General features: G+C 70.8%; 46 protein-coding genes and 1 pseudogene (1 of these 47 only partly in view). 28 read left to right on the top strand and 19 right to left on the bottom strand.

What is annotated here, in order from left to right:
* From ABD691_RS00600 to ABD691_RS00580, 5 genes are all read right to left on the bottom strand, one after another.
* Nucleotides 1–1,350 (bottom strand): DHA2 family efflux MFS transporter permease subunit (locus ABD691_RS00600; RefSeq protein WP_344677308.1); only part of this gene is annotated, 1,350 nt, incomplete at its 3' end.
* Nucleotides 1,340–1,540 carry a hypothetical protein gene (locus tag ABD691_RS00595; RefSeq protein ID WP_344677307.1) on the bottom strand — a complete coding sequence of 67 codons (201 nt, stop codon included), beginning with the start codon at nt 1,538–1,540 and terminating at the stop codon, nt 1,340–1,342. The genes ABD691_RS00595 and ABD691_RS00600, both read right to left, overlap by 11 nt.
* Nucleotides 1,540–2,946 carry an amidase gene (locus tag ABD691_RS00590; RefSeq protein WP_344677306.1) on the bottom strand — a complete coding sequence of 469 codons (1,407 nt, stop codon included), beginning with the start codon at nt 2,944–2,946 and terminating at the stop codon, nt 1,540–1,542. Before ABD691_RS00590 ends, ABD691_RS00595 begins: the two co-directional genes overlap by 1 nt.
* Nucleotides 2,947–3,215: 269 nt before the next feature.
* Entirely contained in the window at nt 3,216–3,776 is a 561-nt protein-coding gene (locus ABD691_RS00585) for an LmbU family transcriptional regulator (protein WP_344677305.1), read from the bottom strand.
* Nucleotides 3,777–4,032: 256 nt separating this feature from the next.
* Nucleotides 4,033–4,827, bottom strand: a complete 795-nt coding sequence (locus ABD691_RS00580; RefSeq protein ID WP_344677304.1) for an HAD hydrolase family protein — start codon at nt 4,825–4,827, stop codon at nt 4,033–4,035.
* A gap of 201 nt (nt 4,828–5,028) precedes the next feature.
* Between ABD691_RS00580 and ABD691_RS00575 the strand changes: the two genes are divergently transcribed.
* Together ABD691_RS00575 and ABD691_RS00570 are read left to right on the top strand one after the other, a co-directional pair.
* Nucleotides 5,029–6,024, top strand: coding sequence for an LLM class flavin-dependent oxidoreductase (locus ABD691_RS00575; RefSeq protein WP_344677515.1), 996 nt, complete (start codon nt 5,029–5,031; stop codon nt 6,022–6,024).
* 165 nt (nt 6,025–6,189) lie between these two features.
* Entirely contained in the window at nt 6,190–6,504 is a 315-nt protein-coding gene (locus ABD691_RS00570) for a hypothetical protein (protein ID WP_344677303.1), read from the top strand.
* Nucleotides 6,505–6,507: 3 nt separating this feature from the next.
* On the opposite strand, the gene ABD691_RS00565 is transcribed toward ABD691_RS00570, so the two are convergent.
* Nucleotides 6,508–7,422, bottom strand: a complete 915-nt coding sequence (locus tag ABD691_RS00565; RefSeq protein WP_344677302.1) for an acyl-CoA desaturase — start codon at nt 7,420–7,422, stop codon at nt 6,508–6,510.
* A gap of 89 nt (nt 7,423–7,511) precedes the next feature.
* Here ABD691_RS00565 and ABD691_RS00560 point away from each other — a divergent pair, with 89 nt between their 5' ends.
* A complete protein-coding gene (locus ABD691_RS00560) occupies nt 7,512–8,276 on the top strand; it encodes an HAD-IIA family hydrolase (protein ID WP_344677301.1) in 765 nt (254 codons plus the stop codon).
* A gap of 6 nt (nt 8,277–8,282) precedes the next feature.
* Here the strand turns inward: ABD691_RS00560 and ABD691_RS00555 are convergent, their stop codons facing one another.
* Nucleotides 8,283–8,738, bottom strand: a complete 456-nt coding sequence (locus ABD691_RS00555; protein WP_344677300.1) for a nuclear transport factor 2 family protein — start codon at nt 8,736–8,738, stop codon at nt 8,283–8,285.
* A 93-nt stretch (nt 8,739–8,831) separates the two neighbouring features.
* On the opposite strand from ABD691_RS00555, the gene ABD691_RS00550 reads away from it, so the two are divergent.
* A complete protein-coding gene (locus ABD691_RS00550) occupies nt 8,832–9,383 on the top strand; it encodes a TetR/AcrR family transcriptional regulator (RefSeq protein WP_344677299.1) in 552 nt (183 codons plus the stop codon).
* A gap of 74 nt (nt 9,384–9,457) precedes the next feature.
* The gene (locus tag ABD691_RS00545; RefSeq protein ID WP_344677298.1) at nt 9,458–10,957 is read left to right on the top strand and encodes an amino acid permease; all 1,500 of its coding nucleotides are present in this window, start codon (nt 9,458–9,460) and stop codon (nt 10,955–10,957) included.
* Nucleotides 10,958–11,190: 233 nt separating this feature from the next.
* Here the strand turns inward: ABD691_RS00545 and ABD691_RS00540 are convergent, their stop codons facing one another.
* Nucleotides 11,191–11,454, bottom strand: coding sequence for a UBP-type zinc finger domain-containing protein (locus ABD691_RS00540; protein WP_344677297.1), 264 nt, complete (start codon nt 11,452–11,454; stop codon nt 11,191–11,193).
* A gap of 86 nt (nt 11,455–11,540) precedes the next feature.
* On the opposite strand from ABD691_RS00540, the gene ABD691_RS00535 reads away from it, so the two are divergent.
* On the top strand, nt 11,541–13,112 hold the full coding sequence (locus ABD691_RS00535; RefSeq protein WP_344677296.1) for a Na+/H+ antiporter: 1,572 nt from the start codon (nt 11,541–11,543) through the stop codon (nt 13,110–13,112).
* Between the two features lie 3 nt (nt 13,113–13,115).
* Here the strand turns inward: ABD691_RS00535 and ABD691_RS00530 are convergent, their stop codons facing one another.
* Nucleotides 13,116–13,907 (bottom strand): IclR family transcriptional regulator, encoded by a 792-nt coding sequence (locus tag ABD691_RS00530; RefSeq protein WP_344677295.1) that lies wholly within the window; start codon nt 13,905–13,907, stop codon nt 13,116–13,118.
* Between the two features lie 197 nt (nt 13,908–14,104).
* Here ABD691_RS00530 and ABD691_RS00525 point away from each other — a divergent pair, with 197 nt between their 5' ends.
* A complete protein-coding gene (locus tag ABD691_RS00525) occupies nt 14,105–14,917 on the top strand; it encodes a MerR family transcriptional regulator (RefSeq protein WP_344677294.1) in 813 nt (270 codons plus the stop codon).
* Nucleotides 14,918–14,952: 35 nt separating this feature from the next.
* Here the strand turns inward: ABD691_RS00525 and ABD691_RS00520 are convergent, their stop codons facing one another.
* The gene (locus tag ABD691_RS00520) at nt 14,953–16,467 is read right to left on the bottom strand and encodes a 2Fe-2S iron-sulfur cluster-binding protein (protein ID WP_344677293.1); all 1,515 of its coding nucleotides are present in this window, start codon (nt 16,465–16,467) and stop codon (nt 14,953–14,955) included.
* 91 nt (nt 16,468–16,558) lie between these two features.
* On the opposite strand from ABD691_RS00520, the gene ABD691_RS00515 reads away from it, so the two are divergent.
* The 7 genes from ABD691_RS00515 to ABD691_RS00485 all read left to right on the top strand — a co-directional run bounded on the left by ABD691_RS00515 (nt 16,559) and on the right by ABD691_RS00485 (nt 23,344).
* Nucleotides 16,559–17,212, top strand: coding sequence for a GntR family transcriptional regulator (locus ABD691_RS00515; protein WP_344677292.1), 654 nt, complete (start codon nt 16,559–16,561; stop codon nt 17,210–17,212).
* A gap of 46 nt (nt 17,213–17,258) precedes the next feature.
* Nucleotides 17,259–18,257, top strand: a complete 999-nt coding sequence (locus ABD691_RS00510; RefSeq protein ID WP_344677291.1) for a hypothetical protein — start codon at nt 17,259–17,261, stop codon at nt 18,255–18,257.
* 136 nt (nt 18,258–18,393) lie between these two features.
* Nucleotides 18,394–18,657 carry a hypothetical protein gene (locus tag ABD691_RS00505; protein ID WP_344677290.1) on the top strand — a complete coding sequence of 88 codons (264 nt, stop codon included), beginning with the start codon at nt 18,394–18,396 and terminating at the stop codon, nt 18,655–18,657.
* Nucleotides 18,658–18,743: 86 nt separating this feature from the next.
* On the top strand, nt 18,744–19,940 hold the full coding sequence (locus ABD691_RS00500; RefSeq protein WP_344677289.1) for a glycine cleavage T C-terminal barrel domain-containing protein: 1,197 nt from the start codon (nt 18,744–18,746) through the stop codon (nt 19,938–19,940).
* Between the two features lie 19 nt (nt 19,941–19,959).
* Nucleotides 19,960–20,802, top strand: a complete 843-nt coding sequence (locus tag ABD691_RS00495; RefSeq protein ID WP_344677288.1) for a methylenetetrahydrofolate reductase — start codon at nt 19,960–19,962, stop codon at nt 20,800–20,802.
* Nucleotides 20,799–22,496, top strand: coding sequence for a formate--tetrahydrofolate ligase (locus ABD691_RS00490; protein ID WP_344677287.1), 1,698 nt, complete (start codon nt 20,799–20,801; stop codon nt 22,494–22,496). Before ABD691_RS00495 ends, ABD691_RS00490 begins: the two co-directional genes overlap by 4 nt.
* 371 nt (nt 22,497–22,867) lie before the next feature.
* Nucleotides 22,868–23,344 carry a hypothetical protein gene (locus ABD691_RS00485; RefSeq protein ID WP_344677286.1) on the top strand — a complete coding sequence of 159 codons (477 nt, stop codon included), beginning with the start codon at nt 22,868–22,870 and terminating at the stop codon, nt 23,342–23,344.
* A 124-nt stretch (nt 23,345–23,468) separates the two neighbouring features.
* Here the strand turns inward: ABD691_RS00485 and ABD691_RS00480 are convergent, their stop codons facing one another.
* Entirely contained in the window at nt 23,469–23,813 is a 345-nt protein-coding gene (locus tag ABD691_RS00480) for an ArsR/SmtB family transcription factor (RefSeq protein ID WP_344677285.1), read from the bottom strand.
* A gap of 95 nt (nt 23,814–23,908) precedes the next feature.
* Here ABD691_RS00480 and ABD691_RS00475 point away from each other — a divergent pair, with 95 nt between their 5' ends.
* Nucleotides 23,909–25,786 carry a heavy metal translocating P-type ATPase gene (locus ABD691_RS00475; protein WP_344677284.1) on the top strand — a complete coding sequence of 626 codons (1,878 nt, stop codon included), beginning with the start codon at nt 23,909–23,911 and terminating at the stop codon, nt 25,784–25,786.
* Between the two features lie 17 nt (nt 25,787–25,803).
* Complete coding sequence (locus tag ABD691_RS00470; RefSeq protein WP_344677283.1) at nt 25,804–26,181, top strand: MmcQ/YjbR family DNA-binding protein; 378 nt, start codon at nt 25,804–25,806, stop codon at nt 26,179–26,181.
* Nucleotides 26,182–26,184: 3 nt separating this feature from the next.
* On the opposite strand, the gene ABD691_RS00465 is transcribed toward ABD691_RS00470, so the two are convergent.
* The 4 genes from ABD691_RS00465 to ABD691_RS00450 all read right to left on the bottom strand — a co-directional run bounded on the left by ABD691_RS00465 (nt 26,185) and on the right by ABD691_RS00450 (nt 30,397).
* Nucleotides 26,185–26,772, bottom strand: coding sequence for a DUF1349 domain-containing protein (locus tag ABD691_RS00465; RefSeq protein ID WP_344677282.1), 588 nt, complete (start codon nt 26,770–26,772; stop codon nt 26,185–26,187).
* 69 nt (nt 26,773–26,841) lie between these two features.
* Nucleotides 26,842–27,264 (bottom strand): universal stress protein, encoded by a 423-nt coding sequence (locus tag ABD691_RS00460; protein ID WP_344677281.1) that lies wholly within the window; start codon nt 27,262–27,264, stop codon nt 26,842–26,844.
* A 143-nt stretch (nt 27,265–27,407) separates the two neighbouring features.
* The gene (locus ABD691_RS00455; protein ID WP_344677280.1) at nt 27,408–29,918 is read right to left on the bottom strand and encodes a DEAD/DEAH box helicase; all 2,511 of its coding nucleotides are present in this window, start codon (nt 29,916–29,918) and stop codon (nt 27,408–27,410) included.
* A 68-nt stretch (nt 29,919–29,986) separates the two neighbouring features.
* Nucleotides 29,987–30,397, bottom strand: coding sequence for a hypothetical protein (locus ABD691_RS00450; RefSeq protein WP_344677279.1), 411 nt, complete (start codon nt 30,395–30,397; stop codon nt 29,987–29,989).
* A 192-nt stretch (nt 30,398–30,589) separates the two neighbouring features.
* On the opposite strand from ABD691_RS00450, the gene ABD691_RS00445 reads away from it, so the two are divergent.
* The 6 genes from ABD691_RS00445 to ABD691_RS00420 all read left to right on the top strand — a co-directional run bounded on the left by ABD691_RS00445 (nt 30,590) and on the right by ABD691_RS00420 (nt 37,435).
* Nucleotides 30,590–30,787, top strand: coding sequence for a hypothetical protein (locus ABD691_RS00445; RefSeq protein ID WP_344677278.1), 198 nt, complete (start codon nt 30,590–30,592; stop codon nt 30,785–30,787).
* A gap of 172 nt (nt 30,788–30,959) precedes the next feature.
* On the top strand, nt 30,960–31,901 hold the full coding sequence (locus ABD691_RS00440) for a hypothetical protein (protein ID WP_344677277.1): 942 nt from the start codon (nt 30,960–30,962) through the stop codon (nt 31,899–31,901).
* 149 nt (nt 31,902–32,050) lie between these two features.
* Nucleotides 32,051–33,892, top strand: coding sequence for a methylmalonyl-CoA mutase family protein (locus tag ABD691_RS00435; protein ID WP_344677276.1), 1,842 nt, complete (start codon nt 32,051–32,053; stop codon nt 33,890–33,892).
* The gene (gene scpA, locus ABD691_RS00430; RefSeq protein ID WP_344677275.1) at nt 33,889–36,087 is read left to right on the top strand and encodes a methylmalonyl-CoA mutase; all 2,199 of its coding nucleotides are present in this window, start codon (nt 33,889–33,891) and stop codon (nt 36,085–36,087) included. The genes ABD691_RS00435 and scpA overlap by 4 nt, the downstream gene beginning before the upstream one ends.
* A 2-nt stretch (nt 36,088–36,089) precedes the next feature.
* Nucleotides 36,090–37,076, top strand: coding sequence for a methylmalonyl Co-A mutase-associated GTPase MeaB (gene meaB / locus ABD691_RS00425; protein ID WP_344677274.1), 987 nt, complete (start codon nt 36,090–36,092; stop codon nt 37,074–37,076).
* The gene (locus ABD691_RS00420) at nt 37,076–37,435 is read left to right on the top strand and encodes a GntR family transcriptional regulator (RefSeq protein ID WP_344677273.1); all 360 of its coding nucleotides are present in this window, start codon (nt 37,076–37,078) and stop codon (nt 37,433–37,435) included. Before meaB ends, ABD691_RS00420 begins: the two co-directional genes overlap by 1 nt.
* A gap of 547 nt (nt 37,436–37,982) precedes the next feature.
* On the opposite strand, the gene ABD691_RS00415 is transcribed toward ABD691_RS00420, so the two are convergent.
* Nucleotides 37,983–38,609, bottom strand: a complete 627-nt coding sequence (locus tag ABD691_RS00415; RefSeq protein ID WP_344677272.1) for a DUF305 domain-containing protein — start codon at nt 38,607–38,609, stop codon at nt 37,983–37,985.
* A 242-nt stretch (nt 38,610–38,851) separates the two neighbouring features.
* Between ABD691_RS00415 and ABD691_RS00410 the strand changes: the two are divergent.
* Nucleotides 38,852–39,712, top strand: a pseudogene (locus ABD691_RS00410) (LVIVD repeat-containing protein); the annotation flags it as partial.
* Between the two features lie 41 nt (nt 39,713–39,753).
* Here ABD691_RS00410 and ABD691_RS00405 read toward each other — a convergent pair.
* The 3 genes from ABD691_RS00405 to ABD691_RS00395 all read right to left on the bottom strand — a co-directional run bounded on the left by ABD691_RS00405 (nt 39,754) and on the right by ABD691_RS00395 (nt 42,071).
* Nucleotides 39,754–41,283 (bottom strand): recombinase family protein, encoded by a 1,530-nt coding sequence (locus ABD691_RS00405; RefSeq protein ID WP_344677271.1) that lies wholly within the window; start codon nt 41,281–41,283, stop codon nt 39,754–39,756.
* Between the two features lie 38 nt (nt 41,284–41,321).
* Nucleotides 41,322–41,543 carry a hypothetical protein gene (locus tag ABD691_RS00400; protein WP_344677270.1) on the bottom strand — a complete coding sequence of 74 codons (222 nt, stop codon included), beginning with the start codon at nt 41,541–41,543 and terminating at the stop codon, nt 41,322–41,324.
* A 192-nt stretch (nt 41,544–41,735) separates the two neighbouring features.
* Nucleotides 41,736–42,071, bottom strand: coding sequence for a helix-turn-helix domain-containing protein (locus tag ABD691_RS00395; RefSeq protein WP_344677269.1), 336 nt, complete (start codon nt 42,069–42,071; stop codon nt 41,736–41,738).
* A 193-nt stretch (nt 42,072–42,264) separates the two neighbouring features.
* Here ABD691_RS00395 and ABD691_RS00390 point away from each other — a divergent pair, with 193 nt between their 5' ends.
* The 5 genes from ABD691_RS00390 to ABD691_RS00370 all read left to right on the top strand — a co-directional run.
* Nucleotides 42,265–42,507 (top strand): helix-turn-helix domain-containing protein, encoded by a 243-nt coding sequence (locus tag ABD691_RS00390; RefSeq protein WP_344677268.1) that lies wholly within the window; start codon nt 42,265–42,267, stop codon nt 42,505–42,507.
* Nucleotides 42,504–42,686: a hypothetical protein gene (locus ABD691_RS00385; protein WP_344677267.1), complete on the top strand. Its 183-nt coding sequence runs from the start codon at nt 42,504–42,506 to the stop codon at nt 42,684–42,686. The genes ABD691_RS00390 and ABD691_RS00385 overlap by 4 nt, the downstream gene beginning before the upstream one ends.
* Nucleotides 42,687–42,782: 96 nt before the next feature.
* Nucleotides 42,783–43,064, top strand: coding sequence for a hypothetical protein (locus ABD691_RS00380; protein WP_344677266.1), 282 nt, complete (start codon nt 42,783–42,785; stop codon nt 43,062–43,064).
* Nucleotides 43,061–43,966 (top strand): YqaJ viral recombinase family nuclease, encoded by a 906-nt coding sequence (locus ABD691_RS00375; RefSeq protein WP_344677265.1) that lies wholly within the window; start codon nt 43,061–43,063, stop codon nt 43,964–43,966. Before ABD691_RS00380 ends, ABD691_RS00375 begins: the two co-directional genes overlap by 4 nt.
* On the top strand, nt 43,963–44,051 hold the start of the coding sequence (locus ABD691_RS00370; protein ID WP_344677264.1) for a recombinase RecT. The gene runs 760 nt beyond the window's last position; 89 of the gene's 849 nt are visible here — the first part of the coding sequence; the start codon lies at nt 43,963–43,965; its stop codon lies off the right edge, out of view. Before ABD691_RS00375 ends, ABD691_RS00370 begins: the two co-directional genes overlap by 4 nt.

Raw genomic sequence — 44,051 nt, 5'->3', positions numbered from 1 at the left:
CGCGACGGCCGCCGCGACCGCCAGGCAGCCCGCCGAAGCGGCGAACGCGGCGGAGTACCCGCCCGCGAGCGGTTCCGGCCCCGGCACCCGCGCGACCGCGACGGTGAGCGCGCTGAGCGCGGCGAGCCCGACCGCGCCGCTGGTCTGCCGGACGGTGTTGAGCAGCCCGGCCGCGAGGCCGTTCTGGTTCGGCGGCACCCCACCGGTCGCCGCCACCGTGATCGGGGTGAACGCGGCGGCCGTCCCGAACCCGAACACGATCCCCGGCAGCAGCACCGACGACAGGTACGCGGCGTGCACCCCGACAAGCATCGCGATCGCGGCGAAGCCCACGGCACCGATCGCGCAGCACACAACCGCCGCGCGGCGCGCGCCCATCTTCACCGACATCGGACCGGCCGACTGCGCGCCGCAGAACATCGCCAGCCCGATCGGGAGGTAGGCCAGACCGGCTTCCAGCGGCGAATACCCGTGCACGTCCTGCAAGTACAGCGCGAGCAGGACCGGGCTGGCGAAGAAACCCAGCCCCAGCAGGAACATCACCACGTTGCCGCTGCTGACCGACCGGAGCCGGAACACGTTCAGCGGCAGCAGCGGTTCGTGCGCCCACTTCCCTTGGTGCAGCAGGAAAACGACGAGGAGCACGAGCCCTCCCAGCAACGGCACGACCGCGGACTGCATGACCGCGTAAACCAGTCCGCCCAGGCCCGCCGTCGCCAGCACCGCGCCGATCACGTCGAGCCGGGGCCGGGTTCGGGCCGCCTCCCGTCGCGGGAGCACCACGGCCGCGGCGACGATGGCCAGCACGCCGATCGGGACGGTGGCGAAGAAGACCCACCGCCAGCCCGCCCACTGCGTCAGCAGCCCGCCGACGACCGGGCCGGATGCGGCACCGATCGCACCCACCGCGCTCCACGTGCCCAACGCGCGCGCCCGCTTCCGGGGCTCGGTGAAGGCCGTGGTCAGCAGCGACAGGGTCACCGGCATCAGCAGGGCGCCGCCGAACCCCTGCACGGCCCGCGCGACGAGCAGCTGCTCAGCCGTCGCGGCCAGCCCACCGACCATCCGCGCCGCGGTGAACAGGCCCATGCCGAGGACGAACATCCGGCGCTGCCCGAAGACGTCGGCCAGCCGCCCGCCGAGGAGGAGGAACCCGGCGAACAGCAGCGTGTAGGCGTTGACCACCCACGGCAGGGCGGCTGCGCTGAACCCCAGTTCCGCGCGGATCGCGGGCAGTGCGACCGAGACGATGGTGGCGTCCAGGATCACCACGAACGAACCGGCGCAGGCCAGTCCGAGCACCGCTCCTGGCGCGGGTTTCGCCGCAGGAGGGCGGGTTTCAGTTCGCATGGTCTTCCGCTTCCGGTGAGACGTCGACTTTGAGGATCGGAGCCGACCAGTGGTCCGTCGGCATCGCGCGGAGGGAGTCCACTGCGGACCGGTGTGCGCGGTAGATCTCGGCCAGACCGCGGACTTCCCGCTCGTCGGCCGGAATTCCTGCTGCCGCCAGCAGGTCTGCGACACGCTGGAGGTCGGGCATCAGGCCACCTCCGCGGTGAGGTCCGGCGTCCGCAGGTGCCAGCCGGTGCGTTGCTGGAACGCGTCGCCGACGCGCAGGACCGAAGCGTCGTCGAACAGCTTCCCCGCCAGCTGCATCGACAGTGGACGGCCGTCGTCCGTGCTGCCGATCGGCACCGCGAGCACCGGGTTGGCAACGCTGTTCCAGTACGGCGTGTACAGCTTCGAGAACAGCTTCTCGTTGTCCTGGTGCCCGAATTCGTTGACCAGCTCTTCGAACCAGGGAGCGCCGACCGAGGCCGTCGGGCACACGATGACGTCCACGCGACCGAACAGCTCGGACAGCGCGGCCTGCGCGACCCTCCGTGCGCGCTGCGCCTGCACGTAGTCGGCACCGGAGACGAGCGCTCCGGCGGCGAGCAGACCTCGCGCGGCGACCGTGAAGTCCGACCAGCGCTCGACCAACTCCGCGCGGTGGTGGGCCATTCCCTCGCAGCAGGCGCTGATCACGACCGCCGCGACCATTTCCTCCCGGTACGGCAGGCGGACCTCGGTCGTTTCGGCACCGAGTTCTTCAAGCACCGCAACGGCATCGTCGAACGCAGTCGCCAACGCGGGATCAGCGTCCGGTGGGAAGTGCCCTTCCCGCACGACACCCACCCGCAGGCCGGTCAGATCCGCGTCGGCGGCGGGATTCTCGAACCGCGCGCGGGCGGAGTCGGGGTCGGCGGGATCGTGACCGGAGATGACCTCCAGCAGCACACCGCAGTCGCGGGCGGTCCGCGCCAGCGGTCCGATCCGGTCCAGGCTGTAGGCGAGGGGGACGCAGCCGGACCTCGGCACCCGTCCGAACGTCGGCAGCAGCCCGGTCACGCCGCAGAACGCGGCAGGCATGCGGATGCTCCCGGCCGTGTCGGAGCCGAGTCCGGCCAGGAACATCCCGGTCGCCACACCGCTGGCCGTCCCGGAACTGGATCCCCCGGCCCACCTCCCGGTGTTCCACGGATTTCGCGGGACCGGGAACGGTTTCGACGGATCGGGCAGCCCGCAGCCGAACTCCATGGTCGTGGTCTTGCCGGTGATCACGCCGCCCGCGTCCCGGACCCGCGCCACCACTGCCGCGTCGACCCCTGCTCCCCAGCCGTCCCCGAGCACGAGGCTCTGCGCGGTGGTCGGTCCCTCCGCCGCGGCGATGAGGTCCTTCACGCCGACCGGAATCCCGTGCAGCGGCCCGCGATCCAGCCCCTCGGCCAGCTCGCGGTCGGCGCGCCGCGCGGCCTCCAGCGCCGGTTCGCGGAAGCGGGTCAGGTAGACGCCGAGCACGCCGTCGGCGCGATCGGCGGCGGCCGTCGCGGCGTCGAGCAGCCCGACGCTGGTCACCTCGCCCGCCCGGAGCGCCCGGCCGGCGTCGGCAATGGAGTTCAGCACGCGTTCCCCTCCCGATCTTGGCATCGGGAAGAGCATGCGACTTCAACCGAGGTTCAACGCAACAACGCCGGGGCCGGGCGGGGCGTCGGGAGCGGTGCGGAGTCGACTGGTGGCATGTCGTTCCACACCGCCGCCCCGGTCGCGGCCCCCGTCACCACCGGGCTCGCCGCGGGCGAACCAGCCGTTGCGGATCGCGGAGCCGGTCCGCCGCGTTGCAAATGCTGATCGCGGAAAATCGTTACACCACAGGGCTTTCCGATGATCCGTCCTCAGTGGACGGCTAACGCCCGGTTGGCCTCGCCCTCTTCCAGAGCGCGGCCCGCCGCCGAGTCGAGGTTGGCGATGATCCAGGTCTCGATGCTGCTGCCGGCCTGCTCGGCCGCGCGCTGCCATCGTTCCAGCCGCTCGGTCGTCACCTGGATCGCCGGCATCGGGCGCTCCGGCGCCACCGCGCCGCGCTCCGCGAGGCGGCTGTTGCGGACGTGCTGGCGCAGCTGGTTGCGGGACCAGCCGGACTCCTCGGCGAGGTCGAGCCAGTAGTCCTGCTGCTCGGCGGGCAGCGCGGCGACCTCGGCGTGGTGCTGGAAGCTGAGCTTGTCCCGGCGCCGGGAATGTTCGAACCGGCGCGCGACCCACGCGTAGTTGCGAATCGTCTGGTAATCCAGCCGGGCCGTCTCGATCGCGCGCCGGTAACGGTCCGAGTAACGGGTCTGCCCGTACACCACCCAGTCTCCGAGAAACCAGGCGGACGAATTCACGATCCGCGTGATCTTCTTGCCGGTCCGCTCCCACTCCTCGAATGCCAGCGAATGCGGGAACTGCAGGCCCACCTGGGTCGCGAGAACTTCCCCATTCCGTTCGACGTGATTCTCCCGGACTCCGTATGAATCGCGACCGGACAACCGGGAACCTTGATCACGGTTGCGCATTTCGAGTACCACTGATCCCTTTCTGACAGGCACCGCCGAGCATGCGCACCCCGGCCACGCACGCCTTCGCGGTATCGCGAGCTCGTTCCCCAACAGTATTGATTCCACCTTACGGCCACAGCCGATCGCGGGATACATCCAACCGGGTGACTAAGAGTTACAAAGGTTGTCCACAGAGGACCCTGTCGAGAAACTGCGCCACCCCGTCCTCGTCCCGCGGCGCGGTGAGGTAGTCGGCGGAATCCATCACCGACAGCTCCGCGTCGGCCACCGCCACCGCGACATCCGCCCAGCGCAGCAGCGGAACGTCGGCCGGAGCGGCACCGAAGGCGACCGTGGTGGTGCCCGCGGGCACCAGCGTGCGCAGGTGCTCGGCGGAATCCACGCCGGGCGGCAGGACGTCCACGAAGTCCGGACCCGGAATCGCCACCGCGCCGATGGCGCCGATTTCCGCCCGCACTTTCTTCGCGAGGATCTCCACATCCTCCGAATCGGACTGGACCATGACCTTTGTCACAGCACCGGAAACCTCGGCGCGGGCCCGGCGGTGCAGTTCGGACGTCTCCGGCCAGCCGGTGCGGAAATCCTCGTCCAGCACGCAGCGGTCGCGGTGGTCGAATGCGATCCGGACACCGTCGAGCCTGCTCCGCAGCACATCGGTCAACCTGCGGGAATCCCGGACCGAGAAAGCGCTGCCGACCAGCAGCCGCGCTTTCCACGGGTCGACCACCACGGCCCCGCCGGAACAGACGAGCATATCGGCCCCGAGCCGGAGCGCCGAATTCAGGGCCGACCGCAGCGGCCGGGTGGTGGACAGCACGAATCGGCCGCCGTTGGCGCACAATCGGCTTATCGCCAGCCGCGCCCCTTCCGGGACCATCCCGCCCGCACCGGCCAACGTGTTGTCCAAAGTCGCGACGACCAGCAGTTTCCGTCCTGTGACAGCTTGCACGCGGCACCACTTCGGGAGAATTGAGAGCCTCGATTTCCGCGCGGCGAGCGCCGCGAGAAGGCCGGGTTCGACCGATCGACAACCGTAGCGCCCCGCAGCGGTCGGCTGTCAATGTTTCTGTCCCGCCGACGAGACCGTGCACGGAGCGTGACCTCGCGGACGTCGCGGGAATCCCTCCGCCCGCGCGGCGTTGACCCGGATGTGCTGCCACACCGCTTCTCCGTGCTCGACCGCTCCCGCACCCGCACCGGCCAGGGGCATCCCGAGGCGCTGCGTGACACCGTGGAGTTCGCCAGGCAGGTGGAGGAGCTGGGCTACCACCGGTTCTGGGTCTCCGAGCACCACGGCGTCCCCGGCGTCGCCGGGTCCGCGCCTGCCGTGCTGGCGGCGGCGGTCGCGGCGCAGACCTCGCACATCCGGGTCGGCACCGGCGGCGTGATGCTGCCCAACCACCGGCCGCTGGTCGTCGCCGAGCAGTTCGGTGTGCTCGAATCGCTGTTCCCCGGCCGCATCGACATGGGCCTGGGCCGGTCCGTCGGGTTCACCGGCGCGGTCCGCCGGGCGCTGGGCGCCGACAAGGACGCCGCCGAGGAGTTCGGCGCGCAGCTGGCCGAACTGCTCGGCTACTTCGCCGGGCCGCAGGGCGGAGTGGGCGCGACGCCCAGCGAGGGGCTGCGGCTGCCCGCGTTCCTGCTCGCGACCGGCGCCGGAGCCGACACCGCGGCCGATTTCGGGCTGCCGCTGGTGATCGCCGCCGTGCGCGGTAAGGACGCGATGGTGCGCGCGATCGAGCGGTACCGCGAGCGCTTCCGGCCGTCGGAGTGGTCGGCGGAGCCGTACGTGGTGGTGTCGGAGACCGTTGCGGTGGCCGAGACCACCGAGCGCGCCTACGAACTGCTGCTGCCCGAGGCGTGGTCGATGGCCTACTCCCGCACGCACGGCGTGTTCCCGCCACTGGTTTCCCCCGAAGAGATCAGGCGAACCGAGATGACCGACCGCGAGCACCGGATGTTCGAGGAGTCGTTGCGCGGTCAGATCCACGGCACCGCGAGCGAGGTCAGGTCCGCCCTGGACCGGCTGGGCGAGCGCACCGGAGCCGACGAAGTGCTTGTCGTGACAAGCACGTTCGACCGCTCCGCGATGCTCGACTCCTACCGCCGCCTCGCCGAGGTGGTGCGCCCGGCACGGGTCGGTTGAACCCGTCCGTTGTGGAGAACTCACGGAAATCGCCCGGAATCCGGCCGGGATCGCCGGTGTAGCCTTGGGGCGTCGGCGGTTTCGGCACGCAGGCAATCCACCTCGTGACCCCGCGCCACGACGGACCCGGCCGGGGCCGTCTGCCATGTCCAGGTGAGGTTCGCGATGGACGTACCGGAGAAAAGCACGCAACAACTGGTGCCCTGGCTGACCCTGATGGAGGCCATCCACCACCTCGACCGGGTGTGGGAGCACACCTACCCCGCCGTCGAGCGCGCGGGCACTCCCCCGCAGCTCCCGGCCAACATCAGCGTCGCGCTCGCGCAGGCGCTCGAACGCGGGCTCGAGGTGGTGACCGACGTGACCGCCGTGCTCGCCGCCCAGAGCGACAGCGGTGCGACCTACTCCGACGTGGCTGCCGCGCAGCAGAAGGCGCTCGACGAGTGGCGCCTGACCCGGCGGGCGCGACCCGGCGCGTGAGCGTCACGCGGACAGGCGCGCGAGCCGCCGTCGCGTCGGCCAGCGGACCTTCCAGGCCCAGCCGACCTTCTCGAAGAACCAGATGACCCGCGCCGAGATGTCCAGCTGGCCGCGCAGCACACCGTGCCGGGCACAGGTCGGGTCGGCGTGGTGGGAGTTGTGCCAGGACTCGCCGAAGGACACGATCGCCAGCGGCCAGAAGTTGGCGGCCTTGTCCCGGCTCTTGAACGGCCGCTCGCCGATCATGTGGCAGATCGAGTTCACCGACCACGTGACGTGGTGCAGGAACGACGCCCGGACCAGGCCGGCCCAGAAGAATCCGGTCAACGCGCCCCACCACGACCACGAGAGCAAGCCGCCGAGCGCGCTCGGCACGACCAGGCTGATCGTCGTCCACAGTGGAAACAGCCGGTCGATGCGCCGGATGTCCCGGTCCTCGAGCAGGTCCGGGGCGAACCGCTCGGCGTTGGTGAGGTCGCGCTCGAACAGCCAGCCCATGTGCGCGTGCCAGAAACCGCGCGCCACCGCCACCGGCGAGGTGCCGAACCGCCACGGCGAGTGCGGGTCGCCCTCGCGGTCGGAGTAGGCGTGGTGCCTGCGGTGGTCGGCGACCCAGTTGATCACCGGACCCTGCAGCGCGAGGCCGCCCGCCACGGCGAGCGCGATCCGCAGCCCCCGCTTGGCCCGGAACGACCGGTGGGTGAAGTGCCGGTGGTACCCGATGCTGATGCCCAGCCCGCTGACCACGTAGAACAACCCGGCCAGCAGCAGGTCCGACCAGTTCAGGCCCCAGCCCCAGGCGATCGGCGCGGCCACCGCCAGGGCCGCGAAGGGGACCAGGACGAAGGCGTGGACGGCGAGGTGCGCGGCCAGCGGACGGCGCCCTCGGACGATTGGTTCGGCAGGTCCATGAGTCATCGCGAACGGCTCCCGGGCAGCGGTTTCCTCCTTCCCGACCGTACGACCGGAGTCGGCAGATCACAGTCCAGGCGACGTACGGTTCTGGCATGCGGAGTCTGCTGATCGACATCGACGGCGTGCTGACCGTGTCGTGGCGCCCGCTGCCCGGCGCGGTCGAGGCGTTGCGGCTGCTCCGCCGGGGCGGCGGAGCGCTGCGGCTGGTCACCAACACGACCTCGCGCACCCGGGCGGCCATCGCCGAGACGCTGACCGGGGCCGGGTTCGACATCGGGCTCGACGAGATCATCACCGCTCCGGCCGCGACGGCCGCCTACCTCCGGCGGCACCACCCCGGTGCGCGCTGCCTGCTGCTCAACAGCGGGGACATCGCAGCCGACCTCGCCGGGGTCGAGCTGGTCGACGACTCGCCGGACGTGGTCGTGCTCGGCGGCGCCGGGCCGGAGTTCGACTACGCCGCGCTGAACCGCGTGTTCGACTTCGTGCAGCGCGGGGCCGCGTTCGTCGCGATGCACCGGAGCCTGCGGTGGCGCACCGACGAGGGGCTGAAGCTGGACACCGGCGCGTTCCTGGCAGGCATCGAACGCGCGGCCGACCGGGAGGCCGTGGTCGTCGGCAAGCCCAGCGCGGAGTTCTTCGCCTCCGCGCTGCACTCCCTCGGCGCCACCCCGGCCGACGCGCTGATGGTCGGCGACGACGTCGAGTCCGACGTGCTCGCGGCGCAGCGCCACGGGCTCACCGGCGTGCTCGTGCGCACCGGGAAGTTCACCCAGGCGAGCCTGGACCACGCCTCCGGGACGCCGGACCACGTGCTCGACTCGTTCGCCGACCTCCCCGCGCTCCTCGGCCGCTGACCCCGGTCACCGCACCGGCAGCAGCACGCCGCGCTCGGACTCCGGACGCGGGCCGCGGATCCGGCGCTGCGCCTCGGTGATCGGGACGTCGTTGATGCTGGCCTCCCGGCGGCGCATCAGGCCGTCCTCGGTGAACTCCCACAGCTCGTTGCCGTAGCTGCGCCAGACCTGGCCCCCGGCGTCACGGCACTCGTACTGGAACCGCACCGCGATCCGGTTGCCCCGAAACCCCCAGAGCTCCTTGCGCAGCGCGTAGTCGAGCTCCCGCGACCACTTCTCGCGCAGGAACTCGACGATCTCGGCCCGGCCGGTGACGAACCGGTCCCGGTTCCGCCAGACCGAGTCCTCGGTGTAGGCCAGCGCCACCCGTTCCGGGTCGCGGGTGTTCCAGGCGTCCTCGGCGGCCTGGACCTTCTGCGCGGCGGTGCGCTCGTCGAACGGCGGGAACGGCGGTCGCGACATCGGAGCTCCTTGCTGCTCAAGGGAGAACGATCGTTCTCCGACTGCTCGGCTAGCATAGGAGAACGGATGTTCTCTGCGCCAGCGGGAGTCGGGATGGACCATCGGGAACAGGTGCTGGACGCGGCCGGGGCGCTGTTCTACGAGCGCGGGATCCAGGCCGTGGGCATGGCCGAGATCCGCACCGCGGCCGGCGTCTCGCTCAAGCGGCTGTACCAGTGCTTCGCGTCGAAGGACGAACTCGTCGAGTCCTACCTGCGCAGGCGCGACCGCCGCTGGCGCGAGCAGCTGGCAGGCCACGTCGCCGGGAACCCCGGGGTGCTGTCGGTCTTCGACTGGCTGCGCGACTGGTTCGCCGACCCCGGATTCCGCGGCTGCGCCTTCATCAACTCCTTCGGCGAGCTCGGCGCCACCTCCGACGCGGTGGCCCGCGCCGCGCGCGAGCACAAGGCCGCCCTCCGGGAGTTCCTGCTGGACCAGCTGACCGGCGACGACCGGGAGAAACGCGCCGACCAGCTGCTCATGCTCGTCGACGGCGCCATCACCACCGCCGCCATCACCGGCGATCCCGGCGCCGCCGACACCGCCCGGGACGCGGCTCGCACTCTCATCACAAAACCGCCAAACAGCTTGTCTTCTGTGACTTGAAGCACAATTCTGGTCAGGACAGCCCGTCGCCCACCGAGCCGCAACGGCCCGGGGCCGCAGGCGAGGAGGCATCCATGTCCATCATGCGCGTCAAGTCAGCCGAGCAGTCCATCCGCGACGCCGAGGCACCGGAGTTCCGGCTGCGGCGAGTGCTCTCCGCCGTCGACCTGCTCGGAATCGGCATCGGGGCGATCATCGGCACCGGCATCTTCGTGCTGACCGGGGTAGCCGCGGCCACCGATGCCGGGCCCGGCATCGCCATCTCGTTCGTGCTCTCCGGCATCGCCTGCGGCCTGGCCGCCCTGTGCTACGCCGAGTTCGCCTCGGTGGTGCCGGTCGCGGGCTCGGCGTACACGTTCTCCTACGCCTCCATGGGCGAGTTCCTGGCGTGGATCATCGGCTGGGACCTCATCCTGGAGTTCATCCTCGGCGCCTCGACGGTGTCGGTGGGCTGGTCGCAGTACTTCGTGGAGGCGCTGAGCTCGATCGGCCTCGCCCTGCCCGACTCGCTCGCGGGCGCGCCCGGGGCGGGCGGCGTGGTGAACCTGCCCGCCGCGGTCATCGCGCTGATCCTGACCGCCGTGCTGGTCGTCGGCATCCGGCTCAGCTCCGCGGTGACCAACGTCGTCGTCGCGATCAAGCTGGCCGTGGTGCTGTTCTTCATCATCTTCGGCGCCTTCTTCATCAACACGGCCAACTGGAGCCCGTTCATCCCGCCGCACCAGCCGCCCGCTCCCGGCGCCGCCGGGTCCCCGCTGGACGAGCCGCTGGTGAACGCGATCTTCGGCGCGACCGGCTCGTTCGGCGTCAGCGGCCTGGTCGCGGGCGCGGCGCTGGTGTTCTTCGCCTACATCGGGTTCGACATCGTGGCCAGCGGCGCGGAGGAGACGCGCAGGCCGCAGCGCGACATGCCGATCGGCATCCTCGGGTCGCTGGCGGTGTGCTCGGTGCTCTACGTGCTGGTGTCGCTGGTGATGACCGGGATCGTGAAGTACCCGGCGCTGGACACCGCGGCGCCGATGGCCACCGCGTTCCAGGCGATCGGCGCGCCGTGGGCGGTCGGCCTGGTGTCGCTGGGCGCGATCGCCGGTCTGACCACGGTGATCCTCATCCTGATGCTCGGCCAGGCCCGCGTCGGCTTCGCGATGAGCCGCGACGGGCTGCTACCGGTGTGGTTCGCGAAGGTGCACCCGAAGTACCGCACGCCGTACCGGATCACGCTGATCACCGGGATCGTGGTCGCGCTGATCTCGTCGCTGACCCCGATCGACGTGCTGGCCGAGATGACCAACATCGGCACGCTGTTCGCGTTCGTTCTGGTGTCGGCGGGCGTGCTGGTGCTGCGGCGGACCCGCCCGGACCTGCCGCGCGCGTTCCGGGTGCCGTGGGTTCCGGTGGTGCCGGTGCTGGCCGTGCTCGCGTGCCTGTACCTGATGCTGAACCTGGACGGCTGGACCTGGATCCGGTTCGGCATCTGGATGGTGATCGGCCTGGTCGTGTACTTCGTCTACAGCATGCGCAACAGCCGCCTCGCCCGCGGCGAGTCCATCGAGGAGGCCGCCGAGGAGCTGTGAGGGAACGCGACGGACGCGCTCCGCGCCCCCAACCCAGCCATCGTCTTCAAGCGGCGAAGCCGCTTAGCCCAAGCACGCAACCGGCACCGCCGCGGGTTCTCAGGCGTTCGCTGGCGAGGACAGCTTTTTCCGTCGTATTGGACATACGTCGGAAAAAGAACCCGCAGCCAGCGGACGCCTGAGGTTCCGCCACCCGCACCGCCACGCAAAACAAGCCGAGAAGCCCCAGAAAATCAGCCGAGGCGTTCGTCCAGGTAGCACCAGCGCCAGTGCTCGCCGGGCTCGAAGGAGCGCACGACCGGGTGCGCGGTGGCGCGGAAGTGCGCCGTCGCGTGCCGGTTCGGGCTTGAATCGCAGCAGCCCACGTGCCCGCACTCGGTGCACAACCGCAGGTGCGCCCAGTCGTGGACGCCGATCGCGAGGCAGTCCTCGCACCCCTCGCGGGTGCCCGGCTCCGGATCGCCCGCCGTTGCCAGGTGTTCGCAGCTCGCCGCCATCGCGATCGCCTCCCGCTCGTGGTGAGCAACGACGGCTCAGAAACTAGCCTTCGGACGCGTGCGGCGCAGCGAACGGAGGCCGGGCCATGGACCAGATGCCGCAGTTGATGGCGCTGTTCGCGGGGTCGCTGCTGGTGACGGCGCTGGCCCGGCGGTGGGGGCTGTCCGAGCCGCTGACGCTGGTCGTGGTCGGGCTGGTGGTCTCGTACGTGCCGTGGCTGCCGGACTACCAGCTCGACCCCGAGGTCGTGCTGATGCTCATCCTGCCCCCGCTGCTCTACACCGCGGCGCTGGGCAGCTCGTCGGCCGGCATCCGGGCGAACCTGCGCCCGATCGGGCTGCTGGCGTTCGGGCTGGTGCTGTTCAGCACGCTCGTGGGCGGGCTGATCGCGTGGTGGCTGGTGCCCGGCATGTCGCTGGGCGTGGCGCTCGTGCTCGGCGCGGTGGTCGCGCCGCCGGACGCGGTCGCGGCGACCTCCATCGGCAGGCGGCTGGGCCTGCCCCGGCGGATCATGACGGTGCTCAGCGGGGAGAGCCTGGTCAACGACGCGACCGCGCTCACGGCCTACCGGGTCGCGGTGGCCGCGGTGGTCGGCACCGGGTACTCGCTGCTGTCCGGCGCCGGGATGTTCCTGCTCGCCGCCGTGGGCGGGCTGCTGGTCGGGCTCGCCGCGGGCTGGATCGTGCACCGCGTCCGGAGCCTGATGGGCGACGGGATGCTGGAGAGCGCGCTCGGCCTGCTGGTCCCCTTCGCGGTGTACCTGCTCGGCGAGCAGATCCACGCCTCGGGCGTGCTCGCCGTGGTGGTGGCCGGGCTGTACCTGGGCAAGCGGACTCCGGAGGCCGACGCGGCGACGCGGTTGCAGGACCGCGCCGTGTGGAAGTCGGCCGACACCCTGCTCGAAGCGCTGGTCTTCGCGCTCATCGGGTTGCAGCTGCGCACCGTCGTCGACGGTGTGGGCGACCGGCTGGGGCAGCTGGTGGTCGCCGGTTTCGCGCTGACCGCCGGGCTGGTGCTCGCCCGCGGGCTGTGGGTGTGGACCACGCTCTACCTGCCCTCCCGGCTGTCCGGCAAGCAGGAACCGAAGCCGTGGCAGCACGTCTTCGTCGTGTCGTGGGCGGGGATGCGCGGTGTCGTGTCGCTGGCCGCGGCCTCGGCCATCCCGGTCACCACCGAGGCGGGCGCGGCGTTCCCGAGCCGCGACGCGGTCCAGTTCCTGGCGTTCTTCGCGACGCTCGCGACGTTGCTGCTGCACGGGCTCACGCTGCCCTGGGTGATCCGCAAGCTGGGCGTGCGCGGCCGGGAGAGCTACACCGACGCGCTGGCCGAGGCCGAGGCGTCGCACGCCGCGGCACGCGCCGCGCAGGACCGGCTGGCCGAGCTGACCGAGGAGTCCGAGCCGCCCGCCGGCGTCACCGACCGGCTGCGCCGGGTGTCCGAGCACCGCACGAACCGGGCCTGGGAGCGGCTGGGGCGGTCCGCCGACGAGGTCGGCGAGAGCCCGACCGAGGCGTACCGGCGACTGCTGATCGAGATGCTCGCCGCGGAGCGCGATGTGTTCGTCCGGTACCGCGACGAGCACCGGATAGACGACGAGGTGCTGCGGCGGGTCATGCACGAACTCGATCTCGAAGAGCTGGCGCTGCGGCAGGCGTGACGCTCAGACGTCCAGGTAGCCCAGCTGGGACGACAGCTCCTTGGCCGCGACGGTCATCGCACCGACCACCTCGCGCATGCGCCGCCGGGAGAACCGGTACGAGGGACCGGACGCGCTCAGCGCGGCGATGACCTCGCCGTCGTAGCTGTAGACGGCGACGGCGGCGGCGTTGAGGCCGAGTTCCAGCTCCTCGTAGCTGGTCGCGTAGCCGTCGCGGACGATGAGCTTGAAGTCCTTGCGCAGCTCGCCCGCGTCGGTGACGGTGCGGGCGGTGTAGCGCTCCAGCTCCTCGGCGAGCAGTTCCTCCTGGTCCTCGACCGGGGCGTGGGCGAGCAGGACCTTGCCGCTGGAGGTGGCGTGCAGCGGCGTGCGCTGGCCGACCCAGTTGTGCGCGGTGACCGACGCGGTGCCCCTGGCCTGGCTTATGTTGATGGCGACGTCGTTGTCCCGGACCGCGAGGTTGACCGTCTCGCCGAGCTCGGCGGCCAGCGAGTCGCAGAACGGCCGCCCCAGCCGGGACAGGTCCATCCGCTCGGTGGCCGCACCGGCCAGCCGGACGATGCCGAATCCGATCGCGTACTTGCCGCGTTCGCCGAGCTGCTCCACCAGCCCCCTGGCCTCCAGGACGCTGACGAGCCGGGACGCGGTCGACTTGTGCACGCCGAGCTCACCGGCGATCTCCGTGATGCCGGCTTCCCCGTTGCGCGCCAGCAGTTCCAGAACCGTCACGGCCCGGTCGACGGACTGGACCAGAGCCCCGGAGCTCCTCCCGTGCGCTGCCTCTCCGTTACCCACGGGTCAACCGTATCGGTTCCGGGCGTGGAAATCGTCAACCATCCGCACGCCCCCTTGACATTGCCGCGGTTCCGTTGCACATACTACCCCTCGTTCCGTCATTCGCAACAAAACGCTTGTGCTGTCGGGCAAAACGGGCATCGGGCACGACAGGTCCTTGACTCTCACACTGTGGCAGGCCGTGCAGTGGAGAGGTCATGTTGAACATCGGAGATTTCGCCAGGCACGGCCGGGTGTCCGTGCGGATGCTGCGGCACTACGACGCGCTCGGGCTGCTGCGGCCCGCACACGTCGACCCGTCGAGCGGGTACCGCTCCTACGACGCCTCGCAGCTGTCAAGGCTCAACCGGATCATCGCACTCAAGGACCTCGGGTTCACCCTCCAGCAGGTCGCGGCGATCCTCGACGAGAACGTCAGCGTCGAACAGCTGCGGGGGATGCTGCGGCTGCGGCAGGCGGAGCTGGAGGCCGCGCTCGCCGCCGACCGCGCGCGGCTCACCCGGGTCGAGGCGAGGCTCCGGACGATCGAGAACGAGGGACGCATGCCCACCGACGACATCGTGGTCAAGCAGGTTCCGTCGGTCCGGCTGGCGGAGCTGACCGGAACCGCGGGGAGTTTCGGCCCCGACGACATCGGCCCGGTCATCCAGCCGCTGTACGAGCAGCTGTTCGGCAGGCTGGCCGCGGCCGGGGTCCGGCCGGCCGGACCGACCGTCGCCTACTACGAGGAGACCGACGACGAGCAGATCCTCGTGCACGCCGGGGTCCAGGTCGCCGACGCCCCCCGGGAAACCCACGACTTCGACATCGTGGACCTGCCCGGGATCGGCAGCGCGGCGACGATCGTGCACCGGGGAAACATGAACGACGTGCTGCCCACCGTGCAGACGCTCGCGCGCTGGATCGACGACAACGGGTACCGCCCGGTCGGCCTCACCCGCGAGCTGTACCTGTCGACCGAGGGCGACCGCGACCAGTGGGTGACTGAGCTCCAGCAACCGCTGGCCTGAGTCCGCCCCCGGCATCGAACTTGCCGGCGGCCCCGTCAGCTGGCGCGGAACTCCTCCTGCGCTGACACGTCCACAGTGGATCCGAGCGGATTCCCGATAGTCGTGCAGTGCTTGACTTGCTCGACCGCGCCGGCGCCGATCGTGCGCCACACGTCGGCGACCGTGAAATCCCGTTGCAGGTCGACGAAATGGTCGTGCCACTGCGACGGATCACCGGACTCCCCCGGCGTGATCCACAGCGGACGCGGCCGGGCCGGCGTCCGGTCGCCCGACACCGGGGGCACCGGAGGCGCCGCGACCCGGAACCCGCTGGCGGTCGCGGCGGCGGCACCGGCCGCGAGGCCCTGCGCCAGGCATCCGGCCAGGTCGTAGGTCCCGCGCGCGGCGCCGATCACCTTCGCCGGGCCGTCCTCGGGCACGAACCCGGCCACGATCCCGTCCCAACGCAGCGAACCGCCGGACTGGCAGTGCAGCTGGACGGCCGGGTTCCAGCCCCCGGACACCGCCAGGAGATCGCACGCGATCTCGCGGACATCACCGGTGATCGAGCCGTCGTCGATCTCGGCGACACGCACCGATGCCACCCGGCGCTCCCCGGTCGTCCCGACGACCGCCGCCCCCGCGTACACGTGCGCACCCGCGGCCCGCACCCGCGCGGCGAGGTGCTCGGGCGGCTGCGGCCGGGTGTCGACCACGGCGTGCACGCGCGCGTCCGCCGCCATCAGGTCCAGCGCCGTCAGGTAGGCGCTGTCCGATGTGGTGGCGACGACGATCTCGTTTCCGGGCAGCACGGCGTGGCGCTTGAGGTACCGGCGCACCGCCGACGCGAGCATGATGCCCGGCCGGTCGTTGTCGGCGAAGACCATCGGCCGCTCCTGCGCCCCGGTCGCGAGGACGACCCGCTGGGCGCGCACGTGCCACAGCCGGCTGCCCGAGCCCCGGCGCTGGGCGATGAGCACGTGGTTCCGGTCGGAGCAGCTGACCGCGGTCGCCCTGGTCAGCACCCGCAGCTCGGTCGTCTCGACGAACTCCCGCACCGCGCGGGAGATCCACGCCGTCGCGGGGCGGCCGTCGATCTGCTCGGCACCGTCGAGCAGCGCGCCGCCGAGCTCGCGCCCCTGGTCGACCAGGACCACCCTGGCACCGCTGCGCCCGGCCGCGAGCGCGGCGGCCAGACCCGCCGGGCCCGCGCCGACGACCAGGACGTCGGCGTCCACGTACGTCTCGTCATGCACCTCGCCGCCGAGCCGGCCTGCCCCGGAAAGGCTCTCGGCCGCGAGGCCCTCGCACAGTTCGACCTCGGTCGCGGGCAGCATCGGCTCCTGGCCCGCCCCGAGCACCCGCACCACGGCGTTGGGCTCGGTGCCGTCCGCGGTGAGGATCCCCCGCGGCCTGCCCCGGTGGATCGACGCGCCGACCTCGATCCGGCCGTTGGCCAGCAGCGCGGAGGCGAGGGTGTCGCCCTGGTAGCCGAGGAGTTCGGCGCCGTCGAAGGAGAACCGCAACGGCCGGGTGCGGTCGATGCGGCCTCCGGAGTGCAGTCGTCTCATGGCAGCACCGGGCCCATCTCGGAGTCGGAGGAGAACTCATGTGTGACTCTTAGACGACTGATATGTCAGTCTTCAGGGTAGGGTATGGGCCGTGTCCGCTGCGGTCAATTCCCGAAACGAGGGCCGGTCCCAGGCCGAACGCGCCTACCTGACGCTGCGCGACCTGATCCTGACCCTGCGACTGCCCCCCGGCTCCCCGGTCCAGGAGGAGCCGCTGACCCGGGAGCTCGGCATCGGCCGGACCCCGTTCCGGGAGGCGGTCAAGCGGTTGGAGTCGGAGTCGCTGATCGCGATCTACCCGCGCCGGGGCAGCTTCGTCACCGAGGTCAACATCACCGACCACGCCCTGATCGCCGACGTCCGCCGCAGGCTGGAGGGCCACGCCGCCTGGCGCGCGGCCGAGCGCGCGACCGACGAGGAGCGGGCGGAGCTGGCCGAGCTGCGCCGGATCGTCGGGGACGTCTCCGCCGAGCAGGAGCCGATCATGTCGGTCGACACCCTGGTGCACCGGGCGATCTACCGCTGCACCCACAACCGCTACCTGGAGGGCACCCTCGGCCAGTACTACAACCTGTCCCTGCGCATCTGGTGCCTGTTCTTCGAGCGGCTGCCCGACGTCACCGAGCACGTCGGCGAGCACGCCGAGCTGCTCGACGCCGTCGTCACCGGGGACGGCGAGCGCGCGGACCGGATCGCCGTCGCCCACGTCGACCACTTCGAGCAGGCGATCCGCAACGTGATCTGACGCCGTTCCGCCCCGAACCGGACCAAGATCGACATAGGCTCCGGCCATGTTCGAGGCCGAGTTACCAGTGTTCGCCGGGGAAACCCCGGGCGCAGGAGTCCGCGCGGCGGTGCGCGTGGGCGCGAGCCCGGCGCCCGCGGGCGCCTTCCGGGGCGTCCCGCTGCTGCGGCTGCTGGGTGAGCCCGGTTCCCGGACCCTGGTCGTCGGCCGGGTTCGCGTTGCGGTGCAAGCGGATCAGCCGCCCGAGCTGACGCTGGAGCCGTCGTCGGCGTGGTCGGAGGAGCAGGGCTGGCGGCAGCGGGACGACGTGCCGGAGCCCGTCGCCGAGGCGCTGCCGGGGACGCTTTCCGAGCCGGCCCACGACATCGGCGGCGACGCGGAGGCGATGGCCGCGCAGCTGGCCAAGGCGGTGGCCGAGTCCTCCCGCAACGAGATCGCCAAGATCCGCGCCCTGCGCTACGAGCTGGAACGCCAGCTGGCCGACCAGCTCGCCGACCGCCGCGAACGCAGGCTGCGCCCGCTGCTGGCCGAGCTGATCGAGCTGTCGATCGCCTTCCACCGCGCGGTCGACACCGCCCGGGAGGCGGTCAGGGAGGACCTGTGGGTCTGGCTGTCCCCGGACGCGGGCGAGTCCCCGCTCCACAGCCGGACGCTCGACCACTGCCGGGCGATCGAGACCGAGACCGAGCAGGAGGCCGCGCGGCTGCACTCGCTGCTCAGCAGCATGTCCACGGTCGCGGTCGCGCAGGACGCCGAGGCGCAGCAGCGGTTCAACCTCATCGCCGCGGCCACCGCGGCCGGACTGGGACTTCCGGCCCTGGTCCTGTCCTTCTACGGGGCCGACCCTTTCATGCCCCTGGACACCGTCGACCGCGCCTGGCGGGCACTCGCCCCCATCGGCGCGGTCGCGCTGCTGGCGGCAGTGGTGGCGCTGCACCGGATGCCGGGCCGGACCAAGCGCCACTACGGACTGGCGCTGCTGCTGGTGATCATGCTGCTGGGAGTGCTGCTGGTGGCCGGGATCCTCGTTCCGGGGCAACGGTGATCCCCTTTCGGGGTAGATCCAGAAAATCGGTCCCCATGTGACTTGACGCACACCGAGATCGAAGAGCACTGTTGCGATATACGAAGGCAGTTGTCGTAGGCGCAACAAAGCCAAGAGGATCCAAGGGCGTGCAGCGATGGATTTGGGTGCGCAGATCCTGGTCGAGGGCGAGCCCGGCCCGGCGACCGGCTGGGGCGTGCAGGCCGGACCGCTCGGTCCCGACGAGGCGGTCGGCTTCACCGGCCCCTGTGCCGGCGCCGGCCTCGCCCGCGTGTGGCCGCCCGCGGAACTGTCCGAACCGGGCACCCCGTCGCGGGTGTCCCACTTCGACCGGCGACATCCGGCTGCGATCGTCGCCGACCCGGTCCTCAACCCCGAGATGACCAGTACGCGCCGCTGAGCAAGCGGCCCTCCCAGTCGACAACAGCGCCCGGACATCCGAGGTGCGGGTCCGCCGCACCCCCGAAACCCCTGGAGGACAACCCCATGGCCATCAACCCGAACCCGGGAGTCCTGCTCTACCCCAGGCTCCGCAAGTCCCCGTTCTTCTACGCCTCGCGGCGGCACGGGGTCGGTCTGTACAGCGTGTACAACCACACCTACCACGCCCGCCACTACGGCGACCCGGTCGCCGAGTACTGGCACCTGCTGGAAGGCGTGACGCTGTGGGACGTCGGTGTGGAGCGGCAGGTGGAGATCACCGGCCCGGACGCGTTCGAGTTCACCAACATGCTCGTCCCGCGCGACCTGAACAAGTGCAAGGTCGGGCAGTGCAAGTACGTCTTCGTCACCGCCGAGGACGGCGGCATCATCAACGACCCGGTGCTGCTGCGGCTCGGCGAGAACCACTTCTGGCTGTCGCTGGCCGACAGCGACGTGCTGCTGTGGGCCAAGGGGCTCGCGCACAGCCTCGGGATGGACGTGCGGATCAGCGAACCCGACGTCGGCCCGGTGCAGATCCAGGGCCCGAAGTCCCGGGACGTGATGGTCGACCTGTTCGGCCAGTCCATCCTGGACGTTCCCTACTACTACGCCGTGGACCGCGAGCTCAACGGCATGCAGGTCGTCGTCTCCCGCACCGGCTACACCGCCGAGCTGGGCTACGAGATCTACCTGCACAACGCCAGCCGCGACGGCGTGAAGCTGTGGGACACCATCTGGGAGGCGGGCAGGCCGCACGACCTGCGGGTCATCGGGCCGTGCCACATCCGCCGCATCGAAGCCGGAATCCTGTCCTGGGGCTGCGACATCACCTACGACACCAACCCCTTCGAGGTCGGCTACGGCTTCGAGGCCACGTGGATGGTCGACCTCGACCAGGAGGCCGACTTCATCGGCAAGCAGGCGCTGACCCGGATCAAGAACGAGGGCGTCTCCCGCAAGCTGGTGGGCGTGGAGATCGGCGGGCCCGGCGTCGGGTCCTTCAACGACGGCCAGATGATCGACACCTTCGACGTGCACGACCCGCACGGGCTGCGCATCGGCGAGGTCACCTCGGCCTGCTACTCGCCGCGGCTGGAGCGCAACATCGGCTACGCCATGGTTCCGGTCGCCTACCAGGGGATCGGCACCGAGCTGGTGGTCGAGACCCAGCACGGCAGGCAGGACGCGGTTGTGGTGGAGAAGCCGTTCCTGGACCCGAGCAAGAGCATCCCCAAGCGCCTCGAGCAGGCTTCGGCGTAGCGGAACCGGGGGGACGGCGATGGACGAAAGCACCAGGCAGCTGCAAGCGCAGCTGGCCAACGCGCGGTTCGAGGTGCTGCCGCTGCGCGGCGCCGCCGAACAGGTCTCCGCGCTGCCCGGGGGCACGACGGTCACCGTCACCTCGTCACCGAAGAAGGGCCTGGACGCGACCTTCGAGCTGACCGCCCGGCTGCGGGACATGGGCTACCACGTGGTCCCGCACCTGGCGGCGCGGCTGGTCGCCGACACCGCGCACCTGGCGTCCGTGCTGGACCGGTTCGAGGCGCTGGGCCTGACCGAACTGTTCGTCGTGGCCGGGGACTCGCCCGAACCCGCCGGGCGGTTCCCGGACGCGCTGTCGCTGCTGCGCGCCCTGGACGACCTGGGCCGCAGGCCGCCGCGCGTCGGCATCACCGGCTACCCGGAGCGGCACGCGCTCATCCCGGACGCCACCACGATCCGGGCCATGGCGGACAAGGCCGAGCACGCCGACTACATCGTGTCGCAGATGTGCTTCGACCCGGCGACGCTGGCCGCCTGGATCAAGGACGTCCGCGCGCGGGGCGTGGAGCTGCCGATCCACATCGGAGTCCCGGGCGTGGTCGACCTGCACCGGCTGTTGCGGATCTCGCTGAAGATCGGGCTCGGCGAGTCGATGCGCTTCGCGCGCAAGCAGCACGGCGTGGTCACCAAGCTGCTCACCCGGTACACCCCGGAGGAGCTGTTCGACGGGCTGGCTCCGTGCCTGACCGATCCGGCGGCGGGCATCGCGGGCTGGCACTTCTTCACCTTCAACGAGATCGAGAAAACCGTGCAGTGGCGCCAGGACCTGGTCGCCCGACTCGGGGAGGTTCCCGCGTGAACGTGCCATCCGATCTGGACATCTCGCGCGCGACCGCGCTCAAGCCGCTCGACGACGTCGCCGCGCAGCTGGGCATCGGGCAGCACCTGCTGGAGCCGTACGGGCACAGCGTCGCGAAGATCTCGCTGGACGCCATCGACGAGCTCGCCGAGCGCCCGCAGGGCAAGTACGTCGTGGTCTCGGCGATCACGCCGACACCGCTGGGCGAGGGCAAGACCACCACCACGGTCGGCCTCGGGCAGGCGCTGCGGCACCTGGGGAAGGTCTCGGCGGTGGCGGTCCGGCAGCCGTCGATGGGGCCGACGTTCGGGATCAAGGGCGGTGCCGCGGGCGGCGGGTACAGCCAGGTCGTGCCGATGGAGGCGCTGAACCTGCACCTGACCGGCGACATGCACGCGGTCACCGCGGCGCACAACCTGCTGGCCGCGATGCTGGACAACCACCTGCACAAGGGCAACCAGCTCGGCATCGACGAGCACCGCATCACCTGGCGCCGGGTGCTCGACATCAACGACCGGGACCTGCGCAACATCGTCACCGGACTCGGCGGCCGGGCCGACGGATCGCCGCGGCAGACCGGTTTCGACATCACCGCGGCCAGCGAGGTCATGGCGGTGCTGGCGCTGTCGACGTCGCTGCGCGACATGCGCAGGCGGCTCGGGCGGATCGTGGTCGGCTACACCCGCGACGGCTCCCCGGTCAGCGCCGAGGACCTGCGAGCGGCGGGCGCGATGACGGTGATCATGCGCGAGGCGATCAAGCCGAACCTGATGCAGACCACCGAGAACACGCCGGTCCTGGTGCACGCGGGCCCGTTCGGCAACATCGCGCACGGCAACTCCTCGGTGGTGGCCGACCGGATCGCCAGCCGCTGCTCGGACTACCTGGTCACCGAAGCAGGTTTCGGCGCGGACATGGGCGCGGAGCGGTTCTTCAACATCAAGTGCCGCACCTCCGGACTGCGCCCGGACGCGGCGGTGCTGGTGGCGACGGTGCGCGCGCTCAAGGCGCACTCAGGACGGTACAAAGTGGTCGCGGGCAGGCCGCTGCCGAGCGCGATGCTGGCCGAGAACCCCGACGACGTGCTGGCAGGAGCGGACAACCTGCGCAAGCAGATCGAGAACATCCGGCTGCACGGCGTTTCCCCGGTGGTGGCGGTCAACGCCTTCCCCACCGACTACGCCAGCGAGCACGACGCGATCCGGCAGGTCGCCGAAGAAGAAGGTGCCCGGGTCGCGGTGAGCAACCACTACACCGAGGGCGGCAAGGGCGCGCTCGACCTCGCCGAGGCGGTCATCGAGGCGGCGGAGGAACCGTCGCAGTTCCGCCTGCTGTACCCGGACTCGGCGGACCTGCGCACCAAGATCGAGACGATCGCGACGCGGGTGTACGGGGCGGACGGCGTGACCTACGAGCCCGAGGCGAAGCGCGCGCTGGCCGACTACGAAGCCAACGGCTTCGGCAACCTGCCGGTGTGCATCGCCAAGACCCACCTGTCGCTGAGCTCGGACCCGAAGCTGCTCGGCGCCCCGACGGGCTGGACGCTGCCGGTGCGCGAGGTCCGCGCCTCGGTGGGCGCGGGCTTCATCTACCCGATCTGCGGCGAGATGCGCACCATGCCGGGCCTCGGCTCGCAACCCGCCGCCGAACGGATCGACATCGACGACCTCGGCCAGATCACCGGGCTGAGCTGAACGTCGCGGCGCCGCCGGTGGTTCGAACACACCGGCGGCGTCACCCCGATGGACCTGTCAGGATCGATGCAGCGGGGGCTACCGTTCCCGCTTGTTCCTGACCGGGCTGCGACGTTCAAGAAGGTCCGATGGCCGATCGAAACTCTGGAACCGGTGACCGGGACGGCCTGATCTCACTGTCCCGCGGAAGCTGCTACTGGCCTGGGTGCGGTGTGCCCGTGCTGGTGTTCGTCAACGACCGCCCCAAGCTCAACCTGCGGATCGCGCACATCCGCACGTCCGGTGACGGGCCTCGGTCGAAGCCGAACATGCCAAGCGTCGAGCGCGATTCCTTCGCGAACCTCGTCCTCCTGTGCCAACCGCACGCCGCCGTGGTCGGCGAGGAGGAACGCCCGGCGGATCTCCTGCTCCGCTGGAAACAGGAGCGTGAGGCGCCGGAAACCGAGGCGCTGGCGGGTCTGCGGGGCGTGACCGAGAGCCGGCTGGAAGAAATCCTCGCCGAGGCGGTGGAATCCCGGGACGCTCAGATCAGCGATGCCCTCGATCGCCTCCAGGAGGTGGATTCCGAGGCCGCGGGGGTTCTGCGTGGTTTCGTCGACGAGATCAAAGCCGCCCGCCGTCCGGGGTTGAGCCCCGGTGCCGTCGACGTGCTGGACAGCGCCGCTCATCGGCTTCGCAACCTGGACGAGTCCGCGATCGCCCTCAACAGCGCCGCCCGCAAGCTGCGCGACGTCAACGAAGCGGCTCACCTGCTCGACTCCGCCGCGCACAGGCTCCGGGAAATCCCGGAACTGATCGCGGAAATGGAATCGGTCCGCCGAGCAGTTCGGCGTGCCCACGACCGCTAGTCCAGCTGCTGATCACGCTTGTCCAACCGCAGCAACCGGTTGGCATGCGGGACGTGCTGTCCATAATGGACGGTGACAGCGCGTCGCGGTCCTGGCACCGGAGCGCGTGCTCTCCCGGCCGTAGTCAGTCGGCGAGTCCCAGGCGCAGGTGCTCGATGTGGTAGACGGCCTCGTCGAGCAACTGGGCCACGTGGTTGTCGTATAGCGAGTACACGACGCTGCGCCCCGAGCGGTTCCCGGTGACCAGGCCCAGCGAGCGCAGCAGGCGCAGCTGGTGGGAGACCGCGGACTGCTCCATGCCGACCGCCTCGGCGAGGTCGGTCACCGACATCGCTTCCTGGCGCAGGCGGCTCAGGATCAGCAGCCGGGACGGCGTCGCCAGGGCCTGCAGGGTCTCGGCCACCGACGCCGCCGACGCCGCGTCCAGCCGTGCGGCGGGTTTGACCTGGCGATCGACTCCGTGACCCATGCCCGCAGTCTAGAGGTCGCCCGACATATGAATGACTGATCAGGTGTTCATGTATTCTCGGCCGCGTCGCTCCCCGACCGACGAAGGATGCCCCGATGTCGACGCTCATCGACCCCGCGGTCGAACGCGCGGCCTCCGCCGCGCCCACGCGCCGGAACCTGCTCGCGCTCCCCGAAGCGCGCTGGGCCGCAGCTTCGCTGCTCGCGTTCCTGCTCGGCCTGGCGGCCGAGCTCTCCGGCGGCCCGGCCTGGCTGCACTGGACGCTCTACCTCGCCGGCTACGCCGCGGGCGGCTGGGAACCCGCCCTGGAGGGCCTGCGCGCCCTGCGCGAGAAGACCCTCGACGTCGACCTGCTGATGATCGTCGCTGCCATCGGCGCCGCCGCGATCGGCCAGGTCATGGACGGCGGGCTGCTGATCGTCATCTTCGCCACCTCCGGCGCGCTGGAGGCCTACGCGACCGCCCGCACCGAGGACTCCGTGCGCAGCCTGCTCGACCTCGCCCCCGAGACCGCGGTCCGGGTCACCGCCGACGGCGAGGAGACCGTCGCCGCGGCCGAGCTGCGCGTCGGCGACGTGATCGTGGTCCGGCCCGGTGAGCGGATCGGCGCCGACGGCGAGGTCGTGGACGGGGCCAGCGACGTCGACCAGGCCGGGATCACCGGTGAGCCGCTGCCCGCGCCGAAGGCGGCCGGGAACGAGGTGTTCGCGGGCACGCTCAACGGCTCCGGTGCGCTGCGCGTCCGGGTCACCCGGGACCCGTCGGAGACCGTCATCGCGCGGATCGTCGCGCTGGTCGAGGAAGCCGGGCGGACCAAGGCCAGGACCCAGCTGTTCATCGAGAAGGTCGAGCAGCGCTACTCGGTCGGCGTGGTCGCCGCGACGCTGGCGGTGTTCGCCGTGCCGCTGCTGTTCGGCGACTCGCTGGAGAGCTCGCTGCTGCGCGCGATGACCTTCATGATCGTCGCCTCGCCGTGCGCCGTGGTGCTGGCGACCATGCCGCCGCTGCTGTCGGCCATCGCCAACGCGGGCAGGCACGGCGTGCTGGTCAAGTCGGCGATCGCGATGGAACGGCTCGGCGAGGTCGAGCGGGTCGCGCTGGACAAGACCGGCACGCTCACCGAGGGCACGCCCGTGGTCACCGCCGTCCGCCCGGCCGCGGGCCACGACGCCGACGACGTCCTCGCGCTGGCCGCGGGCGCCGAAAACCTCAGCGAGCACCCGCTGGCGCGGGCGATCGTGGCCGCCGCGAAGGAGCGGGGACTCGACGTGCCCGCGGCCGAGGGCTTCCGGGCCACGCCCGGCCACGGGGTTTCGGCGCAGGTCTCCGGAAAGCTGGTCGAGGTCACCCGCCCGGACAGCGAGCCCGAAGCCGAGGGGCACACGGTCGTCGTGGTCGTGGTCGACGGCGTGCACGCCGGGGCGCTCAGCATCTCCGACCGCCTGCGCCCGGACGCCGCCGAAGCGGTGCGCGCGCTGCGGGAGCTGACCGGCACCGAGCCGGTGCTGCTCACCGGCGACAACGAGCGCGCCGCCGCACGGGTGGCCGCCGAGGTCGGCATCACCGAGGTCCGCGCGCGCCTGCTTCCGCAGGACAAGGTCGCGGCGGTGCGTGAAGGAGCCCCGACGATGGTGGTCGGCGACGGCGTCAACGACGCGCCCGCGCTCGCCGCCGCGCACAGCGGCGTGGCGATGGGCCGGGCCGGATCGGACCTGACGCTGGAGACCGCCGACGTGGTCGTGGTCCGCGACGAGCTCTTCGCGGTGCCCAGGGTCGTCGACCTGTCCCGGCGGGCCCGGCGGCTGGTCAAGCAGAACCTGGTCATCGCGGGCACCTTCATCACCGTCCTGGTCGTCTGGGACCTGGTGGGGCACCTGCCGCTGCCGCTGGGCGTGGCCGGGCACGAGGGCTCGACGGTCCTGGTCGGGCTCAACGGCCTGCGGCTGCTGCGCGAGGCGGCCTGGCGGCGCTGAGGCGCTACCGTGGCGACATGAGCTGGGACGAGGCCGACCGGGTGCGGGTGCGGGCGAAGCTGCTTGACCTGGTCGCCCGGCTGCCCGGGACGGAGCCGGACGACTCCCACGGGCACACCGGATTCCTGTTGCGGGGCAAGCGTTTCGCGTGGCTGCTCGCCGACCACCACGGCGACGGCAGGCTCGCCCTGTGGGTCAAGGCGCCGCCGGGCGAGCAGGAGAGCCTGGTCGCCGCCGACGCCACGCGCTACTTCGTCCCCGCCTACCTCGGCCCGAAGGGCTGGGTCGGCGTCGACCTGGCCGCCGACCCGGACTGGGACGAGGTGGCGGGGCTGCTGGAGCAGGCGTGGCGGATGGGCGCGACCAAGCGCGCCATCGCCGAGTTCGACGGGTGAGGCTCAGCTCTCCGAGAACGACAGCTCGGCGAACCGGACCGGGAAGCCGCTGCCGTCCGGCGACGCGCACATCGGGCCCGCCTCGGCGTCGCCGCCCGGCGGGAAGTACGCCAGCCGCAGCAGGGTTTCCGGTTCGCCGCCCTCCGGCGCGTAGCGGATGGTGACGGTGTCGGCGGTGCGCCGGAGGTCGATGGTCACCGACTCGACCTTGCCGTGGAGGGTTTCCAGCGGCACCACGTTCCAGTCCGAGACCTCGCGGGTGACCACGGCGCTGAGCAGCTGCTCGCCGTCGACGTACTCGATGCCGGTCTTGATCCAGTTGTTCTCGTCGAGCCGCAGCAGCAGGCCGGCCTGGTCGTACTGCTCGCGGTAGTCGCCGAAGAACCTGGTCGTCATGCGGAATTCCGGGCCGACCCGGCGCAGCAGCGCGTGGCCGGTGTCGCGGACGAACCCGTAGTGGGTGGTGCGCCAGAAGTCGGTGCCGCTGTCGGTGGTCGCGGTCATTCCCGCGTAGGAGAGCCAGTTCTCCGGTGGATTGAGCCAACGCCATCCGCCGATGCCGAACATAGTGAGGTCCTCGACCTGCTGCATGCCACCAGATTCCCGTTGTCCAGCCCCGACCCGACAGTCCACCGCCAGCCTAGTGGAAAGGCGCGGTCCTCAGCGGACGACGACGACCGGGCACTTGGCGTGGTGCACGAGCTTGAGCGCGACCGAACCGACCATCATGCCGGTGAACGCGCCGTGCCCCTTGTTGCCCAGGACCAGCAGGTCGGCCTGTTCGGACATGCCGACGAACTCGTCGATCACCTGCCCGCGCACCAGCCGCGGCCGGATGTCGACGCCGGGGAACTCGCCCCGGACCGCTTCGACGGTCGAGTCCAGCGACTGCCGGGCGCGCCGCTCCAGCTCGGTGTCCGGGGTGGGCAGCCGGTAGCCGAACTGCACCGGCTGGTGCCAGATGGTGACCGCGTGCAGGATGCCGCCGACCCGCTCCACGTACTCGGCGGCCCAGCGCAGCGCGCTGACCGACTCCTCGGAGCCGTCGATACCGGCCACGACCGTCTGCGGTTTCTTCGCCATGATCGAACTCCCTTCGGCGCGCTCAGCCGCACCTATCGGACGTTCCGGGACGAACCGCGTTGATCGTATGGCACCTGTTCGGGCGACGCCACCAGTTGCCGGGACCGGTGTTGGGCCGGTCGGGGGGTCAGCCGCCCACCAGCTCAGAGCTGGTCCACCGAGGTCACGCGGACCACGGCGGTGCCCTCCTCGTCGGACTCGGCCAGGTCGACCTCGGCGCTGAAGCCCCAGTCGTGGTCGCCCTCCGGGTCGTCGAAGATCTGCCGGACGGTCCAGCTGGACTCGCCCTCGGTGATCATCAGCAGCGCCGGGCCGCGGGCGTCGGGGCCGGTGCCGATCTCGTCGTGCTGGTCGAAGTACTCGTCCAGCGCGTCGGCCCAGCCGTCGGCGCCCAGGTCGGGGTCCAGCGCGCCCAGCTCGTCGGTGTGGCGGCGGGCGGCCAGCTCGACCCGGCGGAACAGGGCGTTGCGGACCTGGACGCGGAACGCCCGCTTGTTCGCGGTGATCCGCTCCGGGCCCTCGTCGACCGGCGTTCCGGCGGCGCCTTCCAGCGCCGGGTTGCGCAGCCGCTCCCACTCGTCGAGCAGGCTGGAGTCGACCTGGCGGACCAGCTCGCCCAGCCACTCGATGAGGTCGGTGAGCTCCTCGGTCTTGGCGTCGTCGGGCACGGTGTGGCGCAGCGCCTTGTAGACGTCGGCGAGGTAGCGCAGGACCAGGCCCTCCGAGCGGGCCAGGCCGTAGTGGTTGACGTACTCGACGAAGTTCATCGCCCGCTCGTACATGTCGCGGGCCACCGACTTCGGCGACAGCTCGTGCTCGCCCACCCACGGATGCCCCTTGCGGTACATCTCGTAGGCCGCCCCCAGCAGCTCCTCCAGCGGCTTGGGGTGGGTGATCTCCTCCAGCAGCTCCATCCGCTCGTCGTACTCGATGCCGTCGGCCTTCATCTGCGCGACGGCCTCGCCGCGGGCCTTGAACTGCTGGGCCGACAGCACCTGCCTCGGGTCGTCCAAAGTGGACTCGATCACGGAGAGCACGTCCAGCGGGTAGGACGCCGACTCGGCGTCCAGCAGCTCGATCGCGGCCAGCGCGAACGGCGAGAGCGGCTGGTTGAGCGCGAAGTCGAACTGCAGGTCCACGGTCACCCGGACCCGGCGGCCCTGCTCGTCGGGTTCGTCGAGGCGCTCCACCACGCCCGCGGCCAGCAGCGCGCGGTAGATCGCGATGGCCCGCAGGATGTGCTTGCGCTGGGCCGGGCGGTCCTCGTGGTTGTCGGTGAGCAGGTGCTTCATCGAGGTGAACGCGTCACCGTTCCCATTGCCGGGCCGGTTGATCACGTTGAGCAGCATCGAGTGGCTGACCACGAAGCTCGACGTCAGCGGCTCCGGCTCGGCCTCGACCAGCTTCTCGAAGGTCTTCTCGCTCCACGACACGAAGCCCTCGGGCGCCTTCTTGCGCACCAGCTTGCGCTTCTTCTTCGCGTCGTCGCCCGCCTTGGCCACCGCCCGCTCGTTCTCGATGACGTGCTCGGGCGCCTGCACCACGACGTAGCCCGCGGTGTCGTAACCCGCGCGACCGGCCCGGCCGGCGATCTGGTGGAACTCGCGCGCCTTGAGGTGGCGGGTCCGGACCCCGTCGTACTTGGTGAGCCCGGTCAGCAGCACCGTGCGGATCGGGACGTTGATGCCGACGCCGAGGGTGTCGGTGCCGCAGATGACCTTGAGCAGACCGGCCTGCGCGAGCTGTTCGACCAGCCGCCGGTACTTCGGCAGCATCCCGGCGTGGTGCACGCCGATGCCGTGCCGGACCAGCCGGGACAGCGTCTTGCCGAAACCCGCGGTGAACCGGAAGTCGCCGATCGCCTCGGCGATCCGGTCCCGCTGCTCGCGGGTGGCGACGTTGATGCTCATCAGCGCCTGCGCCTGCTCCAGCGCAGACGCCTGGTTGAAGTACACGACGTAGACCGGGGCCTGGTTGCCGCCGAGCAGTTCCTCGATCGTCTCGTGCAGCGGGGTCATCGCGTACCGGAAGGTCAGCGGGATCGGCCGTTCGGCCGAGGACACGACCGCGGTCTCCCGGCCGGTGCGGCGGATCAGGTCGTCCCGGAACCGGGTGACGTCGCCGAGCGTCGCCGACATCAGCACGAACTGCGCCTGCGGCAGCTCCAGCAGCGGCACCTGCCAGGCCCAGCCGCGGTCCGGCTCGGCGTAGAAGTGGAACTCGTCCATCACGACCTGGCCGACGTCGGCCGCGGTGCCGTCGCGCAGCGCGATGTTGGCCAGGATCTCGGCGGTGCAGCAGATGATCGGCGCGTCGGCGTTGACGCTGCTGTCGCCGGTCATCATCCCGACGTTGGCCGCGCCGAAGACCTCCACCAGGGAGAAGAACTTCTCCGAGACCAGCGCCTTGATCGGCGCGGTGTAGAAGGTGCGGCGGCCGGAGGCGAGGGCGGCGAAGTGCGCGCCGGTGGCGACCAGGCTCTTGCCGGACCCCGTGGGCGTGCTCAGGATCAGGTTCGCCCCGGTCACGACCTCCATCAGCGCCTCTTCCTGCGCCGGGTAGAGCTCGATGCCCCGCTCGGTGGTCCACGCCGTGAAGGCGTCGAGCAGGGCGTCCGGTTCGGGGGTCTCGGGGAGCTGGTCGGTGAGCGTCATCGTGCCCCCGATCGTCCCTGGTCAGGTTCCGCCCCCCGCAGTCGGGGTCGGATCGGCGCGAACCGGGCTCAGGTCGTGTACCCCCACACGTGCAGCACAGACCGCGCAGGATCGCTCCGGTCCACCAAGATCTCCCGGAAAGCCCCGGTCCCGACTTCCTCCTGCGCGGAAGCGACGTCAGCCCCCACCGCGACGCCGTCGACCGGCGGCAACGAGACGGCCCGCCCCGGCTCCAACGCGACGACCACCCCGGACGCACCAAGCAACGCCTCAACGTCCCCAGGCCCCACCGCAACGGCGATCTTGCACATAACGTCCTGCCCGCGCTCGCACTGCGCCCCGAGCACCTCCGCCCCAGGCGGCACACGTACCCCGGTCAGCTGCGCAGCCTCCGCCACGACCTCCGGGTCCGGCCCCGAAGCGCCGCAACCGGCGAGCGCTGCGAGGCAGGCGGCGGGCAGCACCGCTCGTCTGATCACCCCGCCGACCGTAATCCCCGGCCACCCGGTCCAGCGATGGCCCGCACTGCTCCGTTCGAGTGCACCGCGCCCGCGATCCGCGATGCATAAGGCCCTTTTTGGTCATCGCAGCAACCCATCCGGTTAGCGACAATGGGAGTTCGACACCGCCCGTTCGGACCCGCGCGGTCCCGCCAGAAGACGGAGAGCCGGATGCTCGACCGCAGTGTTCGTTTCATCGGTGGGCCGCTCGACGGCCGCACCCAGGACCTCCGCGACTCCGAGGCGGTCGCGGGCCGCCTGCTTCGCCACATCCACCTGCACGACGGCCCGAAGATCGAAACCCACTACGAGTTGCACTACACGCCCGGAACCGGCTGGGAGTACCACCTCTGCGGCAAGAGCCCGTAGGTGCAGAACCGCGTAATTGCCAGTCGCGCACCACCACGCCCCTCGCTCGCAGCGCAAACCTCTCCCGCGGCGGAGAACCGGGAATTCACCAGAACCCGGGCGAACCGGTCCGTGAATAACCTGACCTCCGACGGCCGTTCCCGCGACGAGCAGCACACCGAGGAGGTCGGCGATGACCGCCGCGACGCGCGAGAGTTCCCGGGCCGAGCTCGACGCCCTGCTCCGCTCCGGCCCCTTCCACCTGGCGCTGCGAGCGGCGATCGAGCACAGCGGTCTCACGCTGGAGGCGCTGCGCGTCCGGCTGGCCCGCCGCGGCATCAAGCTCAGCCTCGCCAGCCTCAGCTACTGGCAGCACGGCCGCAGCCGCCCCGAGCGCACCGACTCCCTGCGCGCGCTTCGCGTGATCGAGCACATCCTCGACCTGCCCGCCCAGTCGCTGACCGCGCTGCTGGGACCGCCCCGCCCGCGCGGCCGGTGGACCCAGCGCGAAGCCGGCTACCGCCGCTACGACGGCATCCTCGAACCCGCCGCGCCGCTGACCCAGGCCATCGAGCCGGTGCTGGGCCCCTCCGACCGCCAGCTGCGGGTGTTCTCCCAGGAGGACGTCGTCACCGTCGGCCCGGACCGGACCATCCGCCGGATCCGCACCCGCGCGGTGCTGCGGTCGCTGGAGCAGGGCGCCGACCGGTACCTGGCGGTCCTGCGCGGCGAGCCGGGCAGCGATCCGGCCGCGCTGGTGCCCGCGGCCAGGCAGAACTGCAGGCTGGGCCGGGTCAGCAGGCACTCGGCGTCCCCGGTGGTGGTGGCCGAGCTGCTGTTCGACCGCGAGCTGCGCGCCGGGGAGACCCACCTGCTGGAGTACGAGTTCCGCCTGGACTCGCCGGTGCCCAGCCACGACCACCGGCGCGGGTTCCGGTACCCGGCCGACAGCTACGTCGCGTCGGTGCACTTCGACGTGTCGGCCATGCCGGCCCGCTGCCACCGCTTCCGCCGCGAGCCGTTCTCGGCCGAGCGCGTCGAGAGCGAGCTGCCGATCACCCGGGACCGCTCGGTGCACCTGGCCGCCCGCGACGTCCCGCGGGGAGTCATGGGCGTCTCGTGGCGCTGGGACTGACCACATCTGAAGTTCTGGTAGGCAACAGAGGAACGCAAAGTCCGTTCAAACAACTCGATAAGTGAATCCGCGCTAGGCTTGACGATGCGATGTGCATCACAGATTCGAGAGGTCTCGCCAACCGGCCGGTGGGCCTACCATCACTGTTCATGGTGGCGCACTCAACGGCGAGCGGACTGCCGCTCGCGGCGGAGTTCCCGGAGCCCGCCCGGGAGCAGTGGCAGCAGCAGGTCGACAAGGTCCTGCGCCGGTCCGGGCTGGTGCCCGAGGGCGAGCAGGCGCCGGACCCGGTCGAGGACGTGCTGGCGACCGAGACCTACGACGGCATCACGATCCACCCGCTCTACACCGCGAGCCCGGCCGATCCCGGTGCGCCCGGACTCGCGCCGTTCGTGCGCGGCAGCAGGCCGCAGGGCTGCGTCCACGACGGCTGGGAGGTGCGCCAGCAGCACGCGCACCCGGACGCCGCCGAGACCAACCGCGAGGTCCTGGCCGACCTCTACAACGGCGTCGGCTCGCTGTGGCTGGAGCTCGGGCCGACCGGCCTGCCCGTCGGCTCGCTGGCCGACGCGCTCGAAGGCGTGCACCTGGACATGATCAGCGTCGTCCTCGACGCCGGGCCGGACAGCGCCGAAGCCGCGGCGGCCCTGCTTGAGCTGGCGCGCGAGCAGGGCGTCGCGCCCGGCGCGCTGCGCGGCAACCTCGGCGCCGACCCGGTCGGCCTGCGGGCGCGCACCGGCGAAACCGTCGAACTCGACTCCGCGCTGGAGGCGGTCCGGCTCAGCGCGGGCTCCGGGCTGAAGGCGATCACCGTCGACGGCCTGCCGTTCCACGACGCGGGCGGCTCCGACGCCGAGGAGCTGGGCTGCTCGATCGCCGCGGGCGTGACCTACCTGCGGGAGCTGGCCGACGAGGTCGGCGTCGACGCGGCCACCCGGGCGCTGGAGTTCCGCTACGCCGCCACCGCGGACCAGTTCCTGACCATCGCCAAGTTCCGGGCCGCGCGGCGGCTGTGGGAGCGGGTCGCCCGTGAGGTCGGCGCGGCCGACCGCGCGCAGGCGCAGCACGCGGTGACCTCCTCGGCGATGCTGACCCGCCGCGACCCGTGGGTGAACATGCTGCGCGGCACGATCGCGGCGTTCGCGGCCGGGATGGGCGGCGCGCAGGCGGTGACGGTCCGGCCGTTCGACGCCGCGATCGGCCTGCCGGACGCGTTCTCCCGCCGCGTCGCGCGCAACACGCAGTCGCTGCTGCTGGAGGAGTCGCACCTGGCGCAGGTGATCGACCCGGCGGGCGGCTCCTACTACGTGGAGACGCTGACCGACGAGCTGGCCCGCGCGGCGTGGGCGTGGTTCCAGCGGATCGAGGCCGAGGGCGGGCTGCCCGCCGCGCTGCGGTCGGGCCTGGTCGCCGACCGGCTGGCCGAGACCTGGGAGCGCCGCCGCGGCGCCATCGCGCACCGGACCGACCCGATCACCGGGGTCAGCGAGTTCCCGAACCTCGACGAACCCGCGCTGCGGCGCGATCCGGCGCCCGCGCCGCGGTCCGGCGGACTCCCCCGGCACCGCTACGCCGAGGGCTTCGAGCAGCTGCGCGACGCCTCCGACGAGCGGCTGGCGGCGACGGGAGAGCGGCCCGGGGTCTTCCTCGCCACGCTCGGTCCCCTGGCCGACCACAACGCGCGGGCCTCGTTCGCCCGCAACCTTTTCGCCGCCGGCGGCCTGGAAACCCCGGACGCCGGACCGACGGAGTCCACTGCGGACGTCCTCGCCGCCTACGACGGCGCACCGGTGGTGTGCCTGTGCTCCAGCAACAAGATCTACGCCGAGCGCGCCGCCGAAACCGCGCGGGCGCTGAAGGAAGCGGGCGCGCGGCACGTGCTGCTCGCGGGTACGTCCGAGATCGAAGGCGTCGACGGCCGCGTGTTCAGCGGATGCGACGCGCTCGAAGTCTTGCAGGACCTCCACCGCAGGTTGGGAGAAAGCCGATGATCCCGAACTTCGCAGGCGTCGAGCTCGGCAGCCCGGGCGGGGAGGGCGTCGAGCAGTGGAAGAGCGCGCTGCTGGCCGAAACCGGCAAGGAGGCCGACGCGCTGGTGTGGGAGGCGCCGGAGGGCATCGGCGTGCGCCCGCTCTACACCGCGGCCGACACCGAGGGGCTCGACTTCCTGCACACCTACCCCGGAATCGCGCCGTTCCTGCGCGGGCCGTACCCGACGATGTACGTCAACCAGCCGTGGACGGTGCGCCAGTACGCGGGTTTCTCCACCGCCGAGGAGTCCAACGCCTTCTACCGGCGCAACCTGGCGGCCGGGCAGAAGGGCCTGTCGGTGGCCTTCGACCTGGCGACCCACCGCGGCTACGACTCCGACCACCCCCGGGTCGGCGGTGACGTCGGCATGGCCGGGGTCGCGATCGACTCGATCTACGACATGCGTCGGCTGTTCGACGGCATCCCGCTGGACCGGATGAGCGTGTCGATGACCATGAACGGCGCGGTGCTGCCGGTGATGGCGCTCTACGTCGTGGCCGCCGAGGAGCAGGGTGTCGCGCCCGAGAAGCTGGCCGGGACCATCCAGAACGACATCCTCAAGGAGTTCATGGTCCGCAACACCTACATCTACCCGCCGCAGCCGTCGATGCGGATCATCTCCGACATCTTCGCGTTCACCTCGCAGCGGATGCCGAAGTTCAACTCGATCTCCATCTCCGGCTACCACATCCAGGAGGCCGGGGCGACCGCCGACCTGGAGCTGGCCTACACGCTGGCCGACGGGGTCGAGTACCTGCGCGCCGGGCGCCAGGCCGGGCTGGACATCGACTCGTTCGCGCCCCGGCTGTCGTTCTTCTGGGGCATCGGCATGAACTTCGCGATGGAGGTGGCCAAACTCCGCGCGGCGCGGTTGCTCTGGGCCAAGCTGGTCAAGAAGTTCGAGCCGGCCAACCCGAAGTCGCTGTCGCTGCGGACGCACTCGCAGACCTCCGGCTGGTCGCTGACCGCGCAGGACGTCTACAACAACGTCGCCCGCACCTGCGTGGAGGCGATGGCCGCGACCCAGGGCCACACCCAGTCGCTGCACACCAACGCGCTCGACGAGGCGCTGGCGCTGCCGACCGACTTCTCCGCCCGCATCGCCCGGAACACGCAGCTGGTGCTGCAACAGGAATCCGGCACCACGCGGGTCATCGACCCGTGGGGCGGCAGCCACTACATCGAGCGGCTGACCCAGGACCTCGCCGAGCGTGCGTGGGCGCACATCACCGAGGTCGAGGACGCGGGCGGCATGGCGCAGGCGATCGACGCGGGGATCCCGAAGCTGCGGGTGGAGGAGGCCGCGGCGCGCACCCAGGCGCGCATCGACTCCGGCCGCCAGCCGGTGATCGGGGTCAACAAGTACCGCTTCGACGGGGACGAGGAGATCGAGGTCCTCAAGGTCGACAACGCCGAGGTCCGCGCTTCGCAGCTGGAGAAGCTCCGGCGGTTGCGGGAAGAACGCGACGGCGAGGCGTGCGAGGACGCGCTGCGGCGGCTCACCGCGGCGGCCGAGGCGTCGCTGACCGGCGAGCGCCCGGACGACCTGGCGCACAACCTGCTCACGCTGGCCGTCGACGCCGCCCGGCACAAGGCGACCGTCGGCGAGATCTCGGACGCGCTGGAGAAGGTCTTCGGCCGCCACTCCGGCCAGATCCGTACGATCTCCGGCGTGTACCGGCAGGAATCGGGACCGTCGGAGTCGCTGGAGCAGGCCCGCGAGCTCGTCGAGGCGTTCGCCGAGGACGAGGGCCGCCGCCCGCGCATCCTGGTCGCCAAGATGGGCCAGGACGGCCACGACCGGGGCCAGAAGGTGATCGCGACGGCGTTCGCCGACCTCGGCTTCGACGTGGACGTGGGCCCGCTGTTCCAGACGCCCGGCGAGGTCGCCCGGCAGGCGGTGGAGTCCGACGTGCACATCGTCGGGGTGTCCTCGCTGGCCGCCGGGCACCTGACGCTGGTGCCAGCGCTGCGCGACGAGCTCGCCGAACTCGGCCGGGAGGACATCATGATCGTCGTCGGCGGCGTGATCCCGCCCGCCGACTTCGACGCGCTGCGCCAGGGCGGGGCGACCGCGATCTTCCCGCCGGGCACCGTGATCGCCGACGCCGCGCTCGGCCTGCTCGACTCGCTGCGCACCCGGCTCGGGCACTGACCATGCCGCGCACGATCGACGTCTCCGACTACGCGAAGGGCGTGCTCGACGGGTCGCGCTCGAAGCTCGCGCAGGCGATCACGTTGGTCGAGTCGACGCGGGCGGACCACCGGGCCAAGGCGCAGGAGCTGCTGATCGAGCTGCTGCCGCACAGCGGCGGTGCGCACCGGGTCGGGATCACCGGGGTTCCCGGCGTGGGCAAGTCGACGTTCATCGAGTCGCTGGGCACGATGCTGACCGCCGCCGGGCACCGGGTCGCGGTGCTGGCCGTCGACCCGTCGTCGACGCGCAGCGGCGGCAGCATCCTCGGCGACAAGACGCGGATGGCGAAGCTGGCGGCGGATCCGTCGGCGTTCGTGCGGCCCTCCCCCTCGGCCGGCACGCTCGGCGGCGTCGCGCGGGCGACGCGCGAGACGATCGTGCTGATGGAGGCCGCCGGATTCGACGTGGTGCTGGTGGAAACCGTGGGCGTCGGCCAGTCCGAGGTGACCGTCGCGGGCATGGTCGACTGCTTCCTGCTGCTGACCCTGGCGCGCACCGGCGACCAGTTGCAGGGCATCAAGAAGGGCGTGCTGGAGCTCGCCGACCTGATCGCGGTCAACAAGGCCGACGGACCGCACGAGCCGGAGGCGCGCAAGGCCGCGCGCGAACTGCGCGGCGCGCTGCGCCTGCTGACGCCGGTCAGCACGTCGTGGAAGCCGCCGGTGCTGACCTGCAGCGGGCTCGACGGCACCGGCCTGGATTCGCTGTGGGAGCAGGTGGAACTGCACCGCGGGACGCTGGAGGAGACCGGCGAGCTGGCCGAGAAGCGCAGCCGCCAGCAGATCGAGTGGACCTGGGCGCTGGTGCGCGACCAGCTGATGTCGGAGCTGACCAGGCACCCCGCGGTGCGCTCGATCGTCGGCGAAGTGGAATCGCGGGTGCGCTCCGGCGAGCTGACCGCGGGCATCGCCGCCGAACGCCTGCTCGACGCCTTCCGGGAGCGCTGATGCTCGACGTCGTCGTGGACCACGGCTCCGGTGTCGCACCGTTCGAGCAGGTGCGGCGGCAGATCGCGCAGCAGATCAACGACCGCACCCTGCCGGTCGGGACCAAGCTGCCCACCGTGCGCGGGCTCGCGACCGACCTCGGCATCGCGGCCAACACCGCCGCCAAGGCGTACCGGGAGCTGGAGCAGGCCGGGCTCATCGAAACCCGGGGCCGCGCCGGGACTTTCGTCGCTTCCGCCGGTGACCGCAGCAGCGAGCGGGCGGCCGAGGCCGCCGCGGAGTACGTGCGGGCCGTGACCGCGCTCGGGATCGACCGGGAGCAGGCGCTCGCCATCGTGCGGGCGGCGCTGGGGTTTTAGCGGTGGGGGTTGGGGGCCGAAGCGGCTTTGCCGGTTCGGGTTCTTTTGGGCTCCGGGGCCGAAGCGGCTTTGCCGGTTCGGGTTCCTTTGGGCTCCGGGGCCGAAGCGGCTTTGCCGGTTCGGGTTCCTTTGCGTAGGTGGTTTCCGGGGCCCTCGCCGGCCCCGGACCCCCGGCAGGTCTCCGGGGCCGAAGCGGGTTTGCCGGTTCGGGTTCTGTTTTGCGGGTGGTTTCTGGGGTCCTCGCCGGCCCCAGACCCCTGGCAGGTCTCCGGGATGAGTCTTTGTTCGTCCGCTGCGGTTCGGTTGGGGTGGTTCTCATCCCGTCGACCTCCACGGAGGGCTATCAGACCGCGTCAAGGGGGCCTTATTGCTTGGCCGCTGCGGTTTTCGGGAATGTGCCCCCTTGACACGGCCTGATCGGGCTTTGCCAGGTCGACGGGATGAGAACCAAACCCCGCCCTTGTAGGTAGGGGCTTTAAAGACAGCTGGGCGCGTTGGGTGGGCGGTTGGGCGCGTTGGGTGCGCGGTTGGACCCGGTCCGCTCCCCTCACCCGACTTCGGCGGCCAGTCCCCGCATGGTGGCGATCTCGTCGGTCTGGGTCGCCAGGACGTCCTGCGCCATCTCGTGGACCTGTTCGTCGAGGCCCTGGGTCAGCAGGTCGGTCGCCATCGTCAGTGCGCCCTCGTGGTGCGTGGTCATCAGTTGGAGGAACAGCCGGTCGAAGTCCTTGCCGTTCGACGCGGCCAGCTGCGACAGCTGCTCCGGCGTGGCCATGCCTGGCATGGTGCCGTGGTCGTGGCCGTGGGCCGCGTGTTCACCACCGTGCCCGGCCAGCCAGCCCTGCATCATCGCGATCTCCGGTGCCTGGGCGCCGCCGATCCGTTCCGCCAGCGCGCGCACCTTCGGGTGCTGGGCTCGCGTCGGGGCCAGCGCTGTCATGTCCAGGGCCTGCTGGTGGTGACCGATCATCATCGTCACGTAGGTCGCCTCCGCCGTTCCCGGGGGCGCTGACCTGGCCAGCTGCCGCAGGTCTTCCGCGGTGGCGATCTTCGGTTCGTCGCCCGGCGCGCCGGGCAGCACCACCGGCGCCGCGGGTGGCTGCTCGGCCGGGGCGCACGCGCCGAGCGCCACGAAGGCGACCAGTGCCGCTACGAACCTGCCAGCGACCTGCATTGACCCTCCCGTAACCGAATGCGGCCAAACGGCCGATTGGGACCGCCGAACGTGACAAACATACTGATTCGGCGTGATCACCGGTACCTCCGCGTGCCGGGCGGTCGCCTGCACGACAACCGAATCGAAGGTGGGTGGAGTCTGTGGGTCCGAGATCTGTTCGGACGAGGTCGCGGCTGCGGTCGGCGGCAGCCGTCGTCGGCGCGGTGCCGCTCGTCCTCGGTCTGCTCGCGGCGCCGTCGATGGCTGACACTCCGGGCAGCGAAGGCCCGGAGGACCTGGATGGTGGCACCGTTTCGGCGCAGTCGAACGCGCGCGAGGTGACCAAGAGCGAGAACATCGAGCACGCCGCGAACCTGCCGAAGCAGGCCCCGTTCGACAACCTGGACGCGTTCGGCACCGACATCGCGTTCAAGGGCAACTACGCGTTCGTGGGCAACTACGACGGCCTGGTCGTCTACGACATCTCCAACCCGAAGAAGCCCGCCATCGTCTCGCAGGTCGCCTGCCCCGGTGGCCAGGGCGACGTGTCGATCAGCGGGAACCTGCTGTTCGTCTCGACGGACTACCCGCGCAGCAACAACACCTGCCAGAGCGAGGAGCGCACCGCCGCAGACCCGGACGCCTGGGAGGGCATGAAGGTCTTCGACGTCAGCGACCCGGCCAAGCCGCGCTACGTCTCGGCGATCGCCACCGACTGCGGTTCGCACACCCACACGCTGGTGCCGGACAAGGCGGGCGAGTCGGTCTACCTCTACATCTCCTCCTACGGCCCGAAGCCGGAGTTCCCGAACTGCCAGCCGCCGCACGACAAGATCTCGATCATCGAGGTGCCGCTGGCCAACCCGGCCGAGCCGGTGCTCGTGGACGCGCCGGTGCTGTTCCCGGACGGCGGCAACCCCGGTCAGCCGGGCGGCATCCGGGAGACCAGCGGCTGCCACGACATCACGGTGTTCCCGGAGAAGGACCTCGCCGCCGGTGCGTGCATGGGTGACGGCGTGCTGTTCGACATCTCCGACCGGGAGAAGCCGCGCGTGATCAACCAGGTCCGCGACGACGAGAACTTCGCGTTCTGGCACTCGGCGACGTTCGTCGACGGTGGTAAGACACAAAGAGCTAAGCACACGTAATCGCGTTGGTGCAACTAGGGTTCTGCCTCCCACTTGGGGACCACCCGAATGGCCGCGCGCCGACGACCGCGACCAGCACTGTTCGGCTCACCGGGCGTGATCTCGACGCGATCAATCAGCTGCGCGAGCATTTCGCGACGGCGCAACACAGGCAGCAGATCCCACGTGCCGAGCAGGTCGCGCGCGAGTTCATCCGGTGGCGGACCGGGCGGCGTGGTGTGCTGCTCGGCCACCGCAACCCGCCGCTCTGCGGCGCCGCGCTCGGTCATCAGCTCGTCGCGCGCGGCGTCGTAGGCTGGCTCCGGCACGCGGCCGGCGACCAGGTGCCGAGTGAGCTCGGCGAGCTCGCGATCGATGCGGCCGAGCTCGGTGCGCGCCGCTTCGGCGTCGGATCGAACCCGCAGTTGCGCTTGCTGCGCGTCACGCGCCCGCTGTGCCGCGGTGCCTACGTCGTCGGCGACTTCGCCGAGCCAGTGCTTTACGCGTTCGATCACGCGGGATTCCATGACGTTGCACGGCTCCCCCGTCCCGAACCGAAGATGGTTCACGCAGGTGAACGTGTAGTGCGGGCCGATCTTGCGGCGGTTCATCGGGCCGCGCCCACATCCGTCGTCGCCGCATCGCATGAGTCCGGACAGCGGGTGTTTCGGGTTGATCGTGCCGGGTGCCATGTGCGTACGGGCGTACCTGGCGTCGAGGTAATCCGACCACTCGTCATCGTCGATGACCGGGTCTTGTGCGCCGGGCATCCATTCGCGGTCGCCGATCGGGATGCTGACTTGTTTCTCGTCTTGGTACTCGTCGCGGACGAGCAGCCCGGCGCCGAAACCGGAGTCGAGCACGGTTTGCACGGCTTTCGGCGCCCACCGTCGCCCGCGGCTGTTGGCGATGCCGCGGGTATTGAGTTCGCGGCTGATGGCGGCGAACCCATGCCCGTCGACGTACGCCAGGTACATCCACCGCAGTGTTTCTCTGGTGTCGGGGTGCGGTTCGTATCGTTCGCCGTCGTCAGTGTGGCGCACGTAGCCGAACCGGGGTCCGCCGGTAGCCGGAAGGCCGCGGCTACGCCGGTGGTCGTGCGCTTCGCGCCATTGCTCGCCCTTCTGGTTTGACTCGAAGGTGGCCGCGGCGAACATGACGTCGCGGCCGAACTGTCCGCCGGCCGTCTTGGTGTCGAACGGCTCGGTAGAGGACTCGACCACGGCGCCGGTCCGTTCAACGGTGTCGATCGCCAGGTGTTGATAGAGACCCTTGCGTGCGAGTCGAGCCCAGCGCCACACGATGACGCGCTGGACGTCACCGGCCGCGACCATCGCGAGGACCCGTTGGATGCCGGGCCGTTTGTCCCACTTCCGCCCGGAGATGCCCGGATCGGGGATGACGTCGACGACTCGGTATCCGTGGCGCACGCAGTGCTCACGACAGGAGGTCTCCTGCAGTTCCAGCGACACGGACTCTTCGCGGTAGAGCGACTGTCGGACGTAGATCACGGCTCGCGGTGGTTCGTTGGTTCGCGCCCGCTTCGCGCGGGCAGGTGCGGACATGCGCGCCTCCGTTGTGGTGGGGGATCTTCCCTGCGAGGCTACGACTTTCTGAGTGCGATGGTGAGGGCGGCGGCGAGCGCGCCGATTGCTTCGGACGCAGCGGCGGGGGTGAGTTCCAGAGGATCGGCACCGTCGTCACGGGTGGCGGTGATGACCCGTTCACCACCGATGATCTCTACGGCTATGTGGGTGCTGTCCCCTGAACGTCCGCCGATCGTCGCAATGTCCTGCCGCTTGTATCCACCGGCCGCGTTGCTCACGGCGCCCTCCCGGATCACTCGTCGTCATACTCGATCGTGAGTTCGAATCACACGCCTACGCTCCGAGCATCGCTCTCGGGAAGAGCAATTACTACCGGGTAGGAGACCCGAAATTCGCATTTGTGCACTTGATCGTTCAAGTGTTACAACATGCGGGCGAACCTGGTGGGATCTGTAACGCGGGGCACCCTGTCAGTCGCCATCCGTTCGGCGCAATCGGCGGTGCATTTCGGCTACCAGCTCGTCATCGCTGACACCACTCAGCCCTGCCGGCGCGGTCACACTGGCACGCGCTTCTTCCGGCGTGATGATGCCCGCGACGACGAGAATTTCGAGCAGTGGCACGCCGAGCACCTTGGCTGCGGCGCGCGCGTTTTTGATGTTCGGCACCTGGCCGTTCTTCCACCGGAAGACGACGGATGGGGAGATGTCGGCAGCGGCGGCGAGGTCGCGAACCTCCCACCCCCGCCGGCCTAGGTGATCGGCGATGTAGGTGGCCCAATCCTGCACGTCGTCGGTGTCACGCATGCGACGCAGCCTAATCGCATGCACGCGACTCTGTGCCCCCGGATTTCGAAGTGCGGCCATGCAGCCCACGCAACCGGGTGAACCCTACTCTCAGTAGGTCAACTCTCATTCGTGCCACCGGTTGCAAGGCGTGCGACTCGTCCATTAGAGTCGCGACCATGCGAGTCAGTCGCACTCATAGGAGACACCGCCCATGACAGCCGCCCCCACCGCCCGCGCCGAAGCCATCCGAGCGCGCGCCGCACAGCACGGCATCGACGTGCGCACCCGCACCGGCGCCGCCGAGCTCGCCGACCGGCTCGGCGTTCACACCGCCACCGTCTACCGCGCGCTGAACGGTTCGACCGCGCCCGGCCCGCGGTTCGCCGCGGCCTACGCCGCCGCGTTCACCGGCGCCGCGCTGGTCGACCTCTACCCCGCAGAGGCTGCGGCGTGACCACCCGCGCCGACTGCATCGCCGCCGCAGGCCGGGTGTTCCGGCTCGCGCTGACCGAGATGCAGTCGCTTCCGCCGCGGCAGGCCGCCGAAGCCGCGCACTACGCCGGCGGTCCGAGCGTCGACGAGCTCGAAGGCCGCATCCGCGCGCTGCGCGGGATCGCACATCGGGCCGCATGAACGAGAAACCCCCGCTGCGCCAAGCGCAACGGGGGATCTCACAGGACGAACACCCCCCACCACAGGGGCGCTCATGAACCCAACAAAGGAGTTCACGTGACACCAGAGTACCGCGAGATCACCAAGTACGCGGAGCGATACACGTGCACACGCGTCGAAACCACCGCCACAGTCCCAAATGGGCCGTGCTTGTGGTGCCAGATGCGCGGCGCCGTGAACGTCATGGAAGTGATCTGGATTCCGCGGCCGGACGTGCTTTCGGACGGCTCGGCGGAGTGCTGCGCCGGCTGCGCCGTGTCCCGAATCCGGTGGGCAGTCGATGACGCGCTCGACGGCTCGCGTGTCCGCATCGAACTGTACGGAGGTACTGCCGCATGAGCGCCGTCGCCGAGCTGGTCGGCCATTTCGAACCCGGTTCTCAGGAGTGGCACGCCGCGCGCGCCGAAGGGTTGGGCGGATCGGAGATCGCCGCCGTGCTCGGCCTGTCGCCGTTCGAGTCGCGTTTCTCGCTGTGGCACCGCAAAGCCGGACTGGCCGGCGCGGTCGAGGAAACCGAGCAGATGCGCGCCGGGAAGTACTTCGAGGACGGCATCGCCGCGTGGTTCGCCGACGAGCACCCGGAGTTGCAGGTGCGGCGCATGGGCACGTGGCGCAACCGTGAACGCCCCTGGCAGATCGCCAACCCGGACCGGTCGGCGAAAGGCCCCGAAGGATACGAAGTCGTCGAGATCAAAAACGTCTACGACGCCGACGGATGGGGCGAGCCGGGCACCGACGAAGTGCCCGTGTATTACCGCGCACAGGTGCTTTGGTATCTCGACGTGCTCGGCCTGTCCCGCGCCCGCATCGCCATTGCCATCGCCGGGTGCAAGTTCCGCGAGTACGTCGTGCCCTACTCGGCCGACGAAGCCGCGATCCTGCGCCGCGAAGCGGTCGAGTTCCTGCGCACGATCCGCGAGCGCGAGCGCCCGTCCATCGACGAGCACACCGAGACGTACCAGGTGATCCGGGAGATGCACCCGGACATCGATCCCGCACAGGTCGAGATCTCCCGCCAACTGGCGTGGCAGTTCCGCACGGCGCACGAGGCGTACAGCGCCGCCAAGGCCGAGAAGCAAGCCGCCACATCTGCCGTCGCCGACGCGATGGGCACTGCCCGCCGAGCGTTCTGCGACGGCGAGCAGATCGCCATGCGCCAAGCGCGCAACGGCGGAACCCCGTTCGTCGTCGCCACCAAACCGAAGCCCACCACAACCCGAATCGAGGACGCAGCAGCATGACCGCACAAACCATCACCACCGCCGTCGCCAGGCGGGACGAAAACCCGGACGAGTCGAAGGCCGCCGGCCCTGGCGCGATGATCCG

It is taken from the genome of Saccharopolyspora taberi (genome assembly GCF_039534165.1).
Taxonomy (GTDB): domain Bacteria; phylum Actinomycetota; class Actinomycetes; order Mycobacteriales; family Pseudonocardiaceae; genus Saccharopolyspora_D; species Saccharopolyspora_D taberi.
Note: the sequence above shows the minus strand (reverse complement) of the source record. Positions and strands in the feature narration are given on the sequence as shown.

What these genes read in the sequence shown, in the direction of transcription:
- ABD691_RS00595 (WP_344677307.1), bottom strand. Translation starts at nt 1,540, where the DNA reads ATGCCCGACCTCCAGCGTGTCGCAGACCTGCTGGCGGCAGCAGGAATT.
- ABD691_RS00570 (WP_344677303.1), top strand. Translation starts at nt 6,190, where the DNA reads ATGGACGTACCGGAGAAAAGCACGCAACAACTGGTGCCCTGGCTGACC.
- ABD691_RS00565 (WP_344677302.1), bottom strand. Translation starts at nt 7,422, where the DNA reads ATGACTCATGGACCTGCCGAACCAATCGTCCGAGGGCGCCGTCCGCTG.
- ABD691_RS00560 (WP_344677301.1), top strand. Translation starts at nt 7,512, where the DNA reads ATGCGGAGTCTGCTGATCGACATCGACGGCGTGCTGACCGTGTCGTGG.
- ABD691_RS00555 (WP_344677300.1), bottom strand. Translation starts at nt 8,738, where the DNA reads ATGTCGCGACCGCCGTTCCCGCCGTTCGACGAGCGCACCGCCGCGCAG.
- ABD691_RS00550 (WP_344677299.1), top strand. Translation starts at nt 8,832, where the DNA reads ATGGACCATCGGGAACAGGTGCTGGACGCGGCCGGGGCGCTGTTCTAC.
- ABD691_RS00545 (WP_344677298.1), top strand. Translation starts at nt 9,458, where the DNA reads ATGTCCATCATGCGCGTCAAGTCAGCCGAGCAGTCCATCCGCGACGCC.
- ABD691_RS00540 (WP_344677297.1), bottom strand. Translation starts at nt 11,454, where the DNA reads ATGGCGGCGAGCTGCGAACACCTGGCAACGGCGGGCGATCCGGAGCCG.
- ABD691_RS00535 (WP_344677296.1), top strand. Translation starts at nt 11,541, where the DNA reads ATGGACCAGATGCCGCAGTTGATGGCGCTGTTCGCGGGGTCGCTGCTG.
- ABD691_RS00525 (WP_344677294.1), top strand. Translation starts at nt 14,105, where the DNA reads ATGTTGAACATCGGAGATTTCGCCAGGCACGGCCGGGTGTCCGTGCGG.
- ABD691_RS00520 (WP_344677293.1), bottom strand. Translation starts at nt 16,467, where the DNA reads ATGAGACGACTGCACTCCGGAGGCCGCATCGACCGCACCCGGCCGTTG.
- ABD691_RS00510 (WP_344677291.1), top strand. Translation starts at nt 17,259, where the DNA reads ATGTTCGAGGCCGAGTTACCAGTGTTCGCCGGGGAAACCCCGGGCGCA.
- ABD691_RS00505 (WP_344677290.1), top strand. Translation starts at nt 18,394, where the DNA reads ATGGATTTGGGTGCGCAGATCCTGGTCGAGGGCGAGCCCGGCCCGGCG.
- ABD691_RS00500 (WP_344677289.1), top strand. Translation starts at nt 18,744, where the DNA reads ATGGCCATCAACCCGAACCCGGGAGTCCTGCTCTACCCCAGGCTCCGC.
- ABD691_RS00495 (WP_344677288.1), top strand. Translation starts at nt 19,960, where the DNA reads ATGGACGAAAGCACCAGGCAGCTGCAAGCGCAGCTGGCCAACGCGCGG.
- ABD691_RS00480 (WP_344677285.1), bottom strand. Translation starts at nt 23,813, where the DNA reads ATGGGTCACGGAGTCGATCGCCAGGTCAAACCCGCCGCACGGCTGGAC.
- ABD691_RS00475 (WP_344677284.1), top strand. Translation starts at nt 23,909, where the DNA reads ATGTCGACGCTCATCGACCCCGCGGTCGAACGCGCGGCCTCCGCCGCG.
- ABD691_RS00470 (WP_344677283.1), top strand. Translation starts at nt 25,804, where the DNA reads ATGAGCTGGGACGAGGCCGACCGGGTGCGGGTGCGGGCGAAGCTGCTT.
- ABD691_RS00465 (WP_344677282.1), bottom strand. Translation starts at nt 26,772, where the DNA reads ATGCAGCAGGTCGAGGACCTCACTATGTTCGGCATCGGCGGATGGCGT.
- ABD691_RS00460 (WP_344677281.1), bottom strand. Translation starts at nt 27,264, where the DNA reads ATGGCGAAGAAACCGCAGACGGTCGTGGCCGGTATCGACGGCTCCGAG.
- ABD691_RS00455 (WP_344677280.1), bottom strand. Translation starts at nt 29,918, where the DNA reads ATGACGCTCACCGACCAGCTCCCCGAGACCCCCGAACCGGACGCCCTG.
- ABD691_RS00445 (WP_344677278.1), top strand. Translation starts at nt 30,590, where the DNA reads ATGCTCGACCGCAGTGTTCGTTTCATCGGTGGGCCGCTCGACGGCCGC.
- ABD691_RS00440 (WP_344677277.1), top strand. Translation starts at nt 30,960, where the DNA reads ATGACCGCCGCGACGCGCGAGAGTTCCCGGGCCGAGCTCGACGCCCTG.
- ABD691_RS00435 (WP_344677276.1), top strand. Translation starts at nt 32,051, where the DNA reads ATGGTGGCGCACTCAACGGCGAGCGGACTGCCGCTCGCGGCGGAGTTC.
- scpA (WP_344677275.1), top strand. Translation starts at nt 33,889, where the DNA reads ATGATCCCGAACTTCGCAGGCGTCGAGCTCGGCAGCCCGGGCGGGGAG.
- meaB (WP_344677274.1), top strand. Translation starts at nt 36,090, where the DNA reads ATGCCGCGCACGATCGACGTCTCCGACTACGCGAAGGGCGTGCTCGAC.
- ABD691_RS00420 (WP_344677273.1), top strand. Translation starts at nt 37,076, where the DNA reads ATGCTCGACGTCGTCGTGGACCACGGCTCCGGTGTCGCACCGTTCGAG.
- ABD691_RS00415 (WP_344677272.1), bottom strand. Translation starts at nt 38,609, where the DNA reads ATGCAGGTCGCTGGCAGGTTCGTAGCGGCACTGGTCGCCTTCGTGGCG.
- ABD691_RS00405 (WP_344677271.1), bottom strand. Translation starts at nt 41,283, where the DNA reads ATGTCCGCACCTGCCCGCGCGAAGCGGGCGCGAACCAACGAACCACCG.
- ABD691_RS00395 (WP_344677269.1), bottom strand. Translation starts at nt 42,071, where the DNA reads ATGCGTGACACCGACGACGTGCAGGATTGGGCCACCTACATCGCCGAT.
- ABD691_RS00390 (WP_344677268.1), top strand. Translation starts at nt 42,265, where the DNA reads ATGACAGCCGCCCCCACCGCCCGCGCCGAAGCCATCCGAGCGCGCGCC.
- ABD691_RS00375 (WP_344677265.1), top strand. Translation starts at nt 43,061, where the DNA reads ATGAGCGCCGTCGCCGAGCTGGTCGGCCATTTCGAACCCGGTTCTCAG.